48 protein-coding genes (2 of these 48 only partly in view) are annotated in these 56,844 nt (G+C 69.2%); 29 read left to right on the top strand and 19 right to left on the bottom strand.

Annotated features, from left to right (window positions below; genetic code table 11):
- From B7L05_RS02435 to hflK, 4 genes are all read right to left on the bottom strand, one after another.
- Positions 1-137, bottom strand: the beginning of a protein-coding gene (locus tag B7L05_RS02435; protein ID WP_085808635.1) for a helicase HerA-like domain-containing protein. Its footprint begins 1,480 nt before the window's first position; the window shows 137 of its 1,617 coding nt (coding positions 1-137); the start codon lies at positions 135-137; its stop codon lies off the left edge, out of view.
- A gap of 124 nt (positions 138-261) precedes the next feature.
- Positions 262-1,797, bottom strand: a complete 1,536-nt coding sequence (locus tag B7L05_RS02430) for a Do family serine endopeptidase (protein WP_085809053.1) — start codon at positions 1,795-1,797, stop codon at positions 262-264.
- Between the two features lie 135 nt (positions 1,798-1,932).
- On the bottom strand, positions 1,933-2,805 hold the full coding sequence (hflC, locus tag B7L05_RS02425) for a protease modulator HflC (RefSeq protein ID WP_085808634.1): 873 nt from the start codon (positions 2,803-2,805) through the stop codon (positions 1,933-1,935).
- The gene (gene hflK, locus B7L05_RS02420; RefSeq protein WP_085808633.1) at positions 2,802-3,917 is read right to left on the bottom strand and encodes a protease modulator HflK; all 1,116 of its coding nucleotides are present in this window, start codon (positions 3,915-3,917) and stop codon (positions 2,802-2,804) included. The genes hflC and hflK overlap by 4 nt, the downstream gene beginning before the upstream one ends.
- 71 nt (positions 3,918-3,988) lie before the next feature.
- Here hflK and B7L05_RS02415 point away from each other — a divergent pair, with 71 nt between their 5' ends.
- Both B7L05_RS02415 and B7L05_RS02410 read left to right on the top strand, forming a co-directional pair.
- Positions 3,989-4,939, top strand: a complete 951-nt coding sequence (locus B7L05_RS02415; RefSeq protein WP_085808632.1) for an Mrp/NBP35 family ATP-binding protein — start codon at positions 3,989-3,991, stop codon at positions 4,937-4,939.
- 85 nt (positions 4,940-5,024) lie between these two features.
- Complete coding sequence (locus B7L05_RS02410) at positions 5,025-5,465, top strand: CoA-binding protein (RefSeq protein WP_085808631.1); 441 nt, start codon at positions 5,025-5,027, stop codon at positions 5,463-5,465.
- A 539-nt stretch (positions 5,466-6,004) separates the two neighbouring features.
- Here the strand turns inward: B7L05_RS02410 and acnA are convergent.
- From acnA to B7L05_RS17325, 3 genes are all read right to left on the bottom strand, one after another.
- A complete protein-coding gene (gene acnA / locus B7L05_RS02405) occupies positions 6,005-8,692 on the bottom strand; it encodes an aconitate hydratase AcnA (RefSeq protein WP_085808630.1) in 2,688 nt (895 codons plus the stop codon).
- A gap of 226 nt (positions 8,693-8,918) precedes the next feature.
- Positions 8,919-10,268: a putative O-glycosylation ligase, exosortase A system-associated gene (locus tag B7L05_RS02400; protein ID WP_085808629.1), complete on the bottom strand. Its 1,350-nt coding sequence runs from the start codon at positions 10,266-10,268 to the stop codon at positions 8,919-8,921.
- Positions 10,261-10,404 carry a hypothetical protein gene (locus tag B7L05_RS17325; protein WP_179187101.1) on the bottom strand — a complete coding sequence of 48 codons (144 nt, stop codon included), beginning with the start codon at positions 10,402-10,404 and terminating at the stop codon, positions 10,261-10,263. Before B7L05_RS17325 ends, B7L05_RS02400 begins: the two co-directional genes overlap by 8 nt.
- 93 nt (positions 10,405-10,497) lie before the next feature.
- On the opposite strand from B7L05_RS17325, the gene B7L05_RS02395 reads away from it, so the two are divergent.
- Complete coding sequence (locus tag B7L05_RS02395; protein ID WP_085809052.1) at positions 10,498-11,736, top strand: TIGR04063 family PEP-CTERM/XrtA system glycosyltransferase; 1,239 nt, start codon at positions 10,498-10,500, stop codon at positions 11,734-11,736.
- Positions 11,736-12,773, top strand: a complete 1,038-nt coding sequence (locus B7L05_RS02390) for a hypothetical protein (protein ID WP_179187100.1) — start codon at positions 11,736-11,738, stop codon at positions 12,771-12,773. The genes B7L05_RS02395 and B7L05_RS02390 overlap by 1 nt, the downstream gene beginning before the upstream one ends.
- Positions 12,774-12,783: 10 nt before the next feature.
- On the opposite strand, the gene B7L05_RS02385 is transcribed toward B7L05_RS02390, so the two are convergent.
- Both B7L05_RS02385 and B7L05_RS17320 read right to left on the bottom strand, forming a co-directional pair.
- Positions 12,784-13,098 carry a hypothetical protein gene (locus B7L05_RS02385; protein WP_085808627.1) on the bottom strand — a complete coding sequence of 105 codons (315 nt, stop codon included), beginning with the start codon at positions 13,096-13,098 and terminating at the stop codon, positions 12,784-12,786.
- The gene (locus B7L05_RS17320) at positions 13,095-13,268 is read right to left on the bottom strand and encodes a hypothetical protein (RefSeq protein ID WP_179187099.1); all 174 of its coding nucleotides are present in this window, start codon (positions 13,266-13,268) and stop codon (positions 13,095-13,097) included. The genes B7L05_RS02385 and B7L05_RS17320 overlap by 4 nt, the downstream gene beginning before the upstream one ends.
- An 89-nt stretch (positions 13,269-13,357) precedes the next feature.
- Between B7L05_RS17320 and B7L05_RS02380 the strand changes: the two genes are divergently transcribed.
- Entirely contained in the window at positions 13,358-13,972 is a 615-nt protein-coding gene (locus B7L05_RS02380; RefSeq protein ID WP_085808626.1) for a LexA family transcriptional regulator, read from the top strand.
- Positions 13,973-13,990: 18 nt separating this feature from the next.
- Here the strand turns inward: B7L05_RS02380 and B7L05_RS02375 are convergent, their stop codons facing one another.
- On the bottom strand, positions 13,991-14,179 hold the full coding sequence (locus B7L05_RS02375; protein ID WP_085808625.1) for a hypothetical protein: 189 nt from the start codon (positions 14,177-14,179) through the stop codon (positions 13,991-13,993).
- 113 nt (positions 14,180-14,292) lie between these two features.
- On the opposite strand from B7L05_RS02375, the gene B7L05_RS02370 reads away from it, so the two are divergent.
- The 4 genes from B7L05_RS02370 to B7L05_RS02355 all read left to right on the top strand — a co-directional run bounded on the left by B7L05_RS02370 (position 14,293) and on the right by B7L05_RS02355 (position 22,497).
- Positions 14,293-14,496, top strand: a complete 204-nt coding sequence (locus B7L05_RS02370; RefSeq protein WP_085808624.1) for a hypothetical protein — start codon at positions 14,293-14,295, stop codon at positions 14,494-14,496.
- A 48-nt stretch (positions 14,497-14,544) separates the two neighbouring features.
- Positions 14,545-16,518 carry an autotransporter assembly complex family protein gene (locus B7L05_RS02365; protein WP_085808623.1) on the top strand — a complete coding sequence of 658 codons (1,974 nt, stop codon included), beginning with the start codon at positions 14,545-14,547 and terminating at the stop codon, positions 16,516-16,518.
- Positions 16,518-20,630, top strand: a complete 4,113-nt coding sequence (locus B7L05_RS02360; RefSeq protein WP_085808622.1) for a translocation/assembly module TamB domain-containing protein — start codon at positions 16,518-16,520, stop codon at positions 20,628-20,630. Before B7L05_RS02365 ends, B7L05_RS02360 begins: the two co-directional genes overlap by 1 nt.
- Before the next feature lie 91 nt (positions 20,631-20,721).
- The gene (locus B7L05_RS02355) at positions 20,722-22,497 is read left to right on the top strand and encodes an SLC13 family permease (protein WP_085808621.1); all 1,776 of its coding nucleotides are present in this window, start codon (positions 20,722-20,724) and stop codon (positions 22,495-22,497) included.
- Positions 22,498-22,543: 46 nt separating this feature from the next.
- Here B7L05_RS02355 and B7L05_RS02350 read toward each other — a convergent pair whose 3' ends face one another.
- Complete coding sequence (locus tag B7L05_RS02350) at positions 22,544-22,840, bottom strand: EthD family reductase (RefSeq protein ID WP_085808620.1); 297 nt, start codon at positions 22,838-22,840, stop codon at positions 22,544-22,546.
- A 61-nt stretch (positions 22,841-22,901) separates the two neighbouring features.
- Positions 22,902-24,329, bottom strand: a complete 1,428-nt coding sequence (locus B7L05_RS02345; protein WP_085808619.1) for an aldehyde dehydrogenase family protein — start codon at positions 24,327-24,329, stop codon at positions 22,902-22,904.
- A 220-nt stretch (positions 24,330-24,549) separates the two neighbouring features.
- On the opposite strand from B7L05_RS02345, the gene B7L05_RS02340 reads away from it, so the two are divergent.
- A complete protein-coding gene (locus B7L05_RS02340) occupies positions 24,550-25,485 on the top strand; it encodes a right-handed parallel beta-helix repeat-containing protein (protein WP_085808618.1) in 936 nt (311 codons plus the stop codon).
- Positions 25,486-25,530: 45 nt separating this feature from the next.
- Here B7L05_RS02340 and B7L05_RS02335 read toward each other — a convergent pair whose 3' ends face one another.
- On the bottom strand, positions 25,531-27,237 hold the full coding sequence (locus B7L05_RS02335) for an alkaline phosphatase family protein (protein ID WP_085808617.1): 1,707 nt from the start codon (positions 27,235-27,237) through the stop codon (positions 25,531-25,533).
- A 91-nt stretch (positions 27,238-27,328) separates the two neighbouring features.
- Here B7L05_RS02335 and B7L05_RS02330 point away from each other — a divergent pair, with 91 nt between their 5' ends.
- The 4 genes from B7L05_RS02330 to B7L05_RS02315 all read left to right on the top strand — a co-directional run bounded on the left by B7L05_RS02330 (position 27,329) and on the right by B7L05_RS02315 (position 32,853).
- Positions 27,329-29,308, top strand: coding sequence for a protein-disulfide reductase DsbD (locus tag B7L05_RS02330; protein WP_256926571.1), 1,980 nt, complete (start codon positions 27,329-27,331; stop codon positions 29,306-29,308).
- 128 nt (positions 29,309-29,436) lie between these two features.
- A complete protein-coding gene (locus B7L05_RS02325; protein WP_085808615.1) occupies positions 29,437-30,924 on the top strand; it encodes a circularly permuted type 2 ATP-grasp protein in 1,488 nt (495 codons plus the stop codon).
- 25 nt (positions 30,925-30,949) lie between these two features.
- Entirely contained in the window at positions 30,950-31,885 is a 936-nt protein-coding gene (locus B7L05_RS02320; RefSeq protein WP_085808614.1) for an alpha-E domain-containing protein, read from the top strand.
- 170 nt (positions 31,886-32,055) lie between these two features.
- Positions 32,056-32,853: a transglutaminase family protein gene (locus tag B7L05_RS02315; RefSeq protein ID WP_085808613.1), complete on the top strand. Its 798-nt coding sequence runs from the start codon at positions 32,056-32,058 to the stop codon at positions 32,851-32,853.
- Between the two features lie 34 nt (positions 32,854-32,887).
- Here the strand turns inward: B7L05_RS02315 and B7L05_RS02310 are convergent, their stop codons facing one another.
- Positions 32,888-33,667 (bottom strand): arginyltransferase, encoded by a 780-nt coding sequence (locus B7L05_RS02310; protein WP_085808612.1) that lies wholly within the window; start codon positions 33,665-33,667, stop codon positions 32,888-32,890.
- A gap of 166 nt (positions 33,668-33,833) precedes the next feature.
- Positions 33,834-35,078, bottom strand: coding sequence for a threonine ammonia-lyase (locus tag B7L05_RS02305; protein WP_085808611.1), 1,245 nt, complete (start codon positions 35,076-35,078; stop codon positions 33,834-33,836).
- A gap of 186 nt (positions 35,079-35,264) precedes the next feature.
- On the opposite strand from B7L05_RS02305, the gene B7L05_RS02300 reads away from it, so the two are divergent.
- Both B7L05_RS02300 and B7L05_RS02295 read left to right on the top strand, forming a co-directional pair.
- The gene (locus B7L05_RS02300; RefSeq protein WP_085808610.1) at positions 35,265-36,104 is read left to right on the top strand and encodes an NAD(P)-dependent oxidoreductase; all 840 of its coding nucleotides are present in this window, start codon (positions 35,265-35,267) and stop codon (positions 36,102-36,104) included.
- On the top strand, positions 36,101-37,825 hold the full coding sequence (locus B7L05_RS02295; RefSeq protein ID WP_085808609.1) for an amidohydrolase: 1,725 nt from the start codon (positions 36,101-36,103) through the stop codon (positions 37,823-37,825). The genes B7L05_RS02300 and B7L05_RS02295 overlap by 4 nt, the downstream gene beginning before the upstream one ends.
- Before the next feature lie 12 nt (positions 37,826-37,837).
- On the opposite strand, the gene B7L05_RS02290 is transcribed toward B7L05_RS02295, so the two are convergent.
- Together B7L05_RS02290 and B7L05_RS02285 are read right to left on the bottom strand one after the other, a co-directional pair.
- A complete protein-coding gene (locus B7L05_RS02290; protein ID WP_085808608.1) occupies positions 37,838-39,151 on the bottom strand; it encodes a PAS domain-containing sensor histidine kinase in 1,314 nt (437 codons plus the stop codon).
- 78 nt (positions 39,152-39,229) lie between these two features.
- Positions 39,230-40,612 (bottom strand): sigma-54 dependent transcriptional regulator, encoded by a 1,383-nt coding sequence (locus B7L05_RS02285; RefSeq protein ID WP_085808607.1) that lies wholly within the window; start codon positions 40,610-40,612, stop codon positions 39,230-39,232.
- 195 nt (positions 40,613-40,807) lie between these two features.
- On the opposite strand from B7L05_RS02285, the gene B7L05_RS02280 reads away from it, so the two are divergent.
- From B7L05_RS02280 to B7L05_RS02270, 3 genes are read left to right on the top strand one after another with little or no spacing between them, the layout of a single operon-like run.
- Positions 40,808-42,130, top strand: a complete 1,323-nt coding sequence (locus B7L05_RS02280; protein WP_085808606.1) for an efflux RND transporter periplasmic adaptor subunit — start codon at positions 40,808-40,810, stop codon at positions 42,128-42,130.
- Positions 42,130-42,810 (top strand): ABC transporter ATP-binding protein, encoded by a 681-nt coding sequence (locus tag B7L05_RS02275; RefSeq protein ID WP_085808605.1) that lies wholly within the window; start codon positions 42,130-42,132, stop codon positions 42,808-42,810. The genes B7L05_RS02280 and B7L05_RS02275 overlap by 1 nt, the downstream gene beginning before the upstream one ends.
- A gap of 26 nt (positions 42,811-42,836) precedes the next feature.
- Positions 42,837-45,332, top strand: a complete 2,496-nt coding sequence (locus B7L05_RS02270; protein ID WP_085808604.1) for an ABC transporter permease — start codon at positions 42,837-42,839, stop codon at positions 45,330-45,332.
- 34 nt (positions 45,333-45,366) lie between these two features.
- On the opposite strand, the gene B7L05_RS02265 is transcribed toward B7L05_RS02270, so the two are convergent.
- Entirely contained in the window at positions 45,367-45,708 is a 342-nt protein-coding gene (locus B7L05_RS02265; RefSeq protein ID WP_085808603.1) for a hypothetical protein, read from the bottom strand.
- Between the two features lie 125 nt (positions 45,709-45,833).
- Between B7L05_RS02265 and uvrC the strand changes: the two genes are divergently transcribed.
- From uvrC to B7L05_RS02235, 6 genes are all read left to right on the top strand, one after another.
- Entirely contained in the window at positions 45,834-47,753 is a 1,920-nt protein-coding gene (gene uvrC / locus B7L05_RS02260; protein WP_085808602.1) for an excinuclease ABC subunit UvrC, read from the top strand.
- A 65-nt stretch (positions 47,754-47,818) separates the two neighbouring features.
- The gene (locus B7L05_RS02255; RefSeq protein ID WP_085808601.1) at positions 47,819-48,766 is read left to right on the top strand and encodes a polysaccharide deacetylase; all 948 of its coding nucleotides are present in this window, start codon (positions 47,819-47,821) and stop codon (positions 48,764-48,766) included.
- On the top strand, positions 48,763-49,653 hold the full coding sequence (locus tag B7L05_RS02250; RefSeq protein ID WP_256926570.1) for a GNAT family N-acetyltransferase: 891 nt from the start codon (positions 48,763-48,765) through the stop codon (positions 49,651-49,653). The genes B7L05_RS02255 and B7L05_RS02250 overlap by 4 nt, the downstream gene beginning before the upstream one ends.
- A 33-nt stretch (positions 49,654-49,686) precedes the next feature.
- Positions 49,687-50,418, top strand: coding sequence for a DNA repair protein RecO (gene recO, locus B7L05_RS02245; protein ID WP_085808600.1), 732 nt, complete (start codon positions 49,687-49,689; stop codon positions 50,416-50,418).
- A gap of 46 nt (positions 50,419-50,464) precedes the next feature.
- Positions 50,465-51,508: a 3-isopropylmalate dehydrogenase gene (gene leuB, locus B7L05_RS02240; RefSeq protein ID WP_085809050.1), complete on the top strand. Its 1,044-nt coding sequence runs from the start codon at positions 50,465-50,467 to the stop codon at positions 51,506-51,508.
- On the top strand, positions 51,505-52,605 hold the full coding sequence (locus tag B7L05_RS02235; RefSeq protein WP_085808599.1) for a glycosyltransferase family 2 protein: 1,101 nt from the start codon (positions 51,505-51,507) through the stop codon (positions 52,603-52,605). Before leuB ends, B7L05_RS02235 begins: the two co-directional genes overlap by 4 nt.
- A gap of 2 nt (positions 52,606-52,607) precedes the next feature.
- On the opposite strand, the gene B7L05_RS02230 is transcribed toward B7L05_RS02235, so the two are convergent.
- Complete coding sequence (locus B7L05_RS02230; RefSeq protein WP_085808598.1) at positions 52,608-53,825, bottom strand: glycosyltransferase family 39 protein; 1,218 nt, start codon at positions 53,823-53,825, stop codon at positions 52,608-52,610.
- A 180-nt stretch (positions 53,826-54,005) separates the two neighbouring features.
- On the opposite strand from B7L05_RS02230, the gene B7L05_RS02225 reads away from it, so the two are divergent.
- The 4 genes in view from B7L05_RS02225 to B7L05_RS02210 are tightly spaced (at most 32 nt apart) and all read left to right on the top strand, a layout consistent with a single transcriptional unit that may run on beyond the window.
- Positions 54,006-55,214 (top strand): PLP-dependent aspartate aminotransferase family protein, encoded by a 1,209-nt coding sequence (locus tag B7L05_RS02225; RefSeq protein WP_085808597.1) that lies wholly within the window; start codon positions 54,006-54,008, stop codon positions 55,212-55,214.
- Positions 55,211-55,609: a Co2+/Mg2+ efflux protein ApaG gene (gene apaG, locus B7L05_RS02220; RefSeq protein WP_085808596.1), complete on the top strand. Its 399-nt coding sequence runs from the start codon at positions 55,211-55,213 to the stop codon at positions 55,607-55,609. Before B7L05_RS02225 ends, apaG begins: the two co-directional genes overlap by 4 nt.
- Positions 55,606-56,409, top strand: a complete 804-nt coding sequence (locus B7L05_RS02215) for a LysR family transcriptional regulator (protein WP_085808595.1) — start codon at positions 55,606-55,608, stop codon at positions 56,407-56,409. The genes apaG and B7L05_RS02215 overlap by 4 nt, the downstream gene beginning before the upstream one ends.
- Positions 56,410-56,441: 32 nt before the next feature.
- On the top strand, positions 56,442-56,844 hold the 5' portion of the coding sequence (locus tag B7L05_RS02210) for a GNAT family N-acetyltransferase (protein ID WP_256926569.1). It continues 131 nt past the right edge of the window; 403 of the gene's 534 nt are visible here — the first part of the coding sequence; the start codon lies at positions 56,442-56,444; its stop codon lies beyond the right edge, outside the window.

Genomic DNA, 56,844 nt, shown 5'->3' with positions numbered 1-56,844 from the left:
ATAATGCCCTGCACCGTCACCGTCTTGCCGGTGCCGGTGGCGCCCGCGATCAGGCCGTGACGGTTGGCGCGCTTGAGATTGAGCATCTGTGGATTGGCGCCGCCGTCACTCGCGCCGATAAAGATGCTGTCAGCCATGCCGATCCTCCGTCCTGCGGCGACGATAGCGGCGGCGGGGTCCGGCCGGAAGATGCACGCGCGCATGTGAAAAGGGCCCCGCGCTTCCCGCGCGAGGCCCTTTCACTTGCCGATCGGCGAAAGGTTACTTGATCTTCACCGCGATGAACGCGGCGGGGTTGCGGCCGCGGACGACCGACAACAGCACCTGCGGCCGGTTCGCCGCCTTCGCTGCCGCGACGCCGCGCGCGACGTCCGCCGCGGTGCGGGCCGGGACCGAATTGACCGAGACGATCACGTCGCCGCGGCGCAGCTTCTGCCCGGCGTCGCTGGTCGGATCGACCGCGCCGATTACGACACCCTGGACGGTCGAATCGACGCCGATCTGGCGTGCGATCGCCGGGGTGAGCGGCTGCACCGTCACGCCGATCCCGTTCGACGCCGGCGCGGCAGGCGCGTTCGAATCGTCCTCGGAGAAGCTGTCGTCGTTGCCGAGCTGCTGCGCGAGCTGCTCCTCGGCCGGGCGGACCGTCGTCGTGACGGTGACGGTGGTCGGCTTGCCATCGCGGATGACGTCAAGCCGCGCCTGCTGGCCCGGGGGCACGTTGGCGATGAGATACGACAGCGTCGTATCGGGAGTCACCTGCTTGCCGTTGACCTTCGTCACGACGTCACCGGCGCGCAGGCCGGCCTTTGCGGCGGGGCCGCCCGGCTCGGCGCGCGCGATGATCTCGCCCGAGTTCTTGGGCAGGCCGACCGCAGCGGCGAGATCGTCCGAGAGCGGCTGGATGCTGACGCCGACATAGCCGCGCTGCACCGCCTTGCCCTTCATCAGCGTGTCGATGATCGGCTTGGCATCCTCCGCCGGGATCGCGAAGCCGATGCCGATGTTGCCGCCCGATTGCGAGAAGATCTGGCTGTTGATGCCGATCACTTCGCCGCGCAGGTTGAACATCGGGCCACCCGAATTGCCCTGATTGATCGACGCGTCGGTCTGGATGAAGCGATCGTTCGCGCCGCCCTGGCCGGTGACGCGGTGCACCGCCGAGACGATGCCCGCGGTGACGGTGCCGCCGAGGCCGAACGGATTGCCGATCGCAACGACCCAGTCGCCGACGCGCGCCCCCGCCGAGTCACCGAACTTGACGTACGGCAGCGCGCCCGGCGCATCGATCTTGAGCAACGCGAGATCCGACGCGGCATCGCGGCCGACGAGCTTCGCGACATATTCCTTGCGATCGGGCAGCGTGACGCGGATCGCCTCCACCGTCGCCTGGCGGTTGCCCGGCGCGACGACGTGGTTGTTGGTGACGACGTAGCCGTCGGGCGAGATGATGAAGCCCGAGCCGAGCGACTGCGCCTCACGCGTCACGGGAGCGCCGCCCTGCGCGCCGCCGCGATTGCCGAACTGGCCGAACAGATCGGCGAACGGCGTGCCGGCGAACGGGTTGGCCGGCTGCGACACGGTGACGCGCTGGTCGGTCGAGATGTTGACGACGGCGGGCTGCAGCTTCGACACCATGTCGGCGAAGCTCATCGGCGCGCCGGCACGCGGCGCGGCGGCCTGCATCGAGCCGGGCTCGTTCTGCGCCGATTGCGCGCTGGCGGGATTCTGCAGCGCGAGCGAGGCGGCGGTGCCGCCGAGAAGTAGAGCGCCAGTCAGCGCGTATGCGTAACGCACGATCGTCATGTTCCTCTCGTTTGTTCGGACCAGAGAAAGGTATCGAGCCGAACCGGGTCTAGATGGCGCCAAGTCGATGAACGGTGATTGAATATGAACGAACCGACAGCCGCCGTGCGCGGATCCCGGTGACGATCACCGATTGTTGAATTTCTCCAGATAGGCATTGTCGCGGCCCATGATGATGCTGGTCGAGCCTTCCGGCTGCGGCCCGCCATCGGCGCCGAAGGTGTGCCGGTACGACTGCATCGCCCGGTAAAAATCGTAGAATTGCGCGTCCTTGCTGAACGCCTCGGCATAGACCTTCGCGGCGGTGGCATCGGCCTCCGCGCGGACGATCTGCGCCTGCTTCTGCCCTTGCGCGCGGATCGTGTTCGCCTCCTGCTGACGCGCGGTGCGCATCCGCTGCAGCGCACTCTCGAGCGGGCTGCCGTCGGGCAGGTCGGCGTGCTTGATTCGAACGTCGACGATCGTCGCGCCGTACTGCCGCGCATCGCGCTGAAGCGACGCCTGGATCGCGTCCATCACCCGGCCGCGTTCCGGGCTGAGCAGCACGGAGAAGGGCACCTTGCCGAGCTCGTTACGAAGCGCGGTGCCGAGCAGCGGGCGCAGCTGATCGGCGACGCGTTCCTCGGTGTTCGACGTGCTGCCCGTCGAGGTGACGGCACGCAGCGGATCGACGATGCGGAAGCGCGCGAAGGCGTCGACGTTGAGGCGCAACTGATCGGTCGACAGCACCAGCGTGTTGTCGAGATCGGCGTCGAGCACGCGCTTGTCGACCCACACGATCTTGTCGATGAACGGAATGCGCGCGATGAGGCCGGCGCCGGTGCGGCCGATGACTTGGCCGGGCTGGTACTGATTGACCGGCTGACCGACCGGGTTGTTGAGCCGGAGCACGACGGCCTGCTTCGTCTCGGGCACGATCGCGAAGGTCGCCGCGGCGAGGATCGCAGCGCCGAGCACGGCGAAGCCGATCGTCACGGGATTGCGCATCACCGGGTTCATCGGCCGGCCTCCGGCGCGGGGGCAGGCGTCGCTGGCGTGGTCGTCTGCGGCTCCGTTAACCGGCGCGCGCGATCGAGCGGCAGGATTGGGGCGACTCCGGGCGTCTCAACGATCGTCTTGTCGGTCTTGGCCAGCACGGCCTCCATCGTCTCGTAATACATGCGGCGGCGGGTGACTTCGGGGGCGAGACGATACTGTTCGTACACCTTGTCGAACGCCGCGGCCTCACCCTGCGCGCGCGCAATCACCTGCTGCGAGTAGCTGCGCGCATTGTTGAGATTGCCGACCGCTTCCTGCTGCGCGGCGGTGACGGCGTTGAAATCGTCGATCAGGCTGGCGGGGGCGCTCGCCTGGCGGATCGAAACGCCCTGGACGCGCACGCCGGCTTCGTAATCGTTGAGGATCTGCTGCATCAGCTGCGTCACGCGCGCCTCGATCGTGGTGCGGCCGGCGCCGATCGCGTCGTTGAGCGTGGTGGTGGCGAGGACCGCGCGCATCGCGCTCTCCGCGGTGGCGCGCACGGTTTCCACCGGATCCTTGATCTCGAACACGAAATCGCGCGGGTTCTCGACCCGCCAGCGCACCGTGTAGGCGAGATCGAGGATGTTCTGATCGCCGGTCAGCACGTTCTCGCTGCCGTCGCGCGGGAATTCGTCGACGCGCACCGCCTCGACATCGACCTTCTGCACCGAGACGAGCGGCGCGGGGAGGGTGAGGCGGATGCCCGGATCGAGCTCGCCCGAATAGCGGCCGAGGAAGGTGACGACGCCGCGCTGCTGCGGGCCGATCTGGTGCAGCGACGTGAAGATCAGCCACACCGCAACGATCACGCCGACGCCGATCAGCCACAGGTTACGCGCATTGGCGCCGAGCGGGAACTGCGGGCCGCCGCTGCCGCCGCCACCCGGGCCGCCGCCGCGTGCGCGCTTCAGAAATTCGTCGAGCGCGGTCGGCTTTGCCGTGCTCTTGCGGCCGCCGGGGGGCACCGCCCATGGATTACGCGCGCCGTTGTCTTTCGCGCCGCCATCGTCGCCGCCACCGCCCCATGGGCCCCGGGGTGTCTCGCTCATCAATATCGGCGGTCGGCGCAGCCACTGCGGCATAAAGGTCATGCTTCCTTTATAGGAGCTGCCCCCGCGAAAAACAGTGCCAAGCCGGGCGGAAGCCGCGTATCGCCGCGCGCATGGACGAGATGGACGTGAAGCAGGCGGTGGCGGCGGTCGCCGGAAACCGCGCGACGGTGCGGATCGAGGGCGAGCGGATCGGCGTGGTAATCGACGCGACCGGGCTCGACGCGACCGCGCGCGACGCGATGGAGGCGGCGGTGCGGATGGCGGCGGGGCCGGCGGCGCGGATCGTCGTCACAGCCGAGCGGCCCAATCGCCGCATCATCGCGGTGGCGAGCGGCAAGGGCGGCGTCGGCAAATCGACGCTAGCGGCGAACCTCGCGATCGCGCTGAGCCACCTGGGGCGGCGCGTGGGGCTGGTCGATGCCGATATCTACGGCCCGTCGCAGCCGCGGCTGATGGCGGCGGAGGGCACGCGGCCCGAGGCGCGCGACAAGGTGCTGCTGCCGGTCGCGACGCGCTACGGCGTGCCGATGCTGTCGATGGGGCAGCTGATTGAGCCAGGCAAGGCGATCGCGTGGCGCGGCCCGATGACGGCGGGCGCGCTGGGGCAGTTGGTCGATGCCGACTGGGGCGTCACCGACACGCTGGTGATCGATCTGCCGCCGGGGACGGGCGACGTACAGCTGACGATGATCCAGAAGCATCGCCCGGCGGGCGCGGTGATCGTGTCGACGCCGCAGGATCTGGCACTGATCGACGCGACGCGTGCGATCGACCTGTTCAACAAGGCGGGCGTGCCGATCATCGGGTTGGTCGAGAACATGGCGGGTTATGCCTGTCCGCACTGCGGCGAGGTGTCCGATCCGTTCGGCCAGGGTGGCGCGGAGGCGGCGGCGCGCGATCTCGGCGTGCCGTTCCTTGGGCGGGTGCCGCTCGCGATCGACATTCGTACTGCGTCCGACGCGGGGACGCCGCCGGCGGCCGATCCGGCCGATGCGACCTTCCGTCCGATCGCGCGGCGCGTTGCCGACTGGCTGGAAACCGAAGCGGGAACAGCGCGTTGATGAGAGACCGGTCGTGCCCCGCGCGTACAGTCGGCGGCACGAGCGGACCAGTTTAGCAATCGACCAATTGCTGGGGGACGCACCGATGCCGCTGAACGCCGACGCCGATATCAAGGCGCTGCTCGAGGAAACGCGGACGATCGCGCTGGTTGGCGCATCGGACCGCCCCGACCGGCCGAGCTACGGCGTGATGCGGACGCTGCAGGCGCACGGCTATCGCGTGATTCCGGTCAATCCGCAGATCCCCGGCGAGCATATCCACGGCGAATATGTGTTCGGCGATCTCGAGCAGATCGGTGAGCCGATCGACATGGTCGATATCTTCCGCCGATCGGAAGCGGCAGGCGAGGCGGTCGACGCGGCGATCGCGGCGGGCGCGAAATCGGTGTGGATGCAGCTCGGCGTCGTCAATCCCGCGGCGGCGGCGCGCGCCGAGGCGGCGGGGCTCAAGGTGGTGATGGATCGCTGCCCGGCGATGGATATCCCGCGGCTCGGCGTGGCGCCGATCGCTGATGATAACGGATAGGCGGGCGGGCACTGTCCAATTGCCAGCCTGAGTGCAGGGAATAATAAACGTGTGCTGCCGGCCGGGCGAGCCACGGCGTCGGGCAGTGATCGCCGAATCAACGTCTGAAGTTGCCTCGCGCGAATGGTCGGCTCGTCGCTAATTGGTGATCGTCGCACAAAGGGCGGATCGCGCCGCTATGCTCCGACGCATCGCCGACTGCGCAGACTATCGTCGACCGTACGATTCCGGAGATTGGCGATCTCCAGATAGATGCGCTGAAACCGGCAGGACGGTCGGGCGGTGAGGCACTCGCCACCTAGCGCGGCTCGATGCAGCCGCGCGATCGCTGCTAGGCGCGCAAGGCGCCGGGGATAGCAGATGCTGTCAGGTACAAAGATAAGTAGCGTGAGCGGCGTTCCATCGCGGGCGGACAGTGTCTTACGAACGATACGTCGTGGCCACCGGAAAGGTCAGTCAGCGGATACGCAGATTGAGTTGCGGTACGTTGCAAGCGGACTGCCGCCCCGGCGCGTGAGGCACCGGGGCGGCAGGGATCTTCAGGCGGCGAGGTTGCGCAGCACGTACTGCAGGATGCCGCCGTTGAGGAAATATTCGAGCTCGTTGACGGTATCGATCCGGCAGCGTGTCTCGATCTGCTCGACCGTGCCGTCGGCGCGGGTAAGCTTGACCATCACCGTCTGGCGTGGGCGCAGGCTGGCGACACCCTCGATCGTGAAGGTCTCGCTGCCGTCGAGCTTCAGCGTCTGGCGCGTCACGCCGTCGGCGAACTGAAGCGGGAGGACGCCCATGCCGACTAGGTTCGAGCGGTGGATACGCTCGAAGCTCTCGGTGATGACCGCACGCACGCCGAGCAGGTTGGTGCCCTTCGCCGCCCAGTCGCGCGACGAGCCGGTGCCATATTCCTTGCCCGCGACGATGACGAGCGGCGTGCCGTCCGCCTTGTGGCGCATGGCGGCGTCGTAGATCGGCATCACCTCGCCGTTGTACGACGACATGCCGCCCTCGATCCCCGGCACCATCTCGTTCTTGATGCGGATGTTGGCGAAGGTGCCGCGCATCATCACGTCGTGGTGCCCGCGGCGCGCGCCGTAGCTGTTGAAGTCCTGCTTCGACACCTGATGCTCCTGCAGCCAGGTGCCGGCCGGGCTGTCGGCCTTGATCGAGCCGGCGGGCGAGATGTGATCGGTGGTGATCGAATCGCCGAGGATCGCAAGCGGCTTCGCGTCGATGATGTCGGTGATCGGCTTGGGCGTCATCTCCATCCCGTCGAAATACGGCGGATTGGCGACATAGGTGGAGCCGGCGCGCCACGTATAGGTGTCCGACCCCTCGACCTCGATCCCGCGCCACTTCTCGTCGCCGGCATAGACGTTGCCGTAGCGCGCGCGGAACATGCCGTCGTCGATGTTCGCCACCATCAGGTCGTTGATCTCCTGATTGGTGGGCCAGATGTCCTTGAGATAGACGTCCGCGCCATCGCTGCCTTGGCCGAGCGGCGTGTCGTTCATGTCGGTCGTGACAGTGCCGCGCAGCGCATAGGCGACGACGAGCGGCGGCGAGGCGAGGAAGTTCGCGCGCACGTCGGCCGAGACGCGGCCCTCGAAGTTGCGGTTGCCCGACAGGACCGAGGCGGCGACGAGATCGTTGTTGTTGATCGCCGACGAGATCGCGGGCGCGAGCGGGCCGGAATTGCCGATGCAGGTGGTGCAGCCGTAGCCGACGAGGTTGAAGCCGATCGCGTTCAGATCTTCGGTGAGACCCGCCTTGTCGAGATAGTCGGTGACGACCTGGCTGCCCGGCGCGAGCGAGGTCTTGACCCATGGCTTGCGCGTGAGGCCCTTGGCGCGTGCCTTGCGCGCGACGAGCCCGGCGGCGACCAGCACGGACGGGTTCGAGGTGTTGGTGCAGCTGGTGATCGCGGCGATCACGACGTCGCCATCGCCGATGTCGTGATCGTGACCCTCGACCGCGACGCGGTGCGGCTGTTCCTTGTGGTAGATCTTGAACAGATCCGCGTTGAACACCTCGTCCACCGCGTCGAGGCTGACCTTGTCCTGCGGCCGCTTCGGGCCGGCGAGCGACGGCACGACGGTGCCCATGTCGAGCTCGAGCGTATCGGTGAAGACGGGATCGGGCGCGTCGGCGTAGCGCCACATGCCCTGCGCCTTGCTGTACGCCTCCACGAGGGCGACGACCTCATCGGGGCGGCCGGTGAGGCGCATATAATCGAGCGTCTTGTCGTCGACCGGGAAGAAGCCGCAGGTCGCGCCATATTCGGGCGCCATGTTGGCGATCGTCGCGCGATCGGCGAGCGTCATCTGATCGAGGCCCGGGCCGTAGAATTCGACGAAGCGGCCGACGACGCCCTTGGCACGCAGCATCTGCGTGACGGTGAGGACGAGATCGGTGGCGGTGATGCCCTCGCGCAGCGCGCCGGTCAGCTTGAAGCCGACGACTTCAGGGATGAGCATCGAGACCGGCTGGCCGAGCATCGCGGCCTCCGCCTCGATCCCGCCGACGCCCCAGCCGAGCACGCCAAGGCCGTTGACCATCGTGGTGTGGCTGTCGGTGCCGACGAGCGTGTCGGGATAGGCGATGGCGGTGCCGCCCTTCGCATGATCGCCGGTTTCATTCGTCGACCAGACGGCATTGGCGACATATTCGAGGTTCACCTGGTGGCAGATGCCGGTGCCGGGAGGAACGACCTTGAAATTGTCGAGCGCCTTCGAACCCCATTTGAGGAATTCGTAGCGTTCGAAGTTGCGGGCGTATTCGAGCTCGACATTCTCGCCGAACGCCTGCGGGGTGCCGAATTCGTCAACCATCACCGAGTGATCGATGACGAGGTGGACCGGCACCTGCGGATTGATCTTCGCCGCGTCACCGCCGAGCTTGGTGATCGCATCGCGCATCGCGGCGAGATCGACGACGCACGGCACGCCGGTGAAATCCTGCATCAGCACGCGCGCGGGGCGATACTGGATCTCACGGTCCGAACGGCGCTCGCGCTGCCAGTCGACGATTGCCTGCACGTCTTCCGGTGTGACGGTCTTGCCATCCTCGAAGCGCAGCATGTTCTCGAGCAGCACCTTCATCGAGAAGGGCAGGCGCGAGATATCGCCGTATTTTTCGGCCGCGACCTCGAGCGCGTAGTAATCGTAGCTCTTGCCACCGGCGTCGAGCGTGCGGCGAGCGTTCAAGGTATCCTGGCCGATGGCGGTCATGCGGGTCCTTTCCCCAAAAATGCGGCCAGCCTGAGCGCGGCGGGGAGGCGGGGGCGGCAAGGCCCCTCGCGCGGGCGCGCCCGGACGGGCGAAGGCGAGACGTTTGCGCGGGCGATAGCAGCGCGAAGAGTAAGGGGGAAGGAGGGAAGCGGGACCTGCGCGACAAAAGACTTGACGCGCGCGGCTTCTCGCGAACCGCTTGCAACAAGGGGCAGGAGGCAGTCGCCTAGGCGGTAGCGGGGACTGGGCGTTGGCGGCGCATCGGCTGCCACGACGTCTCGCTGGCGCGGCGTTTCAGATAGGTGTCGAGGCCGATCTGCGCGCCGAGCAGCATGTAGAGGAACGACTGAAAGGCGATGCCGACAAACGCCCCGCCGAGCAGGTAGATGAGCTGCGCGTGCTGCAGCGCGCCGGCGAGGCTGCCCGCCCAGGCGAGATCCCCACTGCGGTAGCGCCGGCGCAGCACCTCCATGCGGATCACGCCGATCGCGTTGATCAGCAGCCACAGCGCGAGGCCGAAATAGCCCTGTTCGCCGAGCATTTCGAAATAGCTCGAGTGATAGGCGCGGCTCTTGTCAACGGTGAGGTTGCGCTTGACGGTGGTGCTCGCACCCTCACCCGCGACATGGACGGTATCGTAGCGGATGCGGTTCTGGCGATATGCCTCGAACCCGCCGCCGAACGGGTGATCCTTGGCGTAGTCCCATGTCCACTGCCACACTGCGAGGCGCGTCGAAGCGCTCTCGTCGGCCTTGTACGTCTTGATCGTGCCCATCCGCTCGCTGAACGCCGACGGGAGGAACGGCACCGCGACGAGCCCGAGCAGCGCGATTCCCCCGAGGTAGAGCATGCGACGCTTCACCTCGCGCAGCATCAGCACCGCGAGCAGGCCGATGCATAGAAGCCCGGTGCGCGCCGAGGTGCCGACCGGGATCAGCAGGCAGGCGAAGACGAGGGCAAGACAGAACAGCTTCACGCGCCAATCGGGCTCGTAGATCGTGCCGTTCTTCGCGAACCACAAAATGATCGGGATCAACGAGATCGCCACGGCGGAGATGATCGAGCCTTCGTAGAGCCCCGAATTGTTCGAGACCATCAGGTTGAGCTCGCCGTAGCCGCCGCCCGAGGCGAGCGTCTTGATCCCGCCGACGATGACGATCGAGCTCGCCGACAGCACCATGAAGAGCAGTAGCGCCTCGATCCTGAGCTTGGTGCGCAGGGTGAGCGGCAGGAAGACGGCGAAGGCGAGGTTTTTCCACACCCATTCCCACTTCTCCGCCGCCTCGACCGGGAAATCGGCGGTGCGCGTCGTGATGCCGCAATAGATCAGCAGCAGCAGGATCAGGCCCTGCCGCGGGGCGAAGCGCGAATCGGCCTTGTTGTCGACCACCGCCCAGGCGAGCACCGCGAGCCCCGCGGCGATCAGGGAGATCGGCACCGCGTTGAGCAGATAATAGGTCAGCCGCTGCGGCGAGACGATGTCGATGTAGACGTAGGTCAGCACGAACACGAACGGGCGACGGAAGCCGAGCCCGAGCAATGCGACGAGAAAGCCGATGAACGCGAGATCACGCACGCGGGCGACGCCCCCTGGTGGGCATGGCCGGATCGTCGGCGCGGGGCTCGACGTCGAGATCGTCGCGGCGCAGCAGCAGCCACGCGGCGAGCAGCAGCAGGCCATGGCTTAGCCCAAGGGCGAAATTGTCGATCATGGCCGGTCGCGCGCTCGCCTGTCTGATGGGAAGCGCCGGTGTTAGCCGCGGGCGGTTGACGCGGCGTTAAGCGGAGCGTGGCAGGGGATGCGCATGCGCATTCTCCACGTTCTCGATCACGGGTTGCCGCTGCAGAGCGGTTATACGTTTCGCACGCGCGCGATCGTCAAGGCGCAGCAGGCGCGCGGCTGGGACGTCGCGGCAGTGACAGGGCCGCGCTACCACGCCGATGCGCCGGGGGCGGAGCGGGTCGACGGGATCGATTTCCACCGCACCGCGCCAGCGATCAGACTGCCCGCGCCGCTCGGTGAAATGGCGGAGGTGGCGGCGTTCGCGCGGCGCATCGCCGGGGTGGCGCGCGACTTTCGCCCCGACATCATCCACGCGCACTCGCCGGTGCTGGGCGCGCTGGCGGCGCTGCCGGTGGCGCGGCGCACCGGGTTACCGCTGCTATACGAGATCCGCGCTTTCTGGGAGGATGCGGCGGTGGGCAACGGCACCGGGCGCGAGGGGTCGGCACGCTATCGCCTGACGCGCGGGCTGGAGAGCTGGGCAGTGGCACGCGCCGACGCGGTGGCAGTGATCTGCGAGGGGCTGAAGCGCGATCTGATCGCGCGCGGCGTCGCCGACGAGCGCATCATGGTATCGCCAAACGGCGTCGACATGACGATGTTCGGCGCGCCGCCGCCACGTGACAAAGCGCTGGGCGAGACGCTGGGGCTCGACGGCGAGGTGATCGGTTTCATCGGCAGCTTCTATGATTACGAGGGGCTCGACGATCTGATTGCGGCGATGCCGGCGCTGATCGAACGGCGCCCTCGCGCACATCTGATGCTGGTCGGCGGGGGGCCGATGGAGGCGAAGCTGCGCGCGCAGGCGGCGGCCTCCCCCGCGGCGGACCGGATCCGCTTCGTCGGGCGGGTGCCGCACGATGAGGTCGAGCGCTATTACAGCCTGGTCGACGTGCTCGCCTATCCGCGCAAGCGGATGCGGCTGACCGATCTCGTCACCCCGCTGAAGCCGCTGGAGGCGATGGCGCAGGGCCGGCTGGTCGCCGCGTCCGATGTCGGCGGGCACCGCGAGCTGATCCGTGACGGCGAGACGGGGACGCTGTTCGCGGCAGACGATCCGGCAGCAATCGCGCAGGCGCTCGCCGGGCTGCTCGCCGATCGCAGCGGCTGGGCGGCACGGCGCGAGCGGGCCCGCGCGTTCGTCGAGAGTGAGCGTAACTGGTCGTCAAATATTGCGCGTTACGAACCCGTCTATCAGCGGCTGGTCACGGCCGCGCGGAAGGGTCGGACATGGGCGCAGCGAACAACGGTACGAACCTGATGCGACAGGCGGCCCCGATCGCTCTCGCGGGACTAGGCGTCGTCGTGGCAGGCGTCGTCGCTGCGCTGCCACAGCCGCGGATCGACCTGTTGGTATGGCGATTGTGGCTGCCGCACATCATCCCCGCCGCGGCGCCGCCGGTCGGCGTGACGGGGCGGGTGGCGCTGGCGATCGGAGCGCTGCTGCCGTTCCTCGGCGCGGCGCTGCTCGTGCACCTGATCGGCAACGGCAGGGTGCGCTTCCCGGCGCGGCGGTCGACGGCCCCCGCGACAGCCATCAAGACGGTATCGGTCCGCCGTGCCGATGCGCATCCCGATGCGCCGCCGCGCCGGCCGATCCGCGCGAGTGAGGACCTGGGCCCGCCGCTGCCGATCGCTGCGCCGCCGCCGTCGGGCCGCGTGCCCGAACCCGAGCGGCCGCTGCCGGCCGACCTCGACCTGCCGCTCGCCGCGTTCGATCCGATTGCCATGCCCGATGCGCCGCTCGCCCCGACGCCTACCGTCGCGCCGCTCGTCGTGCTGCCGCCCGTCACCGCGATGTCGGCGTCGTCGGCGCATGGCTTCGGCGAGTGGGAAAGCGGCAGTGAAGAGCCGGGAGTGGCGAAGAGCATGCCCTATGAATTGCCGGTAGCGGCGCCCGCTTGGGAGGGGGCCGAAGCTCGAGCAGGGTCGCAGAAACCGGTCAAGGAAACGGCAGCCGCAGCAGCCTGGCTTATCGAACTCGTCGAACCCGAGACGGATCGGACCATGGCCGCGCCGGCTGTCGACCTCGTCGATGCCGCGCCGAGCGCTGGATCGCGCGACATGGGGGTCGAGCAAGATCCGGCGCCCCCGGTCGAGCATGCCAACGATACGCTGTCGTTCCTGACGGCGGTGCCCAAGCCGGTCGGCGAGACGTCGATCGCGAGCTTGCTCGATCGGCTCGAGCGCGGCGCCAAGCGGCGTGCTGCCCCGACGCCGCCACCTGCGCCGGTTCCGGCGCCGGCGGCGAGCCTAGATGATACACTGGGCATGCTGCGGCGGCTGGCGACGAACTGACCGCCGCGCACTAGGCGGCGGCGACGGTCAGCGCGTCGATCCGCAGATGCAGGCGGCCGGCATGCTCAACCGCATGGGCGACGGCGAGATCGGCGACAAGATGGCCCGACAGCGGCAGCGGCTGCTGCGGTAAAGATCTCAGCCAGTTCGTGACGGCATCGCCGACGGGGGCGGTGATCGCAAAGGCGTGGTGTGCGCCGCTGAGTGTTGCGCTGAACCACGGCCGCGTGTCGCAGCTATCGACCTCGACCGTCGCACCCGAGTTCTCAGCCGATCGCGCGAGTGCGCGCCCGAGCAGCGCGCCCGTGCCGGGCCCGCGCATCACTGCACCTCCTTGAGAGCAGCTTCGACGCGGGCGCGGATGCCGGGCCCCGGCATTCGCCCGGCGCGCAGATCGTGCACCAATCGCGGATCATTGACGGTGCGTCGCCCGAAGGTCGACGGCGAGACGCCGGTCAGGCGAAGGTAGCGATCGATCTCGACCAGCAGGGACATGGCAGCGCGCTCCGACTCGTTGTGTTCGTACTTTGTTCTCGTACCTTTTCCAACTTGTCTAGGAAATTTCCTATGGCTAGGATTGGGCGATGGATCGTGCTGTCGCAACTGCGCTCGAGCAACTGGCGGCGGCGCGCGGGGTATCGCTGTCGGAACTGTCGCGGCTGATCGGGCGCAACGTCGCCTATCTCCAACAATTCGTGCGGCGCGGTACGCCCCGGCGGCTCGACGAACGCGACCGGGCAACGCTCGCGCGCTTCTTCGGCGTCGCCGAATCGGTACTGGGCGGCGCGGCGCCGGAGCAGGAGGTGGCGGTACCGTATCTGTCGCTGGCCGCATCGGCGGGACGTGGCGCGGTGGCGGGGCCTGAGACGGTGCTGCGCACGGTGGCGTTCACCGCGCGGATGCTGCGCGACGAGGGCATCGACTTGGGCGCTGCATCGATGATCGATGCGGTCGGCGATTCGATGCTGCCGACGATCCGCGCGGGCGATCGCCTGCTGGTCGATCGCAGCGACCGGCGCGTCGCGGCGGCGGGCATCTACGTCGTCAGGCGCGATGAGGATCTGCTGGTCAAGCGCGTCCGGACGGACCGTTCGGGCCTGACGCTGCTGAGCGACAATCCGGACTATCCACCGATCGCGTGCGTGCCGGACGAGGCGACGGTGGTCGGCCGCGTCAAGCTGCTGCTGCGCGTGCCGTAGCGGTGCGCGCGGCGCGGATTAGCCGCGTGTGCGCAGCCAAATGGCGACCGACAGCGCGACGCCGACGGCGAGCCCGATCAGGAAGCCGATCGTCGTCTGCCCGTTCATGAAGCCGAGGACGGTGCCGACCAGCAGCGACATGGCGATGAGGAAACCCCCGGCGCTGGGGGGGCGGGATGGTCGATCGTTCATGATGCGCGCGTCCATCGCACGTCGCGCCGGCCGACGCCACCGGCGTTAACCGTTGCCGTTCACGCGATGTCATCGGCTACGCGTCATACCGGCGCTACACCATAGATACAGGGTCGCCCTTGACGCCGATGATCTTCCTTGCCGACCGCGCCGCGGTCGACGATGCCGCCTTGCTGATCGCCGAACATGGCGGTGCGGCCGCCTTCGAGGCGGCGAGCCGCGCGAACCGCAGCCGCGCGGTGGGCAACGTCGTCCACTTCTGCCGCTGGCGGCAGATCGAGCGGCTGATCGACCTGCTTGCGACCGACTACGCCTGCGGCACGGTACACTGAGGCGCGCGCGGCATTGCCGCTGGCGGGCGCAGACCGTAGGGACAGGGAATGTACGGGCGAGGCGCGCTGGGCGGCGCGGCAGGTCTTTTTGCGTTCCTCGCCGCGACGCCGTCAACGGCGCAGCAGGCCGATGCGCCCGCAGCGCGGCAGACCGATATCGGGCAGGCGGGCGCGCCTGCGACCGGCACCACGCTCGATCCGTCCGCGCCGCTCGCCGACCTGCCCGATATCGGCGTCGCCTGGCCCGAGCTGGCACCCGAGCCCGCAGCGGCAACGGCGGTGCAGGCCACCGCGAGCGGCGAAACGCGCTACAGCTGGCGGCTCGACGGGATGGACGGCATCGGCTCGCCGCTGCTGCGCGAGCGGTTCGCCGAGCTGTCGGTGCTCGATCAGCATGACGGCGAGCCGTCCAATGCGGCGCAGCTCGACCGGCGCGCGCGCGAGGATGCGGCGCTGCTGGTCACGCTGCTGCGCGGCGAGGGCTATTACGATGCGCGCGTCGACATGCGGATCGACACGGCCGGCGCGCGCCCGCTGGTGGTTCTCGATGTCGTGCCCGGCCCGATCTATCGGCTGAAGGACGTGACCGTCGCGGGCGTTGCGGCGGCGGGGGCGAAGGCCGAGACGCTGCGCGAGGCATTCGCGGTCAAAGCCGACGATCCGGTCAACGCCGATCGCATCGCGGCGGCCGAGGCGCGGCTGCGCAGCGAAGTGGGCGAGCAGGGCTTTCCCTTCGCGCGTGTCACCGACCCGGTCGTGACGATCGATCGCGAAGCGCGCACCGCGACGCTCGACGTCGGCGTCGACCCGGGCACGCCGCGCGTGTTCGGGCAGGTGCGCACCAACGCGAACAATCGCGTGTTCGATGCGCAACACGTCGCCGAGATCGCGCGCTTCTCGCCCGGCAAGCCCTATTACGCGCCAGCGCTGGACGATTTGCGCCGCGCGCTGATTCAGACTGGGCTCGTCTCAGTCGCCGAGGTGAAGCCGGTACCGGGGACGACGCCCGAGACGGTCGACATCGACGTGCGGTTGGAACGCGCACCGCCGCGCACGATTGCGGGCGAGGTCGGCTACGGCACGGGCGAGGGCGCGCGCGTCGAGGCGAGCTGGACGCACCGCAACCTGTTCCCGCCCGAAGGTGGGCTGACGCTGCGCGGCGTGCTGGGCACGCAGGAGCAGCTTGGCGCGGTGACGTTCCGCCGTAACAATTTCCGCGGGCGCGACCGCGTGCTGACCGCGCAGATTGCCGCCGCCCACACGCAGCGCGACGCGTACGAGGCGAACACCTTTTCGCTGTCGGGTAGCCTGGAGCGGCAGACCAACATCTTCTTTCAGAAGACGTGGACGTGGTCGCTCGGTGCCGAACTGCTCGCATCAGACGAGCGCGACGTGATCGTATCAACCGGCGCGCCGCGGCGGCGGACGTTCTTCATCGCCGCGGCGCCGACGAGCCTGACCTACGACGGATCGGACGACCTGCTCAACCCGACGAGCGGCTTCCGGCTTGGCGGGCGGCTGAGCCCCGAGCTGTCGCTGCAGGGATCGACGTTCGGCTATACCCGCGCGCAGATCGACGCGAGTGCGTATCGCGCGATTGGCGGCGTGGTGCTGGCCGGGCGTGTGCGGCTGGGCACGATCGTGGGCGCGCCGCGTGATGCGATCGCCCCGTCGCGCCGCTTCTACGCCGGCGGGGGCGCATCGGTGCGCGGCTACGGCTATCAATCGATCGGGCCGCGCGACCCCAACAACGATCCGATCGGCGGGCGCAGCCTCGCCGAATTCGCGATAGAGGGCCGGATCAAGGCGTTCGGCAATTTCGGCGTGGTGCCGTTCTTCGACGCGGGCAACATCTACACCGGCGGCGTGCCGGACTTCTCGGGCCTGCGCTACGGGGCCGGCGTCGGTGTGCGCTACTACAGCAATTTCGGGCCGATCCGCATCGACGTGGGCACGCCGATCAATCCGCAGCCCGGCGATTCGCGCGTCGCGGTCTACGTGTCGCTCGGCCAGGCGTTCTGATGCGGCATTGGCGCTGGATCGCAGGGTTTGCGGCGCTGCTCGTCGGCATTGCGGCGGTGACGGCATGGATCGTCGACACCCAGATGGGCCATCGCTGGATCGCGGAGCGGATCAACGCCGCCCGGCCCGCAAACGGGCTGCGCTTCAGCGTCGGGCGGATCGACGGATCGATCTACACCCGTGCGGTGCTGCGCGACGTGCGCGTTGCCGATCCGGACGGGCTGGTGTTTGCGGCGCCGCGCGCCGACCTCGACTGGCGGCCGTTCGCGTGGCTGTCGAACCGGCTCGAGATCCGTTCGCTCACCGTGCCGGTCGCGACCTTTGCCAAGATCCCGCGCACGCTAGCGACGGGGCCGAGCCCCCTGCTGCCCGATTTCGACATCGCGATCGGGCGGTTGACGGTCGAGCGTCTGGTGGTCGGGCGGGCGGTGACCGGCGCGGTGCGCTACGGCCGGATCGACGGGCGCGCCGATATCCGCGGCGGGCGCGCGCAGGTTGCGCTCGACGCGCGGATTGAGGGGAGCGACGCGCTGCGGCTGCGGATCGACGCGGTGCCGGACCGCAATCGCTTCGACATCGACGTGCGCGCACGTGGCAGCGCCAACGGCGTGCTCGCCAGGTGGACGGGAGTGCGGCGTCCGCTGTCGCTCGACGTCGGCGGGGCGGGACGCTGGGCGGCGTGGCAGGGGCGCGCGGTGGCGCTCGTCGGTACGGGAGGCGAGCGCGTGATCGACCTTGCGCTCGGCAATCGCGCGGGCGCCTATACGCTGACCGGGGTGGTGCGGCCGGGCGTGCTCACCACCGGCCGCGTGCGGCGGCTGACCGGGCCGCGCGTGCTGGTGAACGGCGCCGCGTCTTTTGCGATGCGGCGGCTCGACGGAACGCTCTCGCTGCGCTCGTCGGCGATTCAGCTCGAGGCGACGGGTGTCGCGGATCTGGCGGCGAGCGCGTGGCGCAACCTGCGGGTGCGCGCGCGGCTGCTCCAGCCGGCGGCGCTGTTCGACGACATGGGCGGGCGCGACGTCGAGCTGCGCGTGGTGCTCGACGGGCCGTTCCGCACCGCGGCGTTCGATTATCGCATCACCGCGCCGCACGTGGCGTTCGACGATACCGGCTTCGACGAGGCGCGCGCCGCGGGCCGCGGGCGGCTGTCGGCCGCGCCGATCGTGCTGCCGGTGCGCTTCACCGCGCGGCGCGTGACGGGCGTCGGCGACGTCGCCGGCGGGATCCTGCGCAACCTGTCGGTCGACGGCGTGCTGCGGATCACCGCGGCGATGATTACCGGCGACGACCTGCGTCTAAAGTCCGACAAGCTAACCGCGCGGATCGGGCTGACGGTGGATCTGCGCACCGGTGAGTATCAGGTCGGGCTGAACGGCGCGCTGGGACACTATCTGATCCCCGGGCTGGGCATCGTCGACGTGACGTCGCAGCTGCAGGTGGTGCCGGGACCGGGGCGGCGCGGCACGCGCGTCGTCGGCACCGGCACGGCGCAGATGGTGCGGCTCGACAACGGCTTCTTCCGCAACCTGGCAGGCGGGCTGCCGCGGATCGTCACCGCGCTCGAACGCACGCCCGACGGCATCCTGCATTTCCGCAACCTCGTGCTGACGGGTCCGTCGATCCGGCTAACGGGCAACGGCTTTCGCCGCCGTGACGGGACGTTCCATTTCGAGGGCGGCGGGCACCAGGCGAGCTACGGCCCAGTGACGCTCAAGCTGGATGGCCGGATCGAGCGGCCAACGATCGACCTTCTGTTCCAGCGTCCTGCCGACAGCCTTGGCCTCAGCGACGTGCGGCTGCATCTCGACCCGAGCGCGGGCGGGTTCGCGTTCGACGTGGCGGGCGGGTCGCGCCTCGGCGCGTTCACCGGCGCGGGCGAGATCCTGCTGCCGCGCGGCGGGCAGGACCGGATCGCACTCGCGCGGCTCGACTTGAGCGGGACGCGCGCGAGCGGATTGATCGACATCGTGCCGGGGGGCTTCGACGGTCGACTGGCGGTGGCCGGCGGCGGGATCAACGGCGAGGTGGCGCTGCGCCCGGTGGGGACGATCCAGCGCGTCGAGGCGCGGCTCGGGCTCAACGCGGCGACGCTGGCCGGGATCGGTACGGTGCGCCAGGGGCGGCTCGACCTCGCCGCGCTGCTCGATCCGGCGGGAACGTCGATCGACGCGACGCTGAGCGGGACGGGGCTGCGGCGCGGCGCGTTGAGCTTTGCGCGCTTCGCGGCGAACGCGAAGCTGCGCGGCGGCATCGGCCAGGTGCGCGCGGCGATCGCCGGCTCGCGCGGCCGCGCATTCGACATCCAGAGCGTGATCGACGTCAGGCCGGACAGCTATCGCGTGATGGCGGGCGGGACGGTCGACCGGCGGCCGTTGCAGCTCGAGACGCCGGCGGTGCTGACGCGCGACGGCGACGCGTGGCGCCTGGCGGCGACACGGCTGACCTTTGCCGGCGGCACGGCGACCGTTGCAGGGCGGTTCGGAAATGATGGGAACAGCATCGACGCGACGCTCGCGCGGATGCCGCTCGGCGTGCTCGACATCGGGTACCCCGGCCTTGGGCTTGGCGGCAGCGCGTCGGGGCGGCTGAGCTATGCCAGCGGGGCGGGCGGCACGCCGACCGGGCGGATCGACATGACGGTGCGCGGGCTGACGCGATCGGGTCTGCTGCTGTCGTCGACGCCGATCGACATGGCGGTGGCGGGCGTGCTGAGCGCCGATCGTGCCGGCGTGCGCGCGGTGGTGGCATCGGGGGGCAAGACGGTTGGGCGCGCGCAGGCGGTGCTGCGGCTGGGCGAAGGGGATCTGGCGCAGCGGATTGCGCGCGCCGGGCTGTTCGCGCAGCTTCGCTACGACGGACCGGCCGATACGCTGTGGCGGCTGAGCCGCGTCGAGCTGTTCGACCTGTCCGGACCGGTGGGCATCGCGGCGGACGTGAGCGGCAGCGTCGCCGATCCGCAGATCCGCGGCGTGGTGCAGGCCAAGAACGCCCGGATCGAGAGCGCGACGACGGGCACGGTGCTGAGCAACGTCCAGGCGGCGGGGCGGTTCGCCGGATCGCGGCTGGCGATCGAACGCTTCACCGCCGATGCGGGCAAGGGGAAGGTTAGCGGCACCGGGCGGTTCGACTTCGCGGCGGCGCAGGGGATCGGGCTCGACCTGACGCTCAATGCCGAGCGCGCGGTGATGATCGACCGCGACGATATCGCCGCGACGGTCACGGGGCCGCTGCGCTTTCAGTCGAGCGGGCGCGGCGGCGTGATCTCCGGCGCCGTGCGGCTCGATCGCAGCCGCTACCGGCTGGGGCAGGCGAGCGCGACGAGCGCGGTACCCCGGCTGATTGTGCGCGAGATCAACGCCCCCGACGGCAACGACGACGGCGTGCGTGCGCCGACACCGTGGCGGCTCGACATCAAGGCGCGCGCGGCCGACGCGCTGTTCGTCACCGGCCTTGGGCTGACGAGCGAATGGTCGGCCGACCTCGCGATCGGCGGCGCGCCCGACAACCCCGCGATCACCGGACGCGCCGACCTGATCCGCGGCGACTACGAATTCGCCGGCCGTGAATTCGAGTTGGCACGCGGCGTCATTCGCTTCGCGGGCGAGGTGCCGGCCAACCCCGCGCTCGATATCGAGGCGAACGCCAACTCAACCGGGCTGAACGCGTCGATCCGCGTGACGGGCGTCGCGCTTAAGCCCGAGATCAGCTTTACCAGCGTGCCCGCGCTGCCGCAGGACGAGCTGCTGTCGCGGCTGCTGTTCGGCACGTCGATCACCAACCTGTCGGCGCCCGAAGCGCTGCAGCTCGCGGCCGCGGTCGCCGCGTTGCGCGACGGCAATGGCGGGCTGAACCCGATCAACGCCGTGCGCCGCGCGGCGGGGCTCGACCGGCTACGCATCCTGCCCGCCGATCCGCAGACCGGGCAGGGCACGTCGATCGCGGCGGGCAAGTACGTGACACGGCGCCTGTACGCCGAGATTGTGACCGACGGGCAGGGCTATTCCGCGACACGCGTCGAATATCAGGTGACGCGCTGGCTTTCGCTGCTGTCGAGCATCTCGACGCTAGGGCGGCAGAGCGCCAATGTGCGCGTGTCGAAGGACTATTGATCGCGATCAAGCAGGCGGCCGGTGGCGACGCGCAACCTAACGTCTGCGCTCGCCGTTAGCTCATCTTCCTGAACGCCATCGAGGGGGACCGATGACGCTGCCGCAATATCTGTCGCTCGCGACGCTGGCGGGAATGATGGCGCTCTTCATCTGGGGGCGCTTCCGATACGACGTGACGGCGATCATCGCGCTGCTCGCCGCGCTGGCGCTGGGCATTGTCGCGCCGGCCGACGCGTTCAAGGGCTTCTCCGACGATATCGTCATCATCGTCGGATCGGCACTCGTCATCTCGGGCGCGGTGCAGCGATCGGGCGTGATCGAGCGCGCCCTGCGCAGCGTGTCGCGGCGCGTGACGAGTGTGCGCGGGCAGCTGCTGGTGCTGACCGGGTCGGTCGGTGTCGCCTCCGCGCTGGTCAAGAACATCGGCGCGCTCGCGATGCTGATGCCCGCGGCGTTCCAGATGGCGCGCAAGAGCGAGGCGAGCCCGTCGGTATTTCTGATGCCGATGGCGTCGGCCTCGCTGCTCGGCGGGCTAATGACGCTGGTCGGTACGTCGCCCAACATCATCGTCAGCCGATCACGCGAGCAGATGACGGGGCACCCGTTTGGGATGTTCGACTATACGCCGGTCGGCGCGTGCCTGTTCGTCGTCGGCATCGTCTATCTTGCGATCGCCTATCGCCTGATCCCGGCGGATCGGCGCGCCGCACCGACGATGGGCGAAGCGCTCGACATCACCGGCTATGTCACCGAAGTGACGATCACCGAAGGGTCTCCGGCGGGCGGCGAGACGGTCGACGCGTTCCTCGAGCGGCACGAGCATGAGATTACGATCACGCAGATCGTGCGCGCCGAGATGCGCAGCGCGCCGCACCACGACGACGTGCTGCACGAGGGCGACGTGCTGATCCTGGGCGGCGAGCCCGATGCCCTCGAGCGCGTGATCGCGGGCGATCGGCTGAAGCTGGAGGGCGAGGACCGCGCCGCCCCGGCGGGATCGGCCGACGACGAGGTGGGCGTGATCGAGGCGGTGGTCAACGTCGGATCGGTGATGGTGGGAGAAACGGCGGGGCGGCTCGACCTGCAGGCGCGCCACGGCGTGAATCTGATAGCAATCTCGCGCCGCGGCGAGCGGCTGTCGCGGCGGCTCGCCAACACCACGCTGCGCGCAGGCGACGTGGTGGTGCTGCAGGGGCCGCTGGGCCTTCTGCCCGAGCGGCTGCGCGATCTCGGCTGCCTGCCGCTGGCGGAGCGCGACATGCGGCTCGGCACCTCACGCCGCGGATGGCTGGCAGTGGGCATCCTGGGCGTGGCGATGGGAGCGACCGCGCTCGGGCTGATGCCGGTGGCGGTGGCGTTCTTCGCGGCGGCGGGGACGATCATGGCGATCGGCGCGCTTCCGGTGCGCGACGCGTACGAGCACGTCGAATGGCCGATCCTGATCATGCTCGGCGCGCTGATCCCGGTGTCCGACACGCTGCGTACGACGGGCGCGTCGAACGTGATCGCGACGTGGCTGGCGGAGGTCGCGCAGACGCTGCCGGGGTGGGGCGCGGTAGCGCTGATCCTGGCGGCGGCGATGGCGGTGACGCCGTTCCTCAACAATGCGGCGACGGTGCTGGTGATGGCGCCGATCGCGGCGACCTTCGCCAGCGACCTCGGCTATCGCCCCGAGGCGTTCCTGATGGCGACCGCGGTGGGCGCGGGGTGCGATTTCCTGACCCCGATCGGGCATCAGTGCAACACGCTGGTGATGGGCCCAGGAGGCTATCGCTTCGGCGACTATGCCCGGCTGGGCGCGCCGCTGTCGGTGATCGTCGTGCTGCTGGGCACGCCGCTGATCATGTTCTTCTGGCCGCTGCGCTGACGGCAGAGCGCCACCCCGGCGGGTTTGCCGGGGTGCCGCGCCGATATCAGAGTGCCTTACCGATCGAGACGGTCGGCGCGATGTCGGTGCAGTTGGCGACATCGGCGTGAAGCTCGCCGTTGCGCGGGTGCGCGAACGCCGTCGCCATCGCTTCGGGCGAGGAGAAATGGAAGTGCGCGATCATCGCGAAAGGCGCCGCGCCGCCGCCGGGGGCTTGACCCTCGATCAGCTCAACGCGCTCCGGATTCCAGATCTCCTTGGCGAGTTCCGCATGCGTCGCCTTGTAGTAATCGGTGTCGAACTTCGCACCTTCGTGGTTCGGATACAGCACGCTAACGATCATGGTCTCTCTCCCAAGAAAAAGGCCGCCCGGTTCGTGCCGGGCGGCCGTTCGATGATGGTGTTCAGGCGTTCTCGCCGACGATGGTCTTGACTTCCATGAAGTCGGTGAGGCCCCATTTGCCGCCCTCGCGCCCGTTGCCCGAAGACTTGTAGCCGCCGAACGGCGTCGGACCGTTGGGGCCCCAGGCGTTGATCGTGACGAGGCCCGCACGCAGCTTGCCAGCGATCTTTGCCGCTTCGGCCGGATCACCCGAGATCGTCGCCGACAGGCCGTATTCGGTGTCATTCGCCATCTCGACCGCCTGATCGGTATCTTCGTACGTAGAGATCGTCGCGACCGGGCCGAAGGTCTCCTCGCGGTAGATGCGCATTTCGGGCGTCACGTCGGCGAGCACCGTTGGCTTCACGTAATAGCCGGCGTTGCGGCCGTCCGGACGGCCGACGCCGCCCGTCACCAGCCGCGCGCCCTCATCGAGCGCGGACTGGATCAGCGTCTGGATCTTGTCGAACTGCGCCTTGTTGACGACCGGGCCGATGTGCGCGCCCTGCTTTTCCGGATTGTCGATCTGGGTGGCTTCCATGATCGCCTTCACGACCTCTTCGGCCTCGCTCACCTGGCTCTTGTGGACGAGCAGGCGCGTCGGCGCGATGCAGCTCTGCCCGGTGTTGGCGATGACGCCGGCGAGCGTCGGGGGCAGCACTTCGCCCAGCTTCGCGCCCTCGAGAACGACGTTGGGCGCCTTGCCGCCGAGTTCCTGGTGGACGCGCTTGACCGTCGCGGCAGCCGCGGTCGCGACCGCGATACCCGCGCGAGTCGAGCCGGTGAAGCTCACCATGTCGACGTCCTTGTGGCTCGACAGCGCGGCGCCGACGGTCGGCCCGTCACCGTTGACGAGGTTGAACACGCCTGCGGGCACGCCCGCCTCGGCGATGATCTCGGCGAGAATCATGGCGTTGCTCGGCGCTTCCTCGGACGGCTTCAGCACCATGGTGTTGCCGGCGGCGAGCGCGGGCGCGACCTTGGCGCAGATCTGGTTGAGCGGCCAGTTCCACGGCGTGATCATCGCGACGACGCCGATCGGCTCGTGCACGACGCGCGCGCCCTTGGCGGCGCTTTCCGAGAAGCTGAATTCCTTGAGCGCGGCGAGCGTGCCCATGAAGTGGCCGAGCCCGGCGGGTGCCTGCGCCATGCTGGCGAACGAGATTGGCGCGCCCATCTCGCGGCTGGTGGCGGCGGCGAGATCGGGGATGCGTGCCTTGTAGCCGGCAATGATCTTCTCGAGGATCGCGGCGCGTTCCTCGACGCTGGTCTGCGACCACGTCTTGAACGCCTTCTTCGCGGCGGCGACCGCCTTGTCGACGTCTGCCGCGCTGCCAAGCGTGATCTCGGTGCAGGGCTGCTCGGTCGACGGGTCGATCACCTCGTGGCGCTTGCCACCGTCGCTCTCGACCCAGGCGCCGTCGATATAGTGTTTCAGGTAGCTTTGCATCGTGCCTCTCCGCCAATTGGATTCGACGTTTCGGTACGCACATGCGGCGCGCTCATTTGCGTTGCAACAGGAAACGCGATTGCCGGTGGCCGTACCGCGACGGGACAGAAGCGCGGACCATCAACCGATGGGTGGATCGCGCGGCTCACGTTAACTGCGTTTGGCGGTATCGGTGGTAACCCGGACGCGGCAGGAGCGAGGATGAAAGGATCCCCGTTACATGCGCCTTGCCCCCGTCATCCTCCTCCTCGCGCTCGCCGCGCCCGCGACCAGCCAGCAGGTGCGCGCGCCGTTCACCGTGCAGGAAACGGGCGAGGGCTATGCGACGCTCGACGATGCGCTGTCGAAGAACCGGGGGCGCGATTTCACCGTGCTGATCGCACCCGGAGTCTACAACGAGTGCGCAGTCCAGCAGGCCGGCCGCGTGACGTTCAAGGCGATTCAGCCGGGCACCGCGATCTTCGAGGGGGCGTGCGAGGGCAAGGCGGCGCTGGTGCTGCGCGCGGGCGGCGCGGTTGTCGACGGACTGGTGTTCCGCGGCATTCGCGTGCCCGACGGCAATGGCGCGGGCATCCGGATCGAGATCGGCGACCTCGTCGTCAGGAACTCGATGTTCCTCGACAGCCAGGAGGGCATTCTCGGTGCGACCGAGGATCCGGTGAACATCACGATCGACCGGTCGACCTTCTCGGGCCTCGGGCAATGCCACGAAACCGAGGATTGCGCGCACTCGATCTATCTCGGCAATTCCGGATCGGTGACGATCACCAATTCGCGCTTCGAGCGCGGCCGCGGCGGGCATTACGTGAAGCTGCGCGTGCCGCGCGTGTCGATCACCGACAACAGCTTCGACGATACCGGCGGCGATCGCACCAACTACATGATCGACCTGCCCGAAGGGGGAACGGGCGAGATCGCGCGCAACACTTTCGTCCAGGGCATGCGCAAGGAAAACTGGAGTGGCATGATCGTGGTGGCGGCGGAGCAGCGCAAGTATCGCTCGGCGGGCCTAAGCGTCCACGACAACGTCGCCCGCCTTGCGCCGGGGCAGGAGAAAAGCCCGGCGTTCCTCGCCAACGTCAGCGGCGAGCGGCTGGCGCTGGGCACCAACAAGCTGGGCGCCGGCGTGCGCCCCTACGAGACGCGCCAGCCCTGACCCGGGGCGCGCCCTCCCGGTCGGTGGGAGGACGTGCCGGGGTGCTTACCGGCGGCAGGTGTCGCCGAGGCCGGGGTCGAGATCCAGACAGCGGCCGTCGAGCCCGGCGACCGGCAGGCCGATCGAGGCGGCGAGCGTCGGGACGATATCCACCGTCTCGACCGACAGCGGCTGCTCGAATCCGTCCATGCCTGCGCGCCAGAATAGGATCGGCACCCGGCGATCGTAATCCCACGGGCTGCCGTGCGTCTCGACATAGCCCGGCCCGGGCGCGACGATCGTGCTGACGCGCGGCTTGAGCAGCACGAGCAGGTCGCCCGAGCGATCGGCATCGTAGGAGGCGCGCGCACGCTCGGCGAGCGTCCAGGTTTCGGGCGGGGTGCGCGGCATCGGCGTCGCCTCGATCTCCGCGCGGGTCAGCACGGCGGCGACCTGCGGCATCGCGCGGTAGCGCTTAACCGCTTCGGCGATCACCGCGGGGCGTTTGGCGGCCGGCACGTCGTTCGCGATGTAGAGGTCGCTCTCCGGCCCGAGCAAAACCGGCCCGGCGATGCCGAGTGCCTGGCCGATCGCGGGACCGACGACCTTGGCGGCAAGCGTCGGATCGACGTGCGCCTCCATCGGCATCGCGCGCGCGATCTGCCGCTCGGTCATGTCGTGCGCGCCGTGATCGGCGGTGAGCACGACCTCGTAATCGATCTTCCACTCGTCGAGCTTGTCGAGGAAGGCGCCGAGCGACTGGTCGAGTTCGGCCATCTGGATGCACATCTCCGAGCCCTGCGTGCCGAAGGCGTGGCCGACGTAATCGGTCGCCGACGCACCGACCGCGATGAGATCGGTCGCCTGGCCCTGGCCGAGCTTCATGTCCTGCACGAAGGCCGCGGCGGTGGCGAATACCGCGCCGTCGATCGCGGGCGAGGCGCGGAAGGCGCGCGCGTCGCCTGCGGCACGTTCGAACCGGCCGGTGCCGAGCATTTGCTCGCCGACGCGAATCGGCTTCGACTGGCCCTGGCAAAAAGCGGGAAGGTCGAGCGCCGCCTGTGGCTTGGCGACGAGCGACGCGATCGCATCCTTCGCGCGCTGTGCGACCGGCGGCGTCGGGCGGCCGGCGAGCGTGGCGAGTTCCTTGCCGTTCCAGAACCAGATCTGATCGGTGGTGTGGCCGCCCATCATGATCGCCGCGCGATCCTTGCCGGCGACCGAGACGACTCGGCTCTTCGGGTTGGCGCGCTTCATCATGTCGCCCAGCGTCGGCACCTTGAGGTGAAGATCGGAGGGCGTGTAGCTGTCGTGGTTGCTGCCGGGAACGCGCTCGTCTTCCGCGCAATAGACGAGCTTGTCGGCGCGGCCGACGCGCTGGTCGAGCCAGGTGTTGGCGATGATGCCGGTGTGCGCGGGGCGCATGCCGGTGAGGATCGTCGAGTGGCCCGGGCACGTCTCGGTCGCGGCATGGCCCTGATAGCCCGAGGGGAAGACCGCGCCGGTCAATAGCCGCTTGAACCCGCCGGTGAACTTGTCGCGATATTGCGCGAACAGATCCGCCGAGAGCTGATCGATCGAAATCGCGACGACGAGGCGTGGCGGTGTACGCGGCGCGGTTGCCTGCGGCGCACCGGGCGGCGGGGGCGTGGGGGCGGTCTGCGACGTTGGGGTCTGCGGTGCACGGTCCTGCGCGGGGGCGACGGCCGCCGGCGCGGTTGCGGCGGGGGCCAGCGCGATCGATGCGAGCACGGCGGCAAGATACGGTTTCATCGAGGACCTTGATGCAAAGCGGGATGTGGCGCGGTATGTGCCCGTCATGACAGCTAGGCAAGCGTGGGTAGCGGCGTTCGTTTGGATCGTGATGACGCTGTCGGCGTCGCTCGCGGGCGCACAGCCGCGACACCTGGCGATCGATCTCGTCCCCGAGACTGCAATACCCGCGGCGGGCAGCACGGTGACGCTGGCATTCGATGCGCGGCCCGAGAAGGGCTGGCACGGCTATTGGAAGAACGGCGGGGACGCGGGCGTCGAAACGCGGCTGACGTGGACGCTGCCGGCTGGCGTCCGCGCGGGCGCGTTGCGCTACCCCGTGCCGGGGCGGCTGATCGTCGCGGGGCTGATGAACTACGTCTACGAGGCGCCGTTCGCGACGCTCGTCGACGTGACGATCCCGGCGGGGTTGGCGGCGGGAACGCGGCTGCCGGTGCAGGTGAAGGCGGATTACCTCGTGTGTACCGAGGAGATCTGCGTGCCCGAGACGCAGACGCTGTCGACGATGCTGACGGTGGGCGACGGCGCGATCGACCCAGCGACGCGCGCGCGGTTCGACGGGTGGCGGCGGAAGCTCCCGCGGCCGCTGGGGTCGCCGGCGACATGGGCGGCGGCTGCAGGTGCGTTCCGGCTGGCGGTGCCGTTTCCGGCCGAGGCGCCGATCGGTGCGGCCTATTTCTACCCGCTGGCGGCGGGCGCGATCGATTATGCCGCGCCGCAGGCGGTGACGCGTGACGGCGATCGGATCATCGTCGCCACCAGGGCGGCGGCGACGCCGGCGAGCGGACCGATCGAAGGCGTGCTGGCGACGGGTGACGGAACCGGGTTCGCGGTGACGGCGGCGCCTGGGCGGGTCGAGCCGGTGGCGCCGGAAACGGGCGGCGCGTGGCGCGCGGCGGCCATCGCCTTTGCCGGGGCGCTGATCGGCGGGCTGCTGCTCAACATCATGCCGTGCGTGTTTCCGATCCTAAGCCTCAAGGCGCTGAGCCTCGCCAAGGCGGGCGGGGAGGAGCGCGCCGCACGCGCCGAGGCGCTCGCCTATACCGCCGGTGTGGTGCTGGTGTGCCTCGCGCTGGGCGGCGCGCTGCTCGCGCTTCGCGCGGGCGGGGCGAGTGTCGGCTGGGCTTTCCAGCTGCAGGACCCGCGCGTAATCGGCGTGCTGCTGCTGCTGACGGCGGCGATCGCGTTCAACCTCGCCGGGCTGTTCGAACTGCCGACGCCGCGCTTTGCCGGCCGATCGGGCGCGGGCGGCGCGTTCGCGACCGGTGCGCTGGCGGCGTTCGTCGCGACGCCGTGCACCGGGCCGTTCATGGGCGCGGCGCTGGGTGCGGCGCTGGTGCTGCCGCCCGTCGCCGCGATGCTGGTATTCGCCGGGCTCGGGCTCGGCATCGCACTGCCGTTCCTTCTGATCGGCTTTGTCCCCGCGCTGCGCCGCCGTCTGCCCAAACCGGGGGCGTGGATGGTGCGGCTGCGCCACCTCCTGTCCGTGCCGATGTTCCTCACTGCGCTGGCGCTCGCCTGGGTGCTGGGGCGACAGGCGGGGGTCAACGCGATGACGATCGGGCTGGCGGCGATCCTGCTCGCCGGATGCGGGCTTTGGTGGACCGGGCAGCGGCAGGCCGGCGGGCGCGCGCGTGCATGGTGGCCGGCGATCCCGGCGCTGGCGCTAGGCTTGCTGGCGGTGTTGCTGGTGAAGCCGCAGGCGGCGACGGCGTCGGTCGCGACGGGGATCGCGGGGTCCGAGCCGTTCAGCGAGGCGCGGCTTGCCGCGCTGCAGCGCGAGGGCCGACCGGTGTTCGCCTATTTCACCGCCGACTGGTGCCTGACGTGCAAGGTGAACGAGAAGGCGGCGATTGAGACCACCGCGACGGCGCGCGCGTTCGCCGATGGCAAGGTCGCGGTGCTGGTGGGGGACTGGACCGACGGCGATCCGGTGCTCGGCCGCTTCATCGAGGCGCACAACCGCGCCGGCGTGCCGCTGTATCTGTGGTATCCAAAGGGCGCGACGCAGCCGCGCGTGCTGCCGCAGTTGCTGTCGACGGGGATGCTGACGGCGCTGCCGGCTAGCTGAGGGCTATCTACCTTCGCGTGTCGTACTGAATTGTCCGGCGCGCACGATCGCTGCGTCCCGCTACTTGTGCGCCGCAACATTCTCGCGCAGCATGCATCCGAAACGATCCTCCAGGCGTTGGGCGGTGAATGGGGCAGACGGCGTTCGACGAGATTATGGGTGACGGGGGCGACGCACGCCCTGAATTGGCGGACCTGGTCCGCTGGCTCGACGACACTCCATCCGACGATCTTCGCCGCCGGCAGGAAGCCGCCGAGACGACCTTCCGCCAGCTCGGCATCACCTTTGCAGTCTATGGCGACAACGACGCGAGCGAGCGGATCATCCCGTTCGACATCGTGCCGCGCGTGTTTCTGGCCGACGAGTGGACGCGGCTGTCGGCGGGGCTGATCCAGCGTGTCGAGGCGATCAACGCGTTTCTCGACGACATCTATGGCAAGCAGGAGATCCTGAAGGCTGGCGTACTGCCCGAGGAGCTGATCCTCTCCAATCCGCAGTTCCGCCCCGAGATCGTCGGCATCCACCCGCCGCACGGCGTGTGGGCGCATATCTGCGGGATCGATCTGGTGCGCACCGGGCCAAACGACTTCTTCGTGCTGGAGGACAATGCCCGCACGCCGTCGGGTGTCAGCTACATGCTCGAGAACCGCGAGGCGATGGTGCGGCTGTGCCCGGAACTGTTCGAGCAGTTCCGCGTCGCGGCGGTCGACAGCTACCCCGACCGGCTGCTCGAGACGATGCGATCGGTCGCGCCGCGCACCTGCGGGCAGAACCCCAATTGCGTCGTGCTGACGCCGGGCCACTACAACTCGGCCTATTACGAGCACAGCTTCCTCGCCGATTCGATGGGGATCGAACTGGTCGAGGCGGCGGATCTCGTGGTGGACGAGGACGTCGTCTACATGCGCACGATCGCAGGGCGCGTGAAGGTCGACGTGATCTATCGCCGCGTCGACGACGATTTCCTCGATCCGCTGGTGTTCCGCCCTGATTCAATGCTTGGCGTGCCGGGGCTGATCGCCGCCTATGCCGCCGGCAACGTCGCGATCATGAACGCGCCGGGCAACGGCATCGCCGACGACAAAGCGATCTACAGCTATATGCCCGAGATCGTCCGCTTCTATTCGGGCAAGGACGCGGCGCTCCCTAACGTCGAGACGTTCCGTTGCCGCGAGTCTGAAGCGCTGCGCTACACGCTCGATCACCTTGATGAGCTGGTCGTCAAGCTGGTCGACGGATCGGGCGGGTATGGGATGCTCGTCGGGCCGACCGCGTCGAAGGCGGAGATCGCGGCGTTCCGCGAGGCGCTGGTGGCCGAGCCGCACCGCTACATCGCCCAGCCGACGCTGGCGCTGTCGACCGTACCGACGCTCGCCGATCAGGGGCTTAGCCCGCGCCACGTCGATTTCCGCCCGTTCGTGCTGACGGGATCGAAAGGCGTGCAGGTGGTGCCCGGCGGGCTAACGCGCGTCGCGCTGAAGGAGGGGTCGTTGGTGGTGAATTCGTCGCAGGGCGGCGGCACCAAAGACAGTTTCGTGCTGCTCGACGGCGGGCGGCGCCCGGTCCAGTCGCAGGTGATGATGGGCGGCAGCATGGTGCAGGAGCAGTCGCTGTGAGCCGGGCGATGAGGAGCACCGGCCGATGCTGAGCCGGACCGCGTCGTCGCTCTACTGGCTAGGCCGCTACGTCGAGCGCGCCGATTTCATTGCGCGGCTGGTGGAGGCGACGGTGCGCCTCGACGTGCTGTCGCCGCGGCCCGCGGGCGAGGCGGCGTGGCAATCGGCGCTGGTGGTGACCGAGACTGCCGAAGCGTTCAAGGCGAGCGGCGCGAGCCTGACGCGCGAGGCGGTGGCGCGGTTTCTGACGAGTGACACGTCGCATCCCGGATCGATCGTTCGCTGCCTCGACATGGCGCGGATGAACGCCAAGGCGGTACGCACTGCACTGACGCGCGAGGCGTGGTCGGCGATCAACGGCGCGTGGCTGGTATTCGACAAGCGGATGAGTCGGCTCGATTCGGATCGCACGCTGGCGCTGGTCGATGCGGTGAAGGCCGAGACGCGCGGGTTCGAGGGCGCGATCCACCGCATGCTGCGCAACCAGACGACGCTGTTCCTGCGACTGGGGCAGGCGACCGAGCGCGTCGACGACACTGCACGGCTGCTCGACGTCAAATACCATATCCTGCTGCCCGAGGATCAAAGCGTCGGCGGGACGGTGGACCGCGACCAGTGGACGACGATCCTCCAGACGGTGTCGGCGGTGACGGCGTATCGCTGGCTCTACAATGACGGGCTGGTGCCCGCGAACGTCATCGACCTGCTGCTGTCGCGCGCCGAGTTGCCGCGCAGCATCGCAGCGGCGATCGAGGAGACGGTGGACGTGCTGACCGCGCTGGCGAAGCGGACGGGGACGCATGGCGAGGCGGGGCGGATGGCGCGCGCGCGGCACGCGCGGATGACCAAGACGCGCACCGGCGACGTGATCGTCTCCGGCCTGCACCAGCACCTCCAGGCGCTGATCGCGGAGAATGACGAGCTGCACAGCGCGATCGCGCGTCAGTTCAAGTTCCACTGAGTGCGCGCCGCGGTGCCAATCCGCGCCGAGACAGGCGGCATCCGGCGCTGCGATCGCGGGTGTCAGCCGCGCGCGAGCGGCGGACCGGGCGGCAGGAGGGTCGGAACAGGTACGATGTAGCGGCGGCAGCGGCGCCGCGTGTTTCGCGCTGCAAAGGAATAGGGGGCCTTATGCGACTGTCGATCGAGCACCGTACCCGCTATCGCTTCACGACGCCGCAGGCGCGGATCGTCCAGCTGCTGCGGATGACGCCGGAGAATACCTACGATCAGACCGTGGCGGCGTGGCATATCGAGATCGACTGCGATGCGCGTATGACGAGCCACCGCGACGGGTTCGGCAATCACACGACGATGCTGTACTGCGAAGGGCCGCTCGAGGACATCGAGCTGACGGTGACCGGCGAGGTGGTGACGAGCAGTTCGGGCGGGGTGCTGCACGGCAGCCACGAGACGCTGCCCCCCGCGGTGTTCCGGCGTACGACGCCGACGACAAGCGCCGACGCCGCGGTCGAAGCTTTCGCGCGCGACCTTGCCGGCGGTGCGGATCGCGCAGCGCTGACGCGGCTCAACGCCGCCATCGGGAAACGCTTCACGCTCGACGCTGCGCGCCCGACGCCGGGCCTGAGCGTTGCGGAGGCGTTCGCGCGATCGGCGTTGACGGCGCGCGACATGGCGCAGCTGTTCGTCGCGGGCGCGCGATGTGTGGGCGCGCCGGCGCGCTACGTCTCGGGTTATTGCGACCTGGCCGGCGATCACCGCCCAACGCCGCACGGCTGGGCGGAGGCGTGGATCGCGGGCGACGGGTGGATCGGCTTCGATCCGATGCTGGGCACACTGACAGACCAGCATCACGTACGCGTCGCGGCGGCGCTCGACGCGGTCGGCGCGGCGCCGATCGCGGGGTCACGGCTGGGCGAGGGCGTCGAGGCGCTCGACGTCGACGTGACGGTGCAGGCCGAGGGATGAACCGGCTGACCGCAGCCGGCCGGTCCGGCGGCGGCTACGCTAGCGCCCGCGCGCGCGTGTCGGCGCCGGTCGCGAGGTCCTCGTCCGCCATCCGCATCCATCCGCGCGGGCCGAGCATCTCGATCGGGCGGTAGCGCACCTTGTACGCCATCCGCGCCGAGCCCTTTACCCAATAGCCGAGATAGACGTAGCCGAGCCCCGCGGCCCGCGCGCGCAGGATGTGATCGAGGATGATGAGGCTGCCGAGCCCCGGCCGGCTGGCGATCTCGGGATCGAAGAAGCTGTAGATCATCGACAGCCCGTCGGCCTGCCGATCGGTGAGGCAGGCGCCGACGAGCCGGCCCTGGCGGCCGTCGACGCCGGGTTCGCGATACTCGACGATCACCGAATTGACCGGCGACTGTTCGACCATGTCGGCGTAATCCTGCTCGTCCATCCCGGCCATGCCGCCGCCCGGATGGCGGTGCGCGAGATAACGGCGGAGCAGCTGGAACTGCTCGTCGGTCGCCCACGGACGGCAGGCGGTGACTTCGAGATCGGCGTTGCGGCGGATGAGTTTGCGCTGCGTCGCATTGGCGGAAAAATCGTGCGTGACGACGCGCACCGAGACGCAGGCGGTGCACCCCGCGCACGACGGGCGATAGGCGACGCCCTGGCTGCGGCGAAAGCCGATCCGGCCAAGCGCGTCGTTGAGCTCGGCGGCGTGCGGGCCGGTGAGTTCGGTGAAGACCTTCCGCTCCTGCCGCCCGGGCAGATACGGGCATGGCGCGGGGCTGGTGACGAAGAAACGGGGGAAACGGAAAGGCGCGGTCACCGGCGTGGGATCTCCATGCAACGTGTCGCTGCACGTGCTGTAACGCCGCTATGAATCGCCGGATGCCTTCGGGGAAGTCGCGAGATCATCAATAAAAGGTTAACGCCGCGGTAGGAAACTTTCCAGCCCGGCGAACCGCCCCGTTCTGGGGCAGAGGACGGCCGCGTCAGGCAAGTTCGATCAGCTTCACCTCATAGGCCGCAGTCTCGAGCGCGGTGAGCAGGCGATCGAGGTGCGCGCGATCGCGCGTCTCACACTCGACGTCGAGGCTCAGCCCCTTGGCGGGCAGGTTGGTGAAGATGCGCTGGTGGGCGAGTTCGAGGATGTTGACGCGTTCCTGATCGAAGATCCGCGCCACGTTGTAGAGCGCGCCGGGCTGATCCTGCAGCCGGATCCGCAGCCGGGCGAGCCGCCCCGATCGCGCGAGATCGCGCAGCAGGACGTTGGCGAGCAGCCGCGTATCGATGTTGCCGCCGCACAGCACGACACCGACCGTCTTGCCGGCGAAGCGTTCCTTGTTGGCGAGCATCGCGGCGAGCCCGGCAGCACCGGCGCCCTCGACGACGGTCTTCTCGATCTGCAGCAGTAGGCTGACCGCCTCCTCTAGGCTGCGTTCGGAGACAAGCACGATATCGTCCACCAGCGCCTCGACCATGCGCGAGGTGACCACGCCGGGCTCTTTGACGGCGATGCCCTCGGCCAGCGTATCGCCGGCGCATGGCATGTCGGTGCCGCGCACGCGGTTATACATCGAGGGGAACAGCTCCGCCTCTACCCCGACGATCTCGATCGGATGATCGGCGGCGCGCGCGACCGTCGCCATGCCTGAGATCAGCCCGCCGCCGCCGATCGGCACGACGAGCATGTCGATACCCGGCACGTCCTCGAGCATCTCGATCGCGACGGTGCCCTGACCGGCGATGACGCGCACGTCGTCGAACGGGTGGACGAAGGTGTAGCCGCGCTCCGCCTCGAGCACACGGGCGTGAGCATAAGCGGCGTCGAACGTATTGCCGTGCAGCACCACCGTCGCGCCGTGCCCTTCAGTCTGCACGACCTTCACCGTCGGCGTGTTGGTTGGCATCACGATCGTCGCTGGCACGCCGAGGCGATTGGCGTGATAGGCGAGCCCCTGCGCGTGGTTGCCCGCCGAGGCGGCGATTACGCCGCGCGCCTTCGCCTCGTCGCTTAGCTGCAGCAGCGTGTTGAGCGCGCCGCGCTCCTTATAGGCGGCGGTGAACTGGAGGTTCTCGAACTTGAGGTAGATCGTCGCGCCGGTGAGCGCGGATAGCGTGCGGCTAATCAGCGTCGGCGTGCGGACGATCGAATCGCGGATGCGTGCGTGCGCCGCTCGCACGTCATCGATGGTGACGATTTGGGTAGGAGTCGTCGGTTTCGCCGCAGTCGCCATCGCTTCACATCCCAGCCGCCCGGCTCGCCGCCCGTCACGTGGCCGATCTTCCTGTCGCTCCAGCGAGGAGAGGGCCCGGCGGCGACGAGGCGCGGCCCGAACGGGTTCCTGATTGATCCCAAGTTCGCGCCCGCGCCTCTAGGATCATCTGGCGCGGCGTGCAAACAGCGCCTATCCGCCACAGCCATGAAGATCGCTTTCATCGGCACCGGCGTGATGGGTGCCCCGATGGCGGGGCATCTCGCCCGCGCCGGCCACGACGTTACCGTCTACAATCGAACACGCGCCAAGGCGGAGGCGACGGGGCTCGCGGTCGCCGTGACGCCGGCCGAGGCGGCGACGGGCGCCGACGCGGTGGTGACATGCGTCGGCAACGACGACGATCTAGCGGCGGTGACGCTGGGCGCCGACGGCGCGTTCGGCGCGATGCGCGACGACGCGGTGTTCATCGACCATACGACGGTGTCTGCGGCGATCGCGCGGCAATTGGCCGAGGCGCGCGCGCTGGTGGTCGACGCGCCGGTGTCAGGCGGGCAGGCGGGTGCGGAGAAGGGCCAGCTGTCGATCATGTGCGGCGGTAGCGACGCGGCAATGGCCAAGGCGCGGCCGGTGATGGATGCCTATGCCGCGCGCATCGTCCATGTCGGTGCGGCGGGGGCGGGGCAGCAGACCAAGATGGTCAACCAGATCTGCATTGCGGGTGTGCTACAGGGCCTGTCGGAGGCGGTCCGCTTCGCGCAGGCGAGCGCACTCGACCTGGACGCGGTGTTCGAGGCGATCTCGGGCGGCGCGGCGCAGAGCTGGCAGATGGTGAACCGCTGGCCGACGATGACGAAGGATCAATTCGACTTCGGCTTCGCAATCGACTGGATGCGCAAGGATCTGGGGCTGGCGCTCGACGAGGCGAAGCGCAACGGCGCGGTGCTGCCGGTCGCCGCGCTGGTCGATCAATTCTATGCCGAGGTGCAGAAGATGGGTGGCGGACGACAGGATACGAGCGCGCTGGTGCGCAGGTTGCCGCGATGAGGCGCGCCCTTGCTGCCGCGCTGATAGTCGCTGCCGTGCCCGCGGGCGCGGACGGGATCGTCGACAACGTCAACGGCATCGCGCCGACCGCGGACGGGCGCGTCGTGCGCTTCAAGGCGGTGCTGATCGATAAGGATGGGCGCGTCACGCGGCTGGTGCCGCCGGGCGAGGCGCCGCCTAAGCTCAGCCGCAAGGAGCTGAAGAAGAACGCCGGCAAGCCGCTGTACGACTGGCGCGTCGACATGGGCGGCAAGACGCTGCTGCCTGGCTTCATCGACGCGCACGGGCATGTGATGGGGCTAGGCTTCGGCGTACTCTCGCTCGACCTGTCGATGACCAAGTCGTTGGGCGAGGCAAAGAGCCGGATCGCGGCGTACATCGCCGCCAATCCCGATCGCAAGTGGATTCAGGGACGCGGCTGGAACCAGGAGGCGTGGGGACTGGGGCGCTTCCCGACCGCCGCCGACCTCGACGACGTGGCGCAGGGACATGCGATCTGGCTCGAGCGCGCGGACGGCCACGCCGGCTGGGCGAACAGCGTGGCGATGCGCGACGCCGGGGTGACGGCCAGCACGGCGGCGCCGGCCGGCGGGCGGATCGAGACGAGAGGCGGCGCACCGTCGGGCGTGTTCGTCGACGCGGCGATGCAGCTGATCGAGAAGGCGCTGCCGCAGCCGCTGCCCAAGGAGCGCGACGCGGCGTTCCTTGAGGCACAGCGCGTGCTGCTGTCGAACGGCGTCACCGCGGTGGCGGACATGGGAACGACGCTCGACGACTGGCTGAGCTATCGCCGGATGGGCGACATCAACGCGCTGCGCGTGCGCATCATGAGCTACGCCGCTGGGACGGAGACGGCTAGCCGCGTCGGCGGCAAAGGGCCGACGCCGTGGCTTTACGCCGATCGGCTGCGGATGGGCGGCGTCAAGATCTACGTCGACGGCGCGTTGGGATCACGCGGCGCGGCGCTCAAGGCACCCTACGCCGATGCGCCGGGCGAGAAGGGGCTCGCGTTCGTCACCGACACGCAGCTGCAGAATCAGATGAGCCGCGCGGCAATGGACAATTTCCAGCTTGCGGTGCACGCGATCGGCGACCGCGCCAATGCGCAGACGCTGGACGCGATCCAGGTGCTCAGCGAGACCTATACCGGCGATCGGCGCTGGCGGATCGAGCATGCGCAGGTGGTCGATCCCGCCGATCTCAAGAGCTTCGGAAAGTTCGGCACGATCGCCTCGATGCAGCCGACGCACGCCACGGGTGACCGAACGATGGCCGAGGCGCGGCTGGGGCCGGCGCGGCTGGCGGGCGCTTATGCGTGGCGATCGATGCTGGCGAATGGTAGCCGGCTTGCGTTCGGATCGGACTTCCCGGTCGAGAAGCCCGACCCCTGGGCCGGCTGGGCGGCGGGCTATACCCGGCAGGATGCCGAGGGGCAGCCGGCGGGCGGCTGGCGGCCCGAGGAAGCGGTGACGCGCGAGCAGGCGTGGTGGGCGTTCACCGGCGGCGCGGCCTATGCTGGGTTCGCCGAGAAACAGTTCGGCAACCTAGCGCCGGGGCAGAAAGCGGACTTCATCATCGTCGATCGCGATCCGCTGGCGGGCGATGCCGCGGCGCTGCGCGCGACGCGCGTCGAGCAGACGTGGATCGGCGGCGAGAAGGCGTGGTCGCGCGGCGGCGAAGCAGCTAGCGGGCCAGCGAGCGGGACGCCGCCGCGGCGCTAGTGCGCACTGCGACTAGAGCAGCAGCCGGAAAAGCGCGCCGCCGAGCGGGCTGTCGGCGACGTCGAGCGTGCCGCCGTGCGCGACCGCGATCTGCCGCGCTAGGTTGAGTCCGACGCCGGTCCCTTCTGCGCGCGTGGTGAAGAACGGCAGAAACACCTCCTGCCGTAACTTGTCGGGGACGCCGGGGCCGTTGTCCTCGACGGTAATTGCGATACCGTCCGCCGTTCGCTCGATCGCGAGCCGGATCTCGGGATCCGCGGCGTGCGCGGTCGCGGCCTGTGCGGCGTTGCGCAGCAAATTGAGCAGTAGCTGCGAGAGGAGTGCGCGATCGCCGTCGATCGTCGTGTCGGCGCAGGCGGCGTGCAGCGTTACCGCGGGCCATTCGGCGCGGAACAGCCGCTCGTGCTCGTCGGCGAAGGCGCGTGCGGCGAAGCGCTGGCGCACGACGCGTGGCTCGCGCGCCACCGCGCGATAGCTGTCGATAAAGTGCCGCAGCCCCTCGGTCCGGCGAGCGAGCGCGCGCGTCGCCTCGCGCGCGTCGGCGATGCGCGGATCGCCGCCCTCGACCTCGCCGAGCAGCGCGGCGGTGGTCTGTGCGAGCGACATGACGGGGGTGAGCGAGTTGAGGATCTCGTGTGTCAGGACGCGGACGATGTCGGTCTGCGCTGCCATCTCTACCGCGTCGAGCGTGCCCTGCATCGGCTGGACGACGACCGCGCTCGTCTGCCGCCCGAGTCGGTTCAATGCGGCGTGACGGACGAGCGTGCGCTTGGCGCGCCCGTCGAGGTTGAGGATCAGCATTTCCTCGTCGCCGCGCGGCTCGGCGAGGCGCTGCGCGAAGGTCGCGCCGTAGGTGGCGTAATCGTCGGGCCGGACGCCGGCGTGACGCGAGAAGAGGCGGCGCGCGGCCTTGTTGCCGGGTTCGACGCGGCCGGCGTCGACGGTGAGCAGCGCGACGGGCATGTCGTCGATCAGCGCCTCGTAGTAGCGCAGCTCGGCGTCGGTCTGCCCGCGCTGCTCGCGCAGGCGGCGGATCGTCTCGTTGAGCGCGGTGCCGAGTGCGCGAAACCCGGCGCCGCCTTTCTCCGGAAAATGCGCCGCGAAATCGCCAATGCGTAGCGCCTCGAGGAAGCGGGCGAGCGCGAGGTTGGTGCGCTCGACGTGATACCACAGGGCGAGCGCGGCGACGCCGGCGATGCCGACCGCGACGAGGCGGACCATAACGAACGACGGGGTGCGGAACGCCCAGACGACCATCATCAGCGCGAGCACCAGCAGCGCCACGCGGAAGACGAGGCCGAGCGTGAAGCGGCCGTCAAAGCCCATGCGGGCGTTCCGATCGGTCGCGCGTCGCGACGCTGCCGCGTAGCCCGGGGCGGCGGCGGATAAGGCGTGACCTGTGCTTCACAGGCCGTGCTTCTCCATGCGGCGGTAGAGCGCGGCGCGCGACAGGCCGAGTTCACCGGCGGCGAGCGTGATGTTGTAGCCGTGCTTGCGCAGCGCTTCCTCGACCAGCCGGCGCTCGACGCGGTCGAGATTGAGATCGTCGTTCGCCGCCGACGCCGGCGCCGGGGCGGCCGTGGCGGCGCGCGGGGCGGGCGCGTCGAGGCCGAAATCGGCTATCTCGAGAACGGGGTCGGTCGAGAGGATGACGGCGCGTTCGATCGCGTGGCGCAGCGCGCGCACGTTGCCCGGCCAATCGTGCCGCGCAAGCGCGCCGCGCGCGGCGGCGCTGAGCGTCGGGCGCGGGCGATTGTAGCGCGCGGCATAGTGATCGAGGAAATGGTCAGCGAGCTCGCCCACATCCTCCGGCCGCTCGGCAAGCGACGGGAGCGCGATCTCAACGGTGTTTAGGCGATAGAGCAGGTCCTGGCGGAACACGCGCTCGTCGGTCAGGCGATCGCGCGTCATGTTGGTCGCTGCGATGACGCGGATGTCGACCTTTATCGGCTTGTTCGCACCGACGGGGGTGATCTGGCGCTGCTCGAGCGCGGTGAGCAATTTGGGCTGAAGGTGCAGCGGCAGATTGCCGATCTCGTCGAGGAACAGCGTGCCGCCGTCCGCCTCCTGGATGCGGCCGACACGATCGCTGCGCGCATCGGTGAACGCGCCCTTGACGTGGCCGAACAGCTCGCTGTCGATCAGCTCGGCCGCGATCGCGCCGAGATCGACCGTCTGCAGCACGCGGCCGGCGCGCAGCGAGCGCGCGTGAAGATCGCGCGCGACGAGTTCCTTGCCGGTCCCGTTCTCGCCCAGCACGAGCACGTTGGCGTCGGTCGGTGCGGCGCGTTCGATCAGCGAGTGGACGCGCGCCATCGCGGGCGAGCGGCCGAGCAGGGGGGATTGCGGCGCCTTGGACGGGCTGGTGGGCGGCGGCGCACCGGCGGCGACGCGCGAGCGGCGCAGCGCGGCGGCGGTGCGCACGGTGGCGAGCAGCCGCTCGTTCGACCACGGCTTGGGCACGAAATCGGTCGCGCCGCGCTTCATCGCCTCGACCGCGACATGGACACCGGCATGCGCGGTGATCATCACGACGACGATCTCGGGATCGAGCGCGACGAGCTGATCGAGCCAGGCGAGCCCTTCGCGCGCATCGGTGGCGCCACGCGCGAAATTGGCGTCGAGCAACACGACGTCGGGCACCTGCCGGCGGATCGCGGGCAGCGCCTCGGCGGGGGAGCCGGCGGTGACGATCTCGCGGAACAGCGGCCGCAGCAGCAGGCGCGCCGCGAGCAGGATATCGTCGTCGTCGTCGACGATCACGCAGCGATCGTATTCCGGCCCCATTGCGTCCGCTCCCGTACAGCCTGTGGTCGGCAGCGGACAATCAATTGTTGTGCCACTTGCGCAACGGTGTCGCTGCGCTGAGGCGCGGGGCAATTGGCACGCGCGATGCAACAAGCCCGGCATGATCCGCGTTCATGCCGCCCCTGACCCGCTCAACCGTCCGGAACCGGACACCGCCGCCGTCCGGAAGCGGACATGAGCGTCGTGCGGCTTCCCAAGGATCGCGCGGAGGGCGCAGCGGTCTCCGGCAGTGGGATGGACCGCGTGATCGAGCGTCGCCGCCTTCCCAAGGCTGCGGTGATCGGCGGGATCGTCGCGGCGTTGGTCGTGGCGGCGGCGCTGTTCTGGTGGTTCGCGCCGCGTGCGGGCACGCAGAGCGTCGCCGCCGACCGGCTGTCGATCGCGACCGTCACCCGCGGCACGTTCGACGATTACATTCCGCTGCGCACGCGCGTCGAGCCGCTGCTAACGGTCTATATCGACGCGATCGAGGGCGGGCGCGTTGAGGAAGTGCTGGTCGAGGACGGCGCGACGCTGGCGAAGGGACAGCCGATCGCGGTGCTCTCCAACGCCGAGCTGCAGCTGTCGACACTGGCGCGGCAGACCGAGGTCGAGCAGCAGATCAACAACATGCGTAGCCAGGAGCTGGCGCTGGCGCAGACGCGCGTCGCGAACCAGCGCAACGTGCTCGAGGCCGAGCTCGCGATGATCAAGACGCGGCGGCAGTATGAGCGCGAGGCGCCGCTGGCGCAGCGCGGCTTCGTCGCGGGGCGGCAGTTCGCCGACACCACCGATCAGCTGCGCTACGAGCAGCGCCGCGTCTCCGTGCTGCGGCAGGGCCAGTCGACCGACGATCGGCTACTGCGCAGCCAGCTGGCGCAGCAGCGCGCGTCGACCGCGATCCTGCAATCGGGGCTCGAGCTCGCGCGCGCCAATCTCGACGCGCTGAAGCTGCGGGCGCCGGTTGCGGGGCAATTGTCCGGCTTCTCGATCCAGGTCGGCCAATCGATGCAGCGCGGCGAGCGGATCGGGCAGATCGACTCGCCCGGACGCAACAAGCTGCGCGCAGGGGTCGACGAATATTACCTCGGCCGTGTCGCGGTGGGCCAGCGCGCGACGATCGAGGCGGGTACTGGCCGGCAGCAGGCGCGCGTCACCAAAATCTTCCCGCAGGTGCAGAACGGGCAGTTCCAGATCGAGCTACAGTTCCTGGGCACCGAGCCCGCCGGGCTGCAGCGCGGGCAGACGGTGCAGGCGCGGCTGACGCTGGGCGATCCGACGCCGGCGGTGCTGCTGCCCAACGGCGCCTTCTACAACGACACGGGCGGCGCGTGGGTCTTCGTCGTCGCCCCTGACGGGGCGCGCGCGGTGAAACGCCCGGTACGGCTCGGCCGCCGCAACACCGACACGATCGAAGTGCTCGACGGGCTCACCGCGGGCGAGCGCGTGATCACCTCCCCCTATACCGGGTTCGCCGACAAGGACGCGCTCGATCTCACCCAAGGAAAGGATAACTGATGCTTCGCATGCGGGACGTGGCGCGGCTGTACCGCACCGACAGCGTCGAGACGGTGGCGCTCGACGGGATCGACCTCGACATCGCGTCGGGCGAGTTCGTCGCGATCATGGGGCCGTCGGGCTGCGGCAAGTCGACGCTGCTCAACGTCGTCGGCATGCTCGATAGCCCGACGAGCGGATCGTATGTGTTCGACGGCACCGAAGTCGCCGGGCTGGCGGAGGGCAAGCTCGCCGATTTCCGCAAGGAGAACATCGGCTTCATCTTCCAGAGCTTCAATCTGGTCGACGAGCTGTCGGTGCGCGACAACATCGAGCTCGCGTTGCTCTATCACGACGTGCCCGCCGCCGAGCGGCGGCAGCGCACCGACGAGGTGATGGACCGCGTCGGCATCGCGCATCGCGCGCGGCATCGGCCGAGCCAGCTGTCGGGCGGGCAGCAGCAGCGCGTCGCGGTGGCGCGCGCGCTGGTCGCCAAGCCGAAGCTGATCCTCGCCGACGAGCCGACCGGCAACCTCGACACCAATCACGGTGAGGAGGTGATGCGCATGCTCCAGGGGCTGAACGGCGAAGGGGCGACGATCGTGATGGTCACGCACTCGCCCGCGCACGCCGATTACGCCAGCCGCGTCGTCAACATGCTCGACGGCCGGATCTTGCAGGAACGCCGCCGCGCGGCCTGATCGCGGCATCAGGGGAGGATGACGCCATGTGGCGCAATTATTTCACCGTCGCGTTCCGGGCATTGGCCAAGAACCGCACTTACTCGCTGATCAACCTGCTGGGCCTCGCGATCGGCATGGCGGCGTGCCTGCTGATCCTGGTGTTCATCCGCTACGAGACGAGTTTCGACCGCTGGGTGCCCGACGGCGAGAACACCTATCAGTTCCAGACGTGGTTTCCCAAGCCGCGCGACGGCAATCCGTTCTTCATGCAGATGGCGAGCTACGTCACCGAAGAGCGGCTGAAGAAGGATTTCCCGCAGATCGAGAAGACCGTCTACGTGCTCGGCGGTAGCCCGACGATCAGCAAGGACGGGCAGGTGACGACGGCGAAGGACTATCTCGTTGTCAACGGCGATTTGCTCGGCGTATTCGATCTCCCGGTGCTGCGCGGATCGAAATCCGCACTCAACGCGCCCGACACCGCGGTGCTGACGCAGTCCGAGGCAGTGCGGCAGTTCGGCACCGACGACGTCGTCGGCCGCACGATCAGCCTGATCCAAAAGGGCAAGACGTACGATTACCGCATCAACGCGGTGCTCGCCGATCTGCCCAAGAACTCGCACATGAAGCTCAATGCCGTGGTGCGGCGCGACTTCCCGTCCTATTTCGCGCAGGAGCCCGATTTCCTCACCTGCTGGGGCTGCCAGTCGGGCTGGGTCTACGCCAAGCTGAAGCCGGGCACTGACGTCGCGACGATCAACGCGCAGATGCCGGCGTGGGAGAAGCGCAACATCCCCGACGAGAATTTCGGCGGCACGCGCTACAACGCCGGCGACGAGACCGACTGGCGTTTCGTGCCGCTCGCCGACATCCATCTCGGCAAGGCGCAGGGCGGCGCGATGACGCCGGGCAACGATCGTGCGACGATCGCGACCTTCGCGATCATCGCGGCGCTGATCCTGGGCATGGCGGTGGTGAACTTCACCAATCTGGCGACGGCGCGCGCGGGGCAGCGTGCACGCGAAGTGGCGCTGCGCAAAGTGCTCGGCGCCACGCGCCGCCAGCTGATCGGCCAATTCGTCGGCGAATCTTTGCTCGTTGCCGCGATCGCGGTCGTCATTGCGCTCGCGCTCGCGGAGCTGCTGGTGCGGCCGTTCGGCGCGTTGCTCGATGCCGGTCTCACCTTCAACTACATCGGCGCGGGCGGGATGCTGTTGCCGGCGATCGCGCTCATGTTGATCGTCGGCGTGCTCGGCGGGCTCTACCCTGCATTCTTCCTGTCGCGCTTCCAGCCGGCGAGCGTGCTCAAGGCGAACAAGTCGTCCGCCGAGACGCCGGGCACGGGGCGGCTGCGCAGCGTGCTGGTGGTGGCGCAGTTCGCGATCTCGATCGGGCTGATCATCTGCACCGCCATCGTCTTCGGCCAGACGGTCTACGCGCGCTCGGTCGATCCGGGGTACAAGCGCGATCACGTGCTGCAGCTCGACGGGCTGAGCCGGTATCAGCTGATCGGCCGCGGCGAGCAGATGGTCGAGCAGATGAAGCGCATTCCGGGCGTCGTCGCGGTCGGCCGCACCGACATCGGCGTTGCGACGCAGAATTCGAGCAACTCTGGCGTGCTGGTGCCGGGCAATCCGCAGTCGATCACGCTCGGCCGCTATCGTGTCGACCAGGGCTTCAAGGATGCGATGGGGCTGCAACTGGTGGCGGGCCGCTGGTTCGATCCGGCGCGGCCGATGGACGACCAGACGCTGTCGTTCCCCGAGAAGCCCGAGGAGGTACGTGCGCTGGTCGCGCGCGGCGCCAACATCGTGATCAACGAATATGCCGCGCGGAAGCTCGGCGCGAAGAGCGCGCAGGACGCGGTGGGCAAGACGCTGCGCACCGGGCTAGGCGCCGAGAATGGCGAAATGACGCTGACCGTCGTTGGCGTCGTCAAGGATTCGCGCTTCCGGTCGGTGCGCGAGCCGCTCGATCCGATCATGTTCTTGGGCACGCGCGAGGGTACGACCAACATGGTGATCCGCTACAACGGTGATCCAGCGCAGGTGCGCGCGGCGGCGGAGCGGGTCTGGAAGCAGACCGCGCCGGACGTGCCGTTCGAGGCGGAGTTCAGCGAAGCGATCATCGAGGACCTGTACAAGTCCGAGGATGCGCGCGCGAAGATCTTCGCGGGCTTCGCGGGGCTGGCGGTAATCATCGCGTGCCTCGGGCTGTTCGGGCTGGCGGCATTCACCGCAGAGCGGCGGACCAAGGAGATCGGCATCCGCAAGGTGCTGGGCGCGCGCACGCAAGATATCGTGCGGCTGCTGGTGTGGCAGTTCAGCCGCCCGGTGCTGATCGCCAACATCATCGCCTGGCCGATCGCCTGGTGGGTGATGCGCGACTGGCTGAACGGGTTCGACACGCGCATGGCGCTTGGGCCGACGCCGTTCCTGCTGGCGGGGGCGCTGGCACTGGCGATCGCGGTGGCGACGATCGCGGGCCACGCGTGGCGCGTCGCGCGTGCCAATCCGATCAAGGCGTTGCGCTACGAATAGCGCGGCAGTGGCGGCGGCGCCCGCCGGCCCGGGTTCAGTCGGGCTGGCTGCGCACGCCGCCGCGATCGGCGGCGAAGCCCGGCGCCGGGCCGGTGGCGGGGCGCAGCGCCTCGCGATCGGCGGCCGAGACCGGGGCGGTGGGATCGGGCCGGAAGTGATCGGGCGCGCGGCTATCCGGCCCCGGATGGCGATCGCCCTCGAGATCGGGCGCGGCGTGGCCGTCACGCGCGGCGAAGAAGCGATCGAACAACCCGAAATGGATCGCGCTCGCGAGGCCGGTCGCGACCGCGCCGATTGCAGTGGCGGCGCCAATCGCGAGGGTGCGGTTGGAACGATCGGCCTTGAAGCGGCCGTGGCTGTCGCGTTTGCTGGTCATGCCGCCCCAACGGGTTACGGGCGATGCGCGTTCCCCGCGACATGGCGTTCAAGTTGGCGTTGAAGCTGCAAGATCGTGGGAGAGGGGTGGCCTGCACGAGGGCGAGTCCCTAGATTCCGCGCACGATGCAAGGTTCCTACGGCCCGCCCGACCGGTTCAACGAAGAGAAAGCCACCTACGCGATCCGTGGCAGCGACACGCCCGATCTGGAGGCGGGCGTCGCCGCGATCCGCAATGTCGTAAAGACGCTGCCGCTGAAGCCCGGCGTCTACCGCATGCAGGATGCGAAGGGCGACGTGCTGTACGTCGGCAAGGCGCGCGCGCTGAAGAATCGCGTCTCCAACTACACGCAGATCAAGAACCTGACCAAGCGGCTCCAGCGGATGGTGTCGCAGACGCGATCGATGACGATCGTGACGACCAACAACGAAGCCGAAGCGCTGCTGCTCGAAGCGCAACTGATCAAGCGCTATCGCCCGCCGTACAACGTGCTGCTGCGCGACGACAAAAGCTTCCCGTTCATCCTGCTGCGCGCCGATCACGAGTTTCCGCGCATCCAGAAGCATCGCGGGGCACGGCGTGCCAAAGGCGATTACTACGGCCCGTTCGCGAGCGCGGGCAGCGTCAACAACACGCTCAACGCGCTGCAGAAGTTGTTCCTTCTGCGCAGCTGCACCGACGGCTTCTTCAAGACGCGCGACCGGCCGTGCCTGCTGTACCAGATCAAGCGCTGTTCCGCGCCGTGCGTCGGGCGGATCGACAAGCCGGGCTATGAGGAGCTGATCGGCGACGCGAAGAAATTTCTCGCCGGCAAGACCACCGACGTGCAGGCGAAGCTCGGCGCGCAGATGCAGGCGGCGTCGGAGGCGATGGATTTCGAGCAGGCGGCGGTCGTGCGCGACCGGCTGCGCGCGCTGACGTTTATCCAGGGCACGCAATTCATCAACGCGGAAGGGGTGGGCGACGCCGATATCTTCGCGCTCGCCTGCCTCGAAGGGGTGATTGGCATCCAGGCGTTCTTTATCCGCGGCGGGCAGAATTGGGGGCACCGCGGCTTCTTCCCGACGCACACCGCCGAGGTGAGCGAGGCGGAGGTGATGACGCAGTTCCTGATGCAATTCTACGAGGAGGTGCCGCCTGCCCGGACGGTGCTGGTCGATCGCGCGCTGCCCGATGTTGAGGTGCTGACGGAGGCACTGGGGAGCATCGCCGGACGCAAGGTGGCGATCGAGGTGCCGCAGCGCGGCACGCGCAAGCGGCTGATGGAACAGGCGTGCCGCAACGCCAAGGAGGCGCTCGAGCGCCGGCTGGCGGAATCGACGACGCAGGCGAAGCTCAACCGCGAGGTGGCCGATCTGTTCGAGCTCGCCGAGCCGCCGCAGCGGATCGAGGTGTACGACAACAGCCACATCCAGGGCACCAACGCGGTCGGCGCGATGGTGGTCGCGGGGCCGGAGGGCTTCCGCAAGGGGCAGTATCGCAAGTTCAACATCAAGCAGGCGGCGACCGACGATGATTTCGCGATGATGCGCGAAGTGCTGCGGCGGCGCTTCGCGCGCGCGATTGAGGAGGATCCTGACCGCGACGGCGATACCTGGCCCGATTTGGTTCTGCTTGACGGCGGACGCGGGCAGCTCAACGCCGCGAAGGCGGTGCTGGAGGATCTGGGGATCGAGGACGTGTGCCTCGTCGGCGTCGCCAAAGGGCCGCACCACGGCCGCGAGGGGCGCGAGGTGTTCCACCTGATGGATGGGCGCGAGCTGACGCTGCCGGTCAATTCGCCCGTGCTCTTCTACCTCCAGCGGCTGCGCGACGAGGTGCATCGTTTCGTCATCGGCGCGCACCGCGAGAAGCGCGCAAAGGCGATCGGCGCGAGCCCGCTCGACGAAGTGCCGGGCATCGGCCCGGCGCGCAAGAAGGCGCTGCTGATGCATTTCGGCACCGCGCGCGCGGTGCGTAACGCGAGCCTTGCCGATCTGCAGAAGGCGCCCGGGGTGAGCGCCGGCGTGGCGCAGCAGGTGTACGACTTTTACCACGCGCGCTGACACTTAACGCACAGGACGCACGCGCCTTTGCCGTTTGTTCACCCTGCCGGCCTAGGCACGGGCGCATGCACGTGTTCCTCACCATCGATACCGAGCTTGCATGGCGGCACCATGCCGCTGGGCTGGACGCGGCGACGGTGGAGGCGCGATCGATCGAGCCGGGCGGGGTGGGGCTCGCGTGGCAGCTTGATTGCCTTGCACGGTACGGGCTGAAGGCGACCTTCTTCGTCGATCCGATGCCGGCGCGGGTCTACGGGATCGCGCCGTTCGAGCGGATCGTCGCCGCGGTGCTGTCGGCGGGGCAGGAGGTGCAATTGCACTGCCACCCGAACTGGGTCGGCGCGTCGCTCGACGATCGCGCGGCGCACGGCTCGTTCGAGATGATCGACCTGTCGGCGAACGCGCAGCGCGAGATGCTGGCCGAGGCGGCGGCGCTGCTGGTGAATGCGGGGGCGCCGGCGCCAATCGCGTTTCGCAGCGGCAGCTACTCGGCGAACGACGACACGCTGGCTGCGCTGGCGGCGAACGGCATCACGTATGATTCGAGCCACAATGGCGCGCATCATCCTTGGCCGAGCGCGATCGGGCTGCCGCCGTCGCGCATCGCGCCCGTCGTGCGCAACGGCGTGATTGAGGTGCCGGTGACGGTGATCGAGGACCGGCCGGGTACGTGGCGCAACTTCCAGATCTGCGCGCTGTCTGCCGACGAGATGCGCGCGGCAATCGACCATGGGATCGCGCACGGGCATGTCGCGACGACGATCGTCGGGCATAGTTTCGAGCTGGCGACGCGCGCCGGCGTTGCCGCGAATCGTGTCCACGTGCCGCGCTTCGAAGCGCTGTGCGCGCTGCTTGCGACACGGCGCGACGTGGCGCCGACCGCGCATTTCGCCGACCGGCCGCCGCTGCCGCTCGATCGCGACGATCGTCCGCTGCCTGCAAGCGCCTGGCGGCGGGGCAAGCGGCAGGCGGCGCAATTGTGGTCCAACCTCGTCGCGGAACGCGCGGCGTGAGCGCCGGCGCGCTGCGGCTGCAGATCGGCGCGCGAACGATCGCCTCGATCCCTCGGCGGCTGCGGCGCATCGGGCTGTCGCTCGACGAGGCGCTGGCGTGCTCGGCGCCCGCGCTGCCACCGCTAACGTCGGGTGAGGATGGGTATCTGGTGACGTCGCTGCCCGAGACCGCAGCGATCGATTGGCGGGGCGTGCGGTTCGAGCGCCAGCGCTATACGCGCTACTATGTCGATCTCGTGGCGGGGGAGGCGGCGTGGCGCGCCGGATTGTCGGGACAGACGCGCTCGACGCTGAAACGCAAAGCGCGCAAGCTGGCGGCGGAGAGCGGCGGCACGCTCGACGTGCGGCGTTATCGCACCCCGGCCGAACTCGGCGACTTCCACCCGATCGCGCGCGCGCTGGCGGAGAAGACCTATCAGGAGCGGCTGATGGGCGCCGGGCTACCGGGCGACGCGAGCGCGGTGCAGCGGATGATCGCGCAAGCGGGCGAGGATCAGGTGCGCGCTTGGCTGCTCTACGTACGGGGCGAACCGGCGGCGTATCTGTGGTGCGGCGCGGACGGCGAGACGCTGCGTTACGATTACGTCGGGCACGATCCGGCGCTCGCGGCGCTGTCGCCGGGCAGCGTGCTGATGGAAGCGGCGCTGCGCGATCTGTTCGCCGATCGCTTCGTGCGGTTCGACTTTACCGAAGGGGAAGGGCAGCACAAGCGCGGCATGGCGAGCGCGGGGGTGGCGTGCCACGACCTGCTGCTGCTGCGCCCGACGCTCGCCAATCTCGCGGCGGTGTCACTGGTCGGCGGGTTTGACGCGGCAATGCGCGTCGCCAAGCGCGCCGCGGCCGCACCGGCCTTGCAGGGCATCGCCAAGCGCGTGCGGCGGGCCTGACGCGCCGCGCTGCCATCGTGTAGACCGGCGGCGATGCACCTTGCCGCGCCCGCCATCGTTCTCGCCATCCGGCCGCACGGCGAACACGGCGCGATCGTCCGCGCGCTGACGCCCGACGACGGGGTGCGATCGGGCTATGTGCGCGGCGGGCGATCGCGCTCACTGCGGCCGATCTTACAGCCCGGCAACGCCATACTCGGCGACTGGCGTGCGCGGACCGACGACCAGCTGCCCGCGCTGACGGTGGAGTTGGTGCACAGCCGCGCGGGGCTGCACGGCGAGCCGCTGCCCGCGGCGGTGATATCGTGGGTCGCGGCGCTGACGGCGGCCGCGCTGCCTGAGGCGCAGCCGTACCCGCGGCTCTACGCCGCACTCTCCGCGGTGCTCGACGCAGTCGAGGCGGCGCCGGCGGCGCGCGACTGGGCAGGGGCGCTGGCAAGGTACGAGCTGCTGGTTCTGGCGGAGCTCGGCTTCGGCCTCGCGCTCGATCGCTGTGTGGTGACGGGCGCGCGCGAGGACATCGCCTATGTCAGCCCGAAGAGCGGCGGGGCGGTGAGCCGCGCGGCGGCGGCGGGCTACGAGGACCGGCTGCTGCCGCTGCCGCCGTTCCTTCTCGCCGGCGGCGATCCCGATTGGCCCGACGTGTTCGCCGCGCTGGCGATCACCGAACGGTTCCTGGCGCGCGACGTTTTGGTCGATCGTCGTGCCGAGACGCTGGCGGCGCGCGAGCGGCTGATCGATCGCCTCAAGAGAGCGGTTGCGTGAGGCTGTGGGGGGCGGCAAGAGGCGCGCGCCCCTGACGGAGTTCCCCATGACCCTGATCGCGATCCTGCCCGGCGACGGCATCGGCCCCGAAGTGACGCGCGAGGCGCGCTTGGTGCTCGAGGTGCTCGATCTGGGTCTCGCGTTCGAGGAGGCGGCGGTCGGCGGGGCGGCGTATCACGCGGGCGGCCACCCGCTGCCGCCCGCGACGCTTGATCTGGCGCGGCGAGCCGAAGCGATCCTGTTCGGCGCGGTCGGCGATCCGACGTGCGACGCGCTTGACCGCCATCTGCGCCCCGAGCAGGCGATCCTTGGACTGCGCAAGGAGCTGACGCTATTTGCCAACCTGCGCCCGGCGAAGCTGTTCGCGGGGCTGGAGGATGCCTCCGCACTGCGCCCCGAAGTGGCGCGCGCGATCGACCTGCTGATCGTGCGCGAGCTGAATGGCGACGTCTATTTCGGCGAGAAAGGGATGCGCACGACGCCCGCAGGGCTGCGCGAGGGCTATGACGTGATGAGCTACGACGAGGGCGAGGTGCGGCGCATCGCGATCGCCGGGTTCGAGGCGGCGCGGCGGCGGCGCGGCAAGCTGTGCTCGGTCGACAAGGCCAATGTGCTCGAAACGTCGCAGCTGTGGCGCGACGTAATGATCGAGACCGCGGCGGATTATGCCGACGTCGCGCTCACCCACCTCTACGTCGACAATGCGGCGATGCAGCTGGTGCGCGATCCGGGCCAGTTCGACGTCATCGTGACGGGCAATCTGTTCGGTGACATCCTGTCCGATCAGGCATCGATGTGCGTCGGATCGATCGGGCTGCTGCCGTCCGCGTCGCTCGATGCGGCGGGTAAGGGATTGTACGAGCCTATCCACGGCTCCGCGCCCGATATCGCCGGGCAGGGTCGTGCCAATCCATGCGCCGCGATCCTTTCCGCCGCGATGCTGCTGCGCCACTCGCTGGGGCTGGCCGAGCCCGCCGATCGGATCGAGGCGGCGGTGGCGACAGCGCTCGCCGCCGGACACCGCACCGCCGACCTTGGCGGTACCGCGTCGACGCAGGCGATGGGCGAGGCGGTGCGCGCGGCGCTATGAGCGACCTGCTCGATCTCGCGGTCGTCATCCCGACGTTCAACGAGAAGGGCAACGTGCCGGTACTGATCGCGCGGCTCGACCAGGCGCTCGCCGGCGTCAACTGGGAAGCGATTTTCGTCGACGACGACAGCCCTGACGGCACCGCCGACGCGGCGCGCGACATCGCGCGGCTTGATCGCCGCGTGCGGGTGATCCAGCGAATCGGGCGGCGCGGGCTGGCGACCGCGTGCATCGAGGGGATGTGCGCGACCGCGGCGCCGCTCGTCGCGGTGATCGACGGCGACCTGCAGCACGACGAAACGGTGCTGCCTGCGATGCTGGCGGCGCTCAAGGCCGATCCGGCGCTCGATATTGCGGTTGGATCGCGCTTCGTCGCGGGCGGCGGAACGGGCGAGTGGGACCGCGACCGGGTGGCCAAATCGGCGTTCGCGACGCGTCTGTCGCAGCGCGTGCTCGACGTCGGGCTGAGCGATCCGATGAGCGGGTTCTTCATGGTGCGCACCGCGGTGCTGCGCGAAATGGCGCCGCGGCTGGCGGGGATCGGGTTCAAGATCCTGCTCGACATCATGGCGTCGGCGGGGCGCCCGCTGCGCTTCGTCGAGCTGCCCTATGTGTTCCGGACGCGCAGCGCGGGCGAGTCGAAGCTCGATCACGTCGTGGCGATGGAATATCTGATCGCGCTGTACGACCGCCGGTTCGGTCGGATCATCCCGGTGCGCTTCGCGATGTTCTCCGCGATCGGCGTGATTGGCGTCGGCATCCACATGGGGGTGCTGACGGCGCTGTACGTCGTGCTCGGCGCGTCCTTCCTCCTTGGCCAGATCGTCGCGACGGCGGCGGCGATGACGTTCAACTTCTTCCTCAACAACGCGCTGACGTATCGCGACCGGCGGCTGCGCGGCTGGCGGCAGATGCTCGACGGCTGGGTATCGTTCTGCGTCGTCTGCTCGGTCGGCGCGGTGGCGAACGTCGGCGTCGCGGCGTTCCTGTACGACTTCCACTATGGCGCCTGGGCGATCTCGGCACTTGCCGGGGTGCTGGTGGGAGCGGTGTGGAATTACGCACTGTCGTCACGCTTCACCTGGGGCCGCTACTGAGATCACACCCAGGTGGCGAACCACGTCCAGGTGCGGAAGGCGGCGGGGTTGGGGAGCGGCAGCGCGGCGAGGATCGGATAGAAGTATAGCGCGAGCGCGGCGGATACGGCGAGCAGCGCCACGTCCCAGTGCCGCGTCCGATCGCGCCAGTGATCGAGCGCGGCGACGATCGCGAGGACGATGAAGACGCTCGACGGATAGTAGTAGTAATAGAAGCCGAGCGACTTGGGGATCAGCGCCCATATCGCGAGGCTGCCGGTCCATAGCATCGCGGCGGCGAACGGGCGCGCCGCGCCGAACTTGACCCACGCCCACCAGCAGGCAGCGACCGCGAGAAGCCCGCCCCACATGATCGCCGGGTTGCCGATGAACAGAATGCCGCGCTGGGCGCCGTCGGCGGGCTCGTAGAGGTACCAGATCGGGCGGATCAGCAGCGGCCACGTCCACCAGCGCGACTGATAGGTGTGCGCGGGCAGCACCTGGGTCTGGCGCGCGAACATCTCGTGTTGAAACGGGAGCAGGCGCGCGATCGTCAGCGGTTCGCTGGCGTAAAAGAAGGCGGGTACGAAGGTCGCGAAATAGGTGAGGAGCGAGACGCTGCCGAGGATCGTCAGCGCCGGCGCCGCGCGCAGCCCCGGAAAGCGCCGCTGATCCTGCTGCTTGAGCAGCACGAAGGCGGCGGCGGCGAAGGCGACGTAGGGCGCCGCGAGCCACTTGCACGCGACCGCCGCGCCGAGCAGCGCCGCCGCGAGCGTCCAGCGCCACCAGCCGCCGCGCCGCAGCGTCGCCGCGACGGCGGCGATGGCGAGCATCAGGAAGGCGAGCATGAACCCGTCGAGCATCGCGATCCGCGCCTGGACGTAGACGGTAAAGCCGAGCAGCGTCAGCATGGCGGCGACGAGCGCGGGGCGCCGTCGCCCGGTCACCTGCCACGCGGTGAAGAACGTCGCCGCGACGGTGGCGCTGCCGGCGATCGTCGACGCGATGCGCCAGCCGAACGGCGTGTCGCCGACCAGGCGGATGCCGAGCCCGATGAGCCACTTGCCGAGCAGGGGATGTTCGGTGTTCGCCGGCCCCGACAGCGCGAGCAGCGTGCGCGCGGCGGGCACGTAATGCGTTTCGTCGAACACCATTTGGTGCGGCACCGCGAGGCGGATGACGAATAGCGCCTCCGCGACGAGGAAGACGAGCAGCGCGAGCGGTAAAGGACGATGGAGCATCGGAAGGCCGATTAGGCGCGCGGACAGAGGTCGGTAGCGCGCATCGTGTACCCGCAACGCCGGCTCCGTTTGATGAACAAGGTGCGTTCCCCTCCGATGATCCGCCCGCTTGTGTCACAGCCGCGATGCGCAGGACAGGCGCCCTTGAAAGCCCGGGGCGATTGGCCGAAAGCGGCAGCCATGAAACGCCGTACCGGACAAGACCGCTCGATCACCGACACCTGGCGCCCGGCGACGCGCGCGATCCGCGGCGGCACCGTACGCTCCGAATTCGGCGAGACGTCCGAGGCGATCTTCATGACGTCGGGCTATGCCTATGACTGTGCGGGTGACGCCGCGGCGCGCTTCGCTGGCGAGCAGCGGGGCATGACCTATTCGCGGCTGCAGAATCCGACGGTCGAGATGCTCGAGCATCGCATCGCGCTGCTCGAGGGGGCCGAGGCATGCCGATCGATGGCAACGGGCATGGCGGCGATGACGGCGGTGCTGCTGTGCCAGTTGCAGACGGGCGACCATGTCGTCGCGGGCCGCGCGGCGTTCGGCTCGTGCCGCTGGCTGGTCGACACGCTGCTGCCCAAGTTCGGCATCGCGACGACGGTGGTCGACGCGCGCGACCCGCAGCAATTCGAGGACGCGGTGCGGCCCGAGACCAAGGTGTTCTTCTTCGAGACACCGGCGAACCCGACGATGGACGTCGTCGATCTGCGCGCGGTGTGCGGCATCGCGCGCGAGCGCGGCATCACCAGCGTCGTCGACAACGCCTTTGCGACGCCTGCCCTGCAGCGGCCGATGGAGTTCGGTGCCGACGTGACCGCCTATTCGGCGACCAAGATGATGGACGGGCAGGGGCGCGTACTGGCGGGCGCGGTGTGCGGGACGCAGGACTTCATCGACAACACGCTGCTGCCCTTCACGCGCAACACCGGCCCGACGCTGTCGGCGTTCAACGCCTGGGTGGTGCTGAAGGGACTCGAGACGCTCGACCTGCGCATCCGGCGGCAGGCGGAAAATGCGTTGACGGTCGGCGCGTTCCTCGAAGGGCGCGTGCCGCGGGTGCTGCATCCGGGGCTGCCGAGCCACCCGCAGCACCAATTGGCGATGAGCCAGATGGAGATGACGGGGCCGATCTTCGCGTTCGAGCTCGACGGCGGTCGGACACAGGCGCACGCGCTGCTCGATGCGCTCGAACTGGTCGATATTTCGAACAACATCGGCGATTCGCGCTCGCTGATGACGCACCCTGCCTCGACCACGCACCATTCGGTGGCGCCCGAGAAGCGCGCGGAGATGGGGGTGACCGAGGGGATGCTGCGGCTCAACGTCGGGCTGGAGGATCCGGCCGACGTGATCGACGACCTCGATCGCGCGCTGACCGCGGTCGGGCTGTGAAGGCATTCTTCCCCACGTCTGCGACGACGCGGGGGATCACCGTGCGTGTGTCGGTGAGCTATCTCGCCGAACAATCCGAGCCAGCGCGCGGGCGCTGGTTCTGGGCGTATCACATCCGCATCGAGAACGACGGTGCACAGGCGGCGCAGCTGCTGACGCGACACTGGGTCATCACCGATGGCCGCGGCGCGCGCCACACAGTCGAGGGCGAGGGCGTCGTGGGCGAGCAGCCGCTGATCGCGCCGGGATCGAGCTACGATTATGTATCGGGGTGCCCGCTCGCGACGCCGGCGGGATCGATGCAGGGCAGCTATCGCATGATCGGCGAGGACGGCGGCTTGTTTGATGTCGCGATCCCCAAGTTCGCGCTGGTGGCGCCGGCGGTGGCCGAATGAAGCGCACGCATCTGCCGCTCAATGGCCTGCGCGTGCTCGACGCCGCGGCGCGGCACTTGTCGTTTACGCGCGCCGCGGACGAATTGGCGGTGACGCCGGCGGCAGTGGGGCAGCAGATCCGCGCGCTGGAGGATACGCTGGGCGTTGTGCTGTTCCGGCGGACCACTAAGGGCCTCGAGCTGACGCCCGAGGGCGAGGCGGGGCTGGGGCCGCTGCGCCACGGCTTCCTCCAGTTCGAGGAATCGGTGCGCGCGATGCAGGCCGGGCAATCCTCCAAGTCGCTGACGATCGCTGCGCCGCGCGACCTGACGGAGAAATGGCTGCTGCCGCGCCTCGCCGAGATCGCACGGGCGGACGGCGAGCTGCGCTTCGTCCTGGTGGCGGCGGATCAGGCGCCCGACTTCACCGAGGCGAACCTCGACTTGGCGGTGACGTGGGGCGAGGGCCCCGGTGTGCACGAGGGCGAAGCGATCGAGAGCGAAGGGATGGTGACGGTGGAGCGGCCCGGCGGCGGCGCGGGCGTCTCGATCGCGTGGCCGGGCAGCGGCGACGACGATGCGGGCGCGCTGGTGCGCGTCGGCGACGCAGGGCTCGCGCTCGACGCTGCGGCTCAGGGCCTGGGACGCGCGACAGTGCCCGAGCTGCTCGCGGCGCGCGATCTGGCGGCGGGGCACGTCGTTACGGTTGGCGAGCCGCGGCCGTCGCGGCTCGGCTATTGGCTGGTCGCCCCGCTGCCGCAATGGCGCCAGCGCAAGGTGCAGACGCTGGTCGAGGCACTCGCCGGACTGGGCGCGGATTGAACGCCGAAACCTTTGCCAGCGCGCGGCTGACCATGCGCGCGCCGACAGCATCGGACGCGCCCGCGCTGTACGAGGCGTATCGCGATCCGCGCGTGATGCGCTTCTGGTCGAGCGCGCCGCACGGCTCGGTCGCGGAGACGGTCGATTACGTGACGCCGCACGCCGGCGACGAGTGGCGGCAGTGGGTGATCGTCGAGGCGCGGACCAGCCGCGCGATCGGCACACTGGCGGCGGGCGAGCGGCGGCGCGGCGTGATGGAGATCGGCTATCTGCTCGCGGCGAACGCCTCAGGGCAAGGCTATGCGCGCGAAGCGGTGCGCGCGTTGATCGACCTGCTGTTCGCGCAAGGGGCACGGCGGGTCTTCGCGGATACCGATCCCGACAATGCGCGATCGATCGCACTTCTCGTCGGCCTCGGCTTCCAGCGCGAAGGAT

This window comes from Sphingomonas sp. TZW2008, assembly GCF_002117915.1.
Lineage (GTDB): Bacteria > Pseudomonadota > Alphaproteobacteria > Sphingomonadales > Sphingomonadaceae > Sphingomonas.
The sequence above is the reverse complement of the archived record's forward strand: the minus strand, read 5'-3'. Positions and strand labels throughout refer to the sequence as shown.

What these genes read in the sequence shown, in the direction of transcription:
- hflC (WP_085808634.1), bottom strand. Translation starts at nt 2,805, where the DNA reads ATGAACCCGGTGATGCGCAATCCCGTGACGATCGGCTTCGCCGTGCTC.
- hflK (WP_085808633.1), bottom strand. Translation starts at nt 3,917, where the DNA reads ATGACCTTTATGCCGCAGTGGCTGCGCCGACCGCCGATATTGATGAGC.
- B7L05_RS02415 (WP_085808632.1), top strand. Translation starts at nt 3,989, where the DNA reads ATGGACGAGATGGACGTGAAGCAGGCGGTGGCGGCGGTCGCCGGAAAC.
- B7L05_RS02410 (WP_085808631.1), top strand. Translation starts at nt 5,025, where the DNA reads ATGCCGCTGAACGCCGACGCCGATATCAAGGCGCTGCTCGAGGAAACG.
- acnA (WP_085808630.1), bottom strand. Translation starts at nt 8,692, where the DNA reads ATGACCGCCATCGGCCAGGATACCTTGAACGCTCGCCGCACGCTCGAC.
- B7L05_RS17325 (WP_179187101.1), bottom strand. Translation starts at nt 10,404, where the DNA reads ATGATCGACAATTTCGCCCTTGGGCTAAGCCATGGCCTGCTGCTGCTC.
- B7L05_RS02395 (WP_085809052.1), top strand. Translation starts at nt 10,498, where the DNA reads ATGCGCATTCTCCACGTTCTCGATCACGGGTTGCCGCTGCAGAGCGGT.
- B7L05_RS02390 (WP_179187100.1), top strand. Translation starts at nt 11,736, where the DNA reads ATGCGACAGGCGGCCCCGATCGCTCTCGCGGGACTAGGCGTCGTCGTG.
- B7L05_RS17320 (WP_179187099.1), bottom strand. Translation starts at nt 13,268, where the DNA reads ATGTCCCTGCTGGTCGAGATCGATCGCTACCTTCGCCTGACCGGCGTC.
- B7L05_RS02380 (WP_085808626.1), top strand. Translation starts at nt 13,358, where the DNA reads ATGGATCGTGCTGTCGCAACTGCGCTCGAGCAACTGGCGGCGGCGCGC.
- B7L05_RS02375 (WP_085808625.1), bottom strand. Translation starts at nt 14,179, where the DNA reads ATGGACGCGCGCATCATGAACGATCGACCATCCCGCCCCCCCAGCGCC.
- B7L05_RS02370 (WP_085808624.1), top strand. Translation starts at nt 14,293, where the DNA reads ATGATCTTCCTTGCCGACCGCGCCGCGGTCGACGATGCCGCCTTGCTG.
- B7L05_RS02365 (WP_085808623.1), top strand. Translation starts at nt 14,545, where the DNA reads ATGTACGGGCGAGGCGCGCTGGGCGGCGCGGCAGGTCTTTTTGCGTTC.
- B7L05_RS02360 (WP_085808622.1), top strand. Translation starts at nt 16,518, where the DNA reads ATGCGGCATTGGCGCTGGATCGCAGGGTTTGCGGCGCTGCTCGTCGGC.
- B7L05_RS02355 (WP_085808621.1), top strand. Translation starts at nt 20,722, where the DNA reads ATGACGCTGCCGCAATATCTGTCGCTCGCGACGCTGGCGGGAATGATG.
- B7L05_RS02350 (WP_085808620.1), bottom strand. Translation starts at nt 22,840, where the DNA reads ATGATCGTTAGCGTGCTGTATCCGAACCACGAAGGTGCGAAGTTCGAC.
- B7L05_RS02345 (WP_085808619.1), bottom strand. Translation starts at nt 24,329, where the DNA reads ATGCAAAGCTACCTGAAACACTATATCGACGGCGCCTGGGTCGAGAGC.
- B7L05_RS02340 (WP_085808618.1), top strand. Translation starts at nt 24,550, where the DNA reads ATGCGCCTTGCCCCCGTCATCCTCCTCCTCGCGCTCGCCGCGCCCGCG.
- B7L05_RS02335 (WP_085808617.1), bottom strand. Translation starts at nt 27,237, where the DNA reads ATGAAACCGTATCTTGCCGCCGTGCTCGCATCGATCGCGCTGGCCCCC.
- B7L05_RS02330 (WP_256926571.1), top strand. Translation starts at nt 27,329, where the DNA reads ATGACGCTGTCGGCGTCGCTCGCGGGCGCACAGCCGCGACACCTGGCG.
- B7L05_RS02325 (WP_085808615.1), top strand. Translation starts at nt 29,437, where the DNA reads ATGGGGCAGACGGCGTTCGACGAGATTATGGGTGACGGGGGCGACGCA.
- B7L05_RS02320 (WP_085808614.1), top strand. Translation starts at nt 30,950, where the DNA reads ATGCTGAGCCGGACCGCGTCGTCGCTCTACTGGCTAGGCCGCTACGTC.
- B7L05_RS02315 (WP_085808613.1), top strand. Translation starts at nt 32,056, where the DNA reads ATGCGACTGTCGATCGAGCACCGTACCCGCTATCGCTTCACGACGCCG.
- B7L05_RS02305 (WP_085808611.1), bottom strand. Translation starts at nt 35,078, where the DNA reads ATGGCGACTGCGGCGAAACCGACGACTCCTACCCAAATCGTCACCATC.
- B7L05_RS02300 (WP_085808610.1), top strand. Translation starts at nt 35,265, where the DNA reads ATGAAGATCGCTTTCATCGGCACCGGCGTGATGGGTGCCCCGATGGCG.
- B7L05_RS02295 (WP_085808609.1), top strand. Translation starts at nt 36,101, where the DNA reads ATGAGGCGCGCCCTTGCTGCCGCGCTGATAGTCGCTGCCGTGCCCGCG.
- B7L05_RS02290 (WP_085808608.1), bottom strand. Translation starts at nt 39,151, where the DNA reads ATGGGCTTTGACGGCCGCTTCACGCTCGGCCTCGTCTTCCGCGTGGCG.
- B7L05_RS02285 (WP_085808607.1), bottom strand. Translation starts at nt 40,612, where the DNA reads ATGGGGCCGGAATACGATCGCTGCGTGATCGTCGACGACGACGACGAT.
- B7L05_RS02280 (WP_085808606.1), top strand. Translation starts at nt 40,808, where the DNA reads ATGAGCGTCGTGCGGCTTCCCAAGGATCGCGCGGAGGGCGCAGCGGTC.
- B7L05_RS02275 (WP_085808605.1), top strand. Translation starts at nt 42,130, where the DNA reads ATGCTTCGCATGCGGGACGTGGCGCGGCTGTACCGCACCGACAGCGTC.
- B7L05_RS02270 (WP_085808604.1), top strand. Translation starts at nt 42,837, where the DNA reads ATGTGGCGCAATTATTTCACCGTCGCGTTCCGGGCATTGGCCAAGAAC.
- B7L05_RS02265 (WP_085808603.1), bottom strand. Translation starts at nt 45,708, where the DNA reads ATGACCAGCAAACGCGACAGCCACGGCCGCTTCAAGGCCGATCGTTCC.
- uvrC (WP_085808602.1), top strand. Translation starts at nt 45,834, where the DNA reads ATGCAAGGTTCCTACGGCCCGCCCGACCGGTTCAACGAAGAGAAAGCC.
- B7L05_RS02255 (WP_085808601.1), top strand. Translation starts at nt 47,819, where the DNA reads ATGCACGTGTTCCTCACCATCGATACCGAGCTTGCATGGCGGCACCAT.
- recO (WP_085808600.1), top strand. Translation starts at nt 49,687, where the DNA reads ATGCACCTTGCCGCGCCCGCCATCGTTCTCGCCATCCGGCCGCACGGC.
- leuB (WP_085809050.1), top strand. Translation starts at nt 50,465, where the DNA reads ATGACCCTGATCGCGATCCTGCCCGGCGACGGCATCGGCCCCGAAGTG.
- B7L05_RS02235 (WP_085808599.1), top strand. Translation starts at nt 51,505, where the DNA reads ATGAGCGACCTGCTCGATCTCGCGGTCGTCATCCCGACGTTCAACGAG.
- B7L05_RS02230 (WP_085808598.1), bottom strand. Translation starts at nt 53,825, where the DNA reads ATGCTCCATCGTCCTTTACCGCTCGCGCTGCTCGTCTTCCTCGTCGCG.
- B7L05_RS02225 (WP_085808597.1), top strand. Translation starts at nt 54,006, where the DNA reads ATGAAACGCCGTACCGGACAAGACCGCTCGATCACCGACACCTGGCGC.
- B7L05_RS02215 (WP_085808595.1), top strand. Translation starts at nt 55,606, where the DNA reads ATGAAGCGCACGCATCTGCCGCTCAATGGCCTGCGCGTGCTCGACGCC.